The organism is Streptomyces sp. NPDC050759 (genome assembly GCF_044456945.1).
In the GTDB taxonomy this organism is placed as follows: Bacteria; Actinomycetota; Actinomycetes; order Streptomycetales; family Streptomycetaceae; genus Streptomyces.
On the sequence record NZ_JBITGI010000014.1, the window covers coordinates 206,364 to 260,198 of the forward strand.

Annotated in this window: 65 protein-coding genes (1 of these 65 cut by a window edge); 55 read left to right on the forward strand and 10 right to left on the reverse strand. The window is 68.1% G+C overall.

Annotated elements, in window-relative coordinates; genetic code table 11:
- Positions 1-149: 149 nt before the first annotated feature.
- From ACIBJB_RS34510 to ACIBJB_RS34525, 4 genes are all read right to left on the reverse strand, one after another.
- Complete coding sequence (locus tag ACIBJB_RS34510; RefSeq protein WP_398936555.1) at positions 150-722, reverse strand: phage tail protein; 573 nt, start codon at positions 720-722, stop codon at positions 150-152.
- 112 nt (positions 723-834) lie between these two features.
- Complete coding sequence (locus ACIBJB_RS34515; protein ID WP_398936557.1) at positions 835-1,242, reverse strand: hypothetical protein; 408 nt, start codon at positions 1,240-1,242, stop codon at positions 835-837.
- A 188-nt stretch (positions 1,243-1,430) separates the two neighbouring features.
- Complete coding sequence (locus tag ACIBJB_RS34520) at positions 1,431-1,640, reverse strand: hypothetical protein (protein WP_398936559.1); 210 nt, start codon at positions 1,638-1,640, stop codon at positions 1,431-1,433.
- A 374-nt stretch (positions 1,641-2,014) separates the two neighbouring features.
- On the reverse strand, positions 2,015-2,530 hold the full coding sequence (locus tag ACIBJB_RS34525) for a helix-turn-helix domain-containing protein (RefSeq protein WP_398936561.1): 516 nt from the start codon (positions 2,528-2,530) through the stop codon (positions 2,015-2,017).
- A 200-nt stretch (positions 2,531-2,730) separates the two neighbouring features.
- On the opposite strand from ACIBJB_RS34525, the gene ACIBJB_RS34530 reads away from it, so the two are divergent.
- From ACIBJB_RS34530 to tuf, 8 genes are all read left to right on the forward strand, one after another.
- Positions 2,731-3,039 (forward strand): WhiB family transcriptional regulator, encoded by a 309-nt coding sequence (locus ACIBJB_RS34530; RefSeq protein ID WP_398936563.1) that lies wholly within the window; start codon positions 2,731-2,733, stop codon positions 3,037-3,039.
- Positions 3,032-3,733, forward strand: coding sequence for a hypothetical protein (locus ACIBJB_RS34535; RefSeq protein WP_398936565.1), 702 nt, complete (start codon positions 3,032-3,034; stop codon positions 3,731-3,733). Before ACIBJB_RS34530 ends, ACIBJB_RS34535 begins: the two co-directional genes overlap by 8 nt.
- Positions 3,730-3,963, forward strand: a complete 234-nt coding sequence (locus ACIBJB_RS34540; protein WP_398936567.1) for a hypothetical protein — start codon at positions 3,730-3,732, stop codon at positions 3,961-3,963. Before ACIBJB_RS34535 ends, ACIBJB_RS34540 begins: the two co-directional genes overlap by 4 nt.
- 202 nt (positions 3,964-4,165) lie before the next feature.
- Positions 4,166-4,732: a DUF1707 and DUF4190 domain-containing protein gene (locus ACIBJB_RS34545; RefSeq protein WP_398936747.1), complete on the forward strand. Its 567-nt coding sequence runs from the start codon at positions 4,166-4,168 to the stop codon at positions 4,730-4,732.
- A gap of 356 nt (positions 4,733-5,088) precedes the next feature.
- On the forward strand, positions 5,089-5,460 hold the full coding sequence (rpsL, locus tag ACIBJB_RS34550) for a 30S ribosomal protein S12 (protein WP_003948652.1): 372 nt from the start codon (positions 5,089-5,091) through the stop codon (positions 5,458-5,460).
- A gap of 2 nt (positions 5,461-5,462) precedes the next feature.
- Positions 5,463-5,933 (forward strand): 30S ribosomal protein S7, encoded by a 471-nt coding sequence (rpsG, locus tag ACIBJB_RS34555; RefSeq protein WP_005481264.1) that lies wholly within the window; start codon positions 5,463-5,465, stop codon positions 5,931-5,933.
- Positions 5,934-5,972: 39 nt separating this feature from the next.
- The gene (gene fusA / locus ACIBJB_RS34560; protein WP_398936569.1) at positions 5,973-8,099 is read left to right on the forward strand and encodes an elongation factor G; all 2,127 of its coding nucleotides are present in this window, start codon (positions 5,973-5,975) and stop codon (positions 8,097-8,099) included.
- Between the two features lie 155 nt (positions 8,100-8,254).
- Positions 8,255-9,448: an elongation factor Tu gene (gene tuf / locus ACIBJB_RS34565; protein ID WP_398936571.1), complete on the forward strand. Its 1,194-nt coding sequence runs from the start codon at positions 8,255-8,257 to the stop codon at positions 9,446-9,448.
- Positions 9,449-9,535: 87 nt separating this feature from the next.
- Here tuf and ACIBJB_RS34570 read toward each other — a convergent pair whose 3' ends face one another.
- The gene (locus tag ACIBJB_RS34570; protein ID WP_398936573.1) at positions 9,536-9,916 is read right to left on the reverse strand and encodes a hypothetical protein; all 381 of its coding nucleotides are present in this window, start codon (positions 9,914-9,916) and stop codon (positions 9,536-9,538) included.
- 228 nt (positions 9,917-10,144) lie between these two features.
- Here ACIBJB_RS34570 and ACIBJB_RS34575 point away from each other — a divergent pair, with 228 nt between their 5' ends.
- Positions 10,145-11,347 carry an acyltransferase family protein gene (locus ACIBJB_RS34575; RefSeq protein WP_398936749.1) on the forward strand — a complete coding sequence of 401 codons (1,203 nt, stop codon included), beginning with the start codon at positions 10,145-10,147 and terminating at the stop codon, positions 11,345-11,347.
- 74 nt (positions 11,348-11,421) lie between these two features.
- On the forward strand, positions 11,422-11,775 hold the full coding sequence (locus tag ACIBJB_RS34580; RefSeq protein ID WP_398936575.1) for a hypothetical protein: 354 nt from the start codon (positions 11,422-11,424) through the stop codon (positions 11,773-11,775).
- Between the two features lie 159 nt (positions 11,776-11,934).
- Here the strand turns inward: ACIBJB_RS34580 and ACIBJB_RS34585 are convergent, their stop codons facing one another.
- On the reverse strand, positions 11,935-12,261 hold the full coding sequence (locus ACIBJB_RS34585; protein ID WP_398936577.1) for a hypothetical protein: 327 nt from the start codon (positions 12,259-12,261) through the stop codon (positions 11,935-11,937).
- A 191-nt stretch (positions 12,262-12,452) separates the two neighbouring features.
- Between ACIBJB_RS34585 and ACIBJB_RS34590 the strand changes: the two genes are divergently transcribed.
- The 35 genes from ACIBJB_RS34590 to truA all read left to right on the forward strand — a co-directional run bounded on the left by ACIBJB_RS34590 (position 12,453) and on the right by truA (position 33,674).
- Positions 12,453-13,109: an FG-GAP repeat protein gene (locus ACIBJB_RS34590; protein WP_398936579.1), complete on the forward strand. Its 657-nt coding sequence runs from the start codon at positions 12,453-12,455 to the stop codon at positions 13,107-13,109.
- Between the two features lie 126 nt (positions 13,110-13,235).
- Entirely contained in the window at positions 13,236-14,108 is an 873-nt protein-coding gene (locus tag ACIBJB_RS34595; RefSeq protein ID WP_398936581.1) for a helix-turn-helix domain-containing protein, read from the forward strand.
- The gene (locus tag ACIBJB_RS34600; protein WP_398936583.1) at positions 14,105-14,305 is read left to right on the forward strand and encodes a DUF397 domain-containing protein; all 201 of its coding nucleotides are present in this window, start codon (positions 14,105-14,107) and stop codon (positions 14,303-14,305) included. Before ACIBJB_RS34595 ends, ACIBJB_RS34600 begins: the two co-directional genes overlap by 4 nt.
- Before the next feature lie 422 nt (positions 14,306-14,727).
- Positions 14,728-15,036 (forward strand): 30S ribosomal protein S10, encoded by a 309-nt coding sequence (rpsJ, locus tag ACIBJB_RS34605; protein ID WP_003948644.1) that lies wholly within the window; start codon positions 14,728-14,730, stop codon positions 15,034-15,036.
- Between the two features lie 17 nt (positions 15,037-15,053).
- Positions 15,054-15,698, forward strand: coding sequence for a 50S ribosomal protein L3 (rplC, locus tag ACIBJB_RS34610; protein WP_306977562.1), 645 nt, complete (start codon positions 15,054-15,056; stop codon positions 15,696-15,698).
- A gap of 5 nt (positions 15,699-15,703) precedes the next feature.
- The gene (rplD, locus tag ACIBJB_RS34615; RefSeq protein WP_069762816.1) at positions 15,704-16,360 is read left to right on the forward strand and encodes a 50S ribosomal protein L4; all 657 of its coding nucleotides are present in this window, start codon (positions 15,704-15,706) and stop codon (positions 16,358-16,360) included.
- Positions 16,360-16,779 carry a 50S ribosomal protein L23 gene (gene rplW / locus ACIBJB_RS34620; RefSeq protein WP_398936585.1) on the forward strand — a complete coding sequence of 140 codons (420 nt, stop codon included), beginning with the start codon at positions 16,360-16,362 and terminating at the stop codon, positions 16,777-16,779. The genes rplD and rplW overlap by 1 nt, the downstream gene beginning before the upstream one ends.
- Positions 16,780-16,828: 49 nt before the next feature.
- The gene (gene rplB, locus ACIBJB_RS34625; protein ID WP_057584677.1) at positions 16,829-17,665 is read left to right on the forward strand and encodes a 50S ribosomal protein L2; all 837 of its coding nucleotides are present in this window, start codon (positions 16,829-16,831) and stop codon (positions 17,663-17,665) included.
- 12 nt (positions 17,666-17,677) lie between these two features.
- The gene (rpsS, locus tag ACIBJB_RS34630) at positions 17,678-17,959 is read left to right on the forward strand and encodes a 30S ribosomal protein S19 (RefSeq protein WP_007384069.1); all 282 of its coding nucleotides are present in this window, start codon (positions 17,678-17,680) and stop codon (positions 17,957-17,959) included.
- Between the two features lie 44 nt (positions 17,960-18,003).
- Positions 18,004-18,351 carry a 50S ribosomal protein L22 gene (gene rplV, locus ACIBJB_RS34635; RefSeq protein ID WP_006604878.1) on the forward strand — a complete coding sequence of 116 codons (348 nt, stop codon included), beginning with the start codon at positions 18,004-18,006 and terminating at the stop codon, positions 18,349-18,351.
- On the forward strand, positions 18,351-19,187 hold the full coding sequence (gene rpsC / locus ACIBJB_RS34640; RefSeq protein WP_069762817.1) for a 30S ribosomal protein S3: 837 nt from the start codon (positions 18,351-18,353) through the stop codon (positions 19,185-19,187). The genes rplV and rpsC overlap by 1 nt, the downstream gene beginning before the upstream one ends.
- 5 nt (positions 19,188-19,192) lie before the next feature.
- Positions 19,193-19,612: a 50S ribosomal protein L16 gene (gene rplP, locus ACIBJB_RS34645; RefSeq protein WP_006140905.1), complete on the forward strand. Its 420-nt coding sequence runs from the start codon at positions 19,193-19,195 to the stop codon at positions 19,610-19,612.
- Positions 19,612-19,836 (forward strand): 50S ribosomal protein L29, encoded by a 225-nt coding sequence (rpmC, locus tag ACIBJB_RS34650; protein WP_003998824.1) that lies wholly within the window; start codon positions 19,612-19,614, stop codon positions 19,834-19,836. Before rplP ends, rpmC begins: the two co-directional genes overlap by 1 nt.
- On the forward strand, positions 19,836-20,123 hold the full coding sequence (gene rpsQ, locus ACIBJB_RS34655; RefSeq protein ID WP_007384073.1) for a 30S ribosomal protein S17: 288 nt from the start codon (positions 19,836-19,838) through the stop codon (positions 20,121-20,123). The genes rpmC and rpsQ overlap by 1 nt, the downstream gene beginning before the upstream one ends.
- Positions 20,124-20,250: 127 nt before the next feature.
- On the forward strand, positions 20,251-20,619 hold the full coding sequence (gene rplN, locus ACIBJB_RS34660) for a 50S ribosomal protein L14 (RefSeq protein WP_003998823.1): 369 nt from the start codon (positions 20,251-20,253) through the stop codon (positions 20,617-20,619).
- 2 nt (positions 20,620-20,621) lie between these two features.
- A complete protein-coding gene (gene rplX, locus ACIBJB_RS34665) occupies positions 20,622-20,945 on the forward strand; it encodes a 50S ribosomal protein L24 (protein WP_003992365.1) in 324 nt (107 codons plus the stop codon).
- Complete coding sequence (gene rplE / locus ACIBJB_RS34670) at positions 20,945-21,502, forward strand: 50S ribosomal protein L5 (protein WP_020135807.1); 558 nt, start codon at positions 20,945-20,947, stop codon at positions 21,500-21,502. The genes rplX and rplE overlap by 1 nt, the downstream gene beginning before the upstream one ends.
- Before the next feature lie 5 nt (positions 21,503-21,507).
- The gene (locus tag ACIBJB_RS34675; RefSeq protein WP_003948630.1) at positions 21,508-21,693 is read left to right on the forward strand and encodes a type Z 30S ribosomal protein S14; all 186 of its coding nucleotides are present in this window, start codon (positions 21,508-21,510) and stop codon (positions 21,691-21,693) included.
- Positions 21,694-21,903: 210 nt separating this feature from the next.
- A complete protein-coding gene (gene rpsH / locus ACIBJB_RS34680; protein WP_013001411.1) occupies positions 21,904-22,302 on the forward strand; it encodes a 30S ribosomal protein S8 in 399 nt (132 codons plus the stop codon).
- A gap of 25 nt (positions 22,303-22,327) precedes the next feature.
- On the forward strand, positions 22,328-22,867 hold the full coding sequence (gene rplF, locus ACIBJB_RS34685; RefSeq protein WP_007384076.1) for a 50S ribosomal protein L6: 540 nt from the start codon (positions 22,328-22,330) through the stop codon (positions 22,865-22,867).
- 3 nt (positions 22,868-22,870) lie between these two features.
- On the forward strand, positions 22,871-23,254 hold the full coding sequence (rplR, locus tag ACIBJB_RS34690) for a 50S ribosomal protein L18 (protein WP_020132625.1): 384 nt from the start codon (positions 22,871-22,873) through the stop codon (positions 23,252-23,254).
- Between the two features lie 36 nt (positions 23,255-23,290).
- Positions 23,291-23,899 carry a 30S ribosomal protein S5 gene (gene rpsE / locus ACIBJB_RS34695; protein WP_010354225.1) on the forward strand — a complete coding sequence of 203 codons (609 nt, stop codon included), beginning with the start codon at positions 23,291-23,293 and terminating at the stop codon, positions 23,897-23,899.
- Positions 23,899-24,081 carry a 50S ribosomal protein L30 gene (gene rpmD / locus ACIBJB_RS34700; protein WP_005481207.1) on the forward strand — a complete coding sequence of 61 codons (183 nt, stop codon included), beginning with the start codon at positions 23,899-23,901 and terminating at the stop codon, positions 24,079-24,081. Before rpsE ends, rpmD begins: the two co-directional genes overlap by 1 nt.
- A gap of 2 nt (positions 24,082-24,083) precedes the next feature.
- Entirely contained in the window at positions 24,084-24,539 is a 456-nt protein-coding gene (rplO, locus tag ACIBJB_RS34705; RefSeq protein WP_007384079.1) for a 50S ribosomal protein L15, read from the forward strand.
- A 187-nt stretch (positions 24,540-24,726) separates the two neighbouring features.
- Complete coding sequence (gene secY, locus ACIBJB_RS34710) at positions 24,727-26,040, forward strand: preprotein translocase subunit SecY (RefSeq protein ID WP_057607910.1); 1,314 nt, start codon at positions 24,727-24,729, stop codon at positions 26,038-26,040.
- The gene (locus tag ACIBJB_RS34715) at positions 26,040-26,702 is read left to right on the forward strand and encodes an adenylate kinase (RefSeq protein WP_057607909.1); all 663 of its coding nucleotides are present in this window, start codon (positions 26,040-26,042) and stop codon (positions 26,700-26,702) included. Before secY ends, ACIBJB_RS34715 begins: the two co-directional genes overlap by 1 nt.
- A 140-nt stretch (positions 26,703-26,842) precedes the next feature.
- Positions 26,843-27,679: a type I methionyl aminopeptidase gene (gene map, locus ACIBJB_RS34720; protein WP_398936591.1), complete on the forward strand. Its 837-nt coding sequence runs from the start codon at positions 26,843-26,845 to the stop codon at positions 27,677-27,679.
- A gap of 154 nt (positions 27,680-27,833) precedes the next feature.
- On the forward strand, positions 27,834-28,055 hold the full coding sequence (gene infA, locus ACIBJB_RS34725; protein WP_003948620.1) for a translation initiation factor IF-1: 222 nt from the start codon (positions 27,834-27,836) through the stop codon (positions 28,053-28,055).
- Positions 28,056-28,114: 59 nt separating this feature from the next.
- Positions 28,115-28,228: a 50S ribosomal protein L36 gene (gene rpmJ / locus ACIBJB_RS34730; protein WP_003998809.1), complete on the forward strand. Its 114-nt coding sequence runs from the start codon at positions 28,115-28,117 to the stop codon at positions 28,226-28,228.
- Between the two features lie 217 nt (positions 28,229-28,445).
- Entirely contained in the window at positions 28,446-28,826 is a 381-nt protein-coding gene (gene rpsM, locus ACIBJB_RS34735) for a 30S ribosomal protein S13 (protein WP_326665471.1), read from the forward strand.
- A 69-nt stretch (positions 28,827-28,895) separates the two neighbouring features.
- Positions 28,896-29,300 (forward strand): 30S ribosomal protein S11, encoded by a 405-nt coding sequence (gene rpsK / locus ACIBJB_RS34740; protein WP_003956432.1) that lies wholly within the window; start codon positions 28,896-28,898, stop codon positions 29,298-29,300.
- A 143-nt stretch (positions 29,301-29,443) separates the two neighbouring features.
- Positions 29,444-30,466, forward strand: a complete 1,023-nt coding sequence (locus ACIBJB_RS34745) for a DNA-directed RNA polymerase subunit alpha (protein ID WP_003966937.1) — start codon at positions 29,444-29,446, stop codon at positions 30,464-30,466.
- 181 nt (positions 30,467-30,647) lie between these two features.
- The gene (rplQ, locus tag ACIBJB_RS34750; protein WP_280863105.1) at positions 30,648-31,169 is read left to right on the forward strand and encodes a 50S ribosomal protein L17; all 522 of its coding nucleotides are present in this window, start codon (positions 30,648-30,650) and stop codon (positions 31,167-31,169) included.
- A 151-nt stretch (positions 31,170-31,320) separates the two neighbouring features.
- Entirely contained in the window at positions 31,321-32,742 is a 1,422-nt protein-coding gene (locus ACIBJB_RS34755) for a hypothetical protein (protein WP_398936594.1), read from the forward strand.
- A gap of 74 nt (positions 32,743-32,816) precedes the next feature.
- Positions 32,817-33,674, forward strand: a complete 858-nt coding sequence (truA, locus tag ACIBJB_RS34760) for a tRNA pseudouridine(38-40) synthase TruA (protein WP_398936596.1) — start codon at positions 32,817-32,819, stop codon at positions 33,672-33,674.
- 30 nt (positions 33,675-33,704) lie between these two features.
- Here the strand turns inward: truA and ACIBJB_RS34765 are convergent, their stop codons facing one another.
- Complete coding sequence (locus ACIBJB_RS34765; protein ID WP_398936598.1) at positions 33,705-38,114, reverse strand: choice-of-anchor D domain-containing protein; 4,410 nt, start codon at positions 38,112-38,114, stop codon at positions 33,705-33,707.
- Between the two features lie 336 nt (positions 38,115-38,450).
- On the opposite strand from ACIBJB_RS34765, the gene ACIBJB_RS34770 reads away from it, so the two are divergent.
- The 6 genes from ACIBJB_RS34770 (at position 38,451) to ACIBJB_RS34795 (ending at position 46,220) form a co-directional block, all read left to right on the forward strand.
- Entirely contained in the window at positions 38,451-40,043 is a 1,593-nt protein-coding gene (locus ACIBJB_RS34770) for a glycosyltransferase family 2 protein (RefSeq protein ID WP_398936600.1), read from the forward strand.
- Positions 40,040-41,089 (forward strand): glycoside hydrolase family 26 protein, encoded by a 1,050-nt coding sequence (locus tag ACIBJB_RS34775; protein WP_398936602.1) that lies wholly within the window; start codon positions 40,040-40,042, stop codon positions 41,087-41,089. The genes ACIBJB_RS34770 and ACIBJB_RS34775 overlap by 4 nt, the downstream gene beginning before the upstream one ends.
- Positions 41,086-43,032 carry an ArnT family glycosyltransferase gene (locus tag ACIBJB_RS34780; RefSeq protein WP_398936604.1) on the forward strand — a complete coding sequence of 649 codons (1,947 nt, stop codon included), beginning with the start codon at positions 41,086-41,088 and terminating at the stop codon, positions 43,030-43,032. Before ACIBJB_RS34775 ends, ACIBJB_RS34780 begins: the two co-directional genes overlap by 4 nt.
- Positions 43,029-44,861, forward strand: a complete 1,833-nt coding sequence (locus ACIBJB_RS34785; RefSeq protein WP_398936605.1) for a glycosyltransferase family 39 protein — start codon at positions 43,029-43,031, stop codon at positions 44,859-44,861. The genes ACIBJB_RS34780 and ACIBJB_RS34785 overlap by 4 nt, the downstream gene beginning before the upstream one ends.
- Before the next feature lie 67 nt (positions 44,862-44,928).
- Positions 44,929-45,684, forward strand: a complete 756-nt coding sequence (locus tag ACIBJB_RS34790) for a polyprenol monophosphomannose synthase (protein WP_398936607.1) — start codon at positions 44,929-44,931, stop codon at positions 45,682-45,684.
- Between the two features lie 8 nt (positions 45,685-45,692).
- Positions 45,693-46,220: a GtrA family protein gene (locus ACIBJB_RS34795; protein ID WP_398936609.1), complete on the forward strand. Its 528-nt coding sequence runs from the start codon at positions 45,693-45,695 to the stop codon at positions 46,218-46,220.
- A gap of 34 nt (positions 46,221-46,254) precedes the next feature.
- On the opposite strand, the gene ACIBJB_RS34800 is transcribed toward ACIBJB_RS34795, so the two are convergent.
- Positions 46,255-47,145 carry a hypothetical protein gene (locus tag ACIBJB_RS34800; RefSeq protein WP_398936611.1) on the reverse strand — a complete coding sequence of 297 codons (891 nt, stop codon included), beginning with the start codon at positions 47,143-47,145 and terminating at the stop codon, positions 46,255-46,257.
- Positions 47,146-47,497: 352 nt separating this feature from the next.
- On the opposite strand from ACIBJB_RS34800, the gene rplM reads away from it, so the two are divergent.
- The 3 genes from rplM (at position 47,498) to glmM (ending at position 50,062) form a co-directional block, all read left to right on the forward strand.
- Positions 47,498-47,941: a 50S ribosomal protein L13 gene (gene rplM, locus ACIBJB_RS34805; RefSeq protein WP_045559465.1), complete on the forward strand. Its 444-nt coding sequence runs from the start codon at positions 47,498-47,500 to the stop codon at positions 47,939-47,941.
- Between the two features lie 42 nt (positions 47,942-47,983).
- Positions 47,984-48,511, forward strand: a complete 528-nt coding sequence (gene rpsI / locus ACIBJB_RS34810) for a 30S ribosomal protein S9 (RefSeq protein WP_398936613.1) — start codon at positions 47,984-47,986, stop codon at positions 48,509-48,511.
- Between the two features lie 192 nt (positions 48,512-48,703).
- Positions 48,704-50,062 carry a phosphoglucosamine mutase gene (gene glmM / locus ACIBJB_RS34815; protein WP_398936615.1) on the forward strand — a complete coding sequence of 453 codons (1,359 nt, stop codon included), beginning with the start codon at positions 48,704-48,706 and terminating at the stop codon, positions 50,060-50,062.
- 107 nt (positions 50,063-50,169) lie between these two features.
- Here the strand turns inward: glmM and ACIBJB_RS34820 are convergent, their stop codons facing one another.
- Complete coding sequence (locus ACIBJB_RS34820) at positions 50,170-51,090, reverse strand: DUF389 domain-containing protein (protein ID WP_398936617.1); 921 nt, start codon at positions 51,088-51,090, stop codon at positions 50,170-50,172.
- A gap of 31 nt (positions 51,091-51,121) precedes the next feature.
- Entirely contained in the window at positions 51,122-52,090 is a 969-nt protein-coding gene (gene coaA / locus ACIBJB_RS34825; RefSeq protein ID WP_398936619.1) for a type I pantothenate kinase, read from the reverse strand.
- A gap of 168 nt (positions 52,091-52,258) precedes the next feature.
- Between coaA and glmS the strand changes: the two genes are divergently transcribed.
- Positions 52,259-53,835, forward strand: partial view of a glutamine--fructose-6-phosphate transaminase (isomerizing) gene (gene glmS, locus ACIBJB_RS34830; protein ID WP_398936622.1) — the 5' portion only. Its footprint extends 271 nt past the window's final position; only the first 1,577 of its 1,848 coding nucleotides appear in the window; its start codon is at positions 52,259-52,261; the stop codon falls past the right edge of the window.

Sequence of the window (53,835 nt, forward strand, 5' to 3'; positions counted from 1 at the left end):
GTGCCGCGTGTTCCGTGGGGGGGGGGTGCTTCTGATCACCACCCCGGCGCTGGCCAACGCGGGGGGGGGGGGGGGGGGGGTGGGGGGGGGGGGGGGGGGGGGGGGGGCGGGGGGGGGGCCCCCCCCCCGCCCCGGGATCAGGAGGTGGTTCAGGCCGCGTACGCCGGGTCCTTCATCAGGAAGGTCACCAGCGGCTTGATGTCGTCGACCGCCAGCGCGGTGAAGGTGACGCCGAGCTTGATGGAGGCGGTGCGGGTCAGCGACAGCTCCTCGGTGTCGGTGACCTGGCCACGCGGGAGGACGAAGCGGTACGTGATGGCGCTGCCGTCGGTGAACTCGATGCCCAGCGCCTTCTCGTTGAACTTCGGGTTCGAGGCCAGCTCGTACTTGTAGATGCCGGAGCCGGTGGCGGTCTCGGCGAGGGTGTCGCCGCCCATGAAGAACGGCAGGGTGTCCTCGTTGAGCTGGAGCAGCTGGAACTTCACCGTCAGGTCGCGGTCCGAGTAGATGAACCGGGCCGGGGAGACCGACTGCCAGGTCTCGACCGGGTCGAGCTTGTCCTTCTTGGACAGCTTGATGCCGTCCGGCGAGGTGTAGCCGAGATCCTTCCAGGCCGCGGCCCACGCGGCGGTGGTGTCGGTCGGCGCGGCCGTACCGACCGGAGCGACCAGGATGCGGCCGGTGCCGGCGACGCGGATCTCGTTGGCGTTGTTGCCTGCCATGCGTGACTCCTTGGGAGTGGTGGGTTGTCGAGAGGTGCCGTGGTACGGCGAAGGCCCCGCCGTTCTCGAACGGGCAGGGCCTGATCAGGTGGAGCGTGCGTGGGGCGCGCGCTCAGGCGGGGCGGATGTACAGCCGCACCGTGGAGAAGTAGCGGTTGGCGGCGGCCCGGTTCCAGTCGGGCAACCAGCGCGGTCCGTCGGCCTCGACGACGTCGGAGACGCGCGCCGCTGCGTACGTCGTGCCGCGCAGCGCGAGCAGCGCCGAGCGGACCGTGAGGGCGAGCGTGTGGGCGCCGGTCTTGCTCGGGCCGTACACCTCGAAGTCGACGAGGGGCTGGTCCAGGTGCTGGTCGTCGATCCAGGCTCCGCCGGAGCGGGAGACCAGGACGACCTGCTGGGTGCCGTCGAATCCGGTGGGCGGAACGTTGTCCACCGTCGCGGCGGCGAGTTCGGTGCGGTCGCTCAGGAAGTCGACGACGAGTCGCTCGACATCCGGGAAGGTGACCGTCGGATCGGCCAAGGTGCGGCCTCCCTTCGGGAAGGTGCGGGCGGGGTGTCGCGCGGGAACGTGAGTGGGCCCAGGACGCTGCGGCACTCTTCGGCTCTACGGCCCTACGCGAAACGGCGGGGCCGCCACCCGGTGCCGGGCGCAGCTCCGCCGCTGCACCAACTGTGACACATTGCGAGCGCGCGCGCAATCAATAGCGACTAGGGGCGGCCGGTGCGTGCCCGTCGCGCCTCCGTCAGCGCGTCCGTCCAGCCGGCGGCGTAGGCGCGGGACTCCCGGCTGAGCAGCTCCTCGTAGACCTGGTCGAGCAGCGCCTCGCGGCCGGGCGCGGGGGAGTGCAGAAGGCGGGCGAGGCAGGCGTAGGTGTCGGTCGGTTGCTGCGTGTGATTGCTCGTGTCAGTCGTCGCCATGTCGGCCTGCCTTCCGGTTTGTCCGCTGGGCTGGGTGGTGCGGGTGGGTGCCGCGGGGCGTCGAGACCATTGTTCGAACTAGTGTACGAGTACTTCATCGTGTCGTCCCGTGTTTGCCGAGGAGTCTCCGTTGTGCAGGGCCCGGACCTGCGGGGATGAGGAATCCAGTGCGAGGAGCGGATCACCGCCGCGTGCCTCCCGGGGTCACGAGGGCGCCCGGCGTGGCGGACTCGGCTCGGACAACGCGCCCGCGGGGCGCCGCCCCTCCGCGTAGGCGGGAAGGGCGGTGAGGCGAGGTGGGGAGTGGTGTACGTACGACCCGGTACACCCGCGGGCCCATGGGTGCTCCCCGACGGCGTACCGCCGGGGAAAGGTCAGCCGGTGATCGAGGAGGTTCCCGTCGCCGCCTCCACCGGAATCCGACTGTCTGCCCGGGCGTGGCTCTGCCTCGCAGCCTGGGTCTCGGTTCCCGTCCCGGGCTCGTTCGGCAGGAACTGCTCCACCACCCGGACGAACATGTCCCGCCGGTCGGCGGGTACGCCCAGCAGGTCCGCCACCTCCTCCAGGGTGGGGCGGCGGTCGACCTCCACGCCGGGGGCGGGGGAGGTCAAGTGCTCGCGGGGGTCGGCCAGTTCCTCGGCGGTCAGCCGGCCGGAGCGGATGAGCATGTCGCGGACCGGCACGCCCAGCACGCGCGCGAGCCTGCGCGTGGTCTCCAGGTCCGGCATGCTCTGGCGCTGCAGCAGGCGGGTGACGGCGGCGCGATGGACTCCCGCCTCGTCCGCGATGCGGGACTTGCCGCCGCCGCGTGGGCTGTCGATGTCGTAGCCGCGATCGCGCATCAGGTCCTCGACCCAAGCGGCGAACGCGTCCAGATCCTGGCTGGTCATCTGAGGGCTCGCTTCCTTTGGAGTGCGGCAAGTTTAGCTTGCTAGCGCGCAACGAATTATGTGCTCTCGTGCAAGCACGCAAAAGATCCCGATCTCCCGACAAGGCCACTGGCATATTTGTTGCGAGCGCGCGCGCAATCTGTAAGGCTGGACAGCGCTCGCTTCACACCCGTCACACCAGAGCCCCTGGGAGGCCCCCTATGTCCGTCACCGGAACGTGCCCGCCACCGGAACCCGCAGAACCCGTCGCCTGGCAGGCCGCGGCCGCCTGCGCCGGGCTCCCGGCCGGGGTCGTCTTCTCGAAGAGGGCCAAGGAGGCCGCGCCCGCGCTGCGGGCCTGCGCCGGCTGCCCGGTGCGGCGCGAATGCGAGGAGGCCGTCGCGCCGGCCGACAACTGGTTCGACGGTGTCTGCGGAGGTCGCCTGTGGCGCCGGGGCCGCCCGGTGGAGACCCCCGCCCCTTTCCTTCCTGCCCTGCCGAGCGGATCGCGCGGAGGTTCCGTTGGCTGACCAGTGCCCCCCGCCCGACCGTCGTACGACGTCCGCACATCCCCCTTCCGGCGAACGCGCCGCCGGCAACGCCGCTCTCTGGATCGGCATGCTCCTCCAGCAGTTCCCCGAACTGTCCACCGAGCTCGTCCCCGGCCGCACCACCCCGACCGGCCGCCCCGCCCCCGCACCCCCCGCGGACCTCGCCGACCGTCTCCGCGAGGAACGCGCCGAAGCCCTGCTCCTCCAGCAGGCCCACGGTCTCCTGGCCCCCGGCCACAGCGCGGCCCCGTTGCGCCTGCACATCTCCGACACCATCCGCGACATCACCGACGGCGTGATCGAACTGGAGGAAGCGGTGCGCGACCGCCTCGGTCTGACCCGGGCCCGCCGCGCGACCGTGCCCGAGCGGCTGCGCCGTATCGCCGGCCTGCTCGACGGCGTCACCGCCGACCCCGTGCTCGCCGCCCATGTGCGGGACGAGACCCGCCGGATGGCCCGGCGCTGTGCCCGTGCCCTGGGGGACACCGAGACGGTCGTCCGGGTCTCCGGCCGCTGCCCCTGGTGCGACTCCGTCTCGTTGCGGGCCTTCCCGGACCGCGCGGCCGTCCTCTGCGTCAACCCGGCGTGCCGCTGCTCGGTGCCGGACTGCGGCTGCCACGACGACCCGGCCTACCGGCACGTCTGGAACGAAGGGGAGTGCAACCCCCGATGAAGCCGGTGAAGGCCGACCTGCCCACTCTGATCCCCGGCCCCCTCGCCGCCCAGGAAGTCGGTGTCGCCCCCGCGACCATCCGCAAGTGGGTTCAGCTGGGCCGTCTCACCCCGGTGGGCAAGGCGGGCCGCGCGCAGCTCTTCCGCCTGGAGGACGTGTTCGCCGCCGAGCGCGCCGTCACGCGGCGGGGGCGCTGCCGGTCCGGTGAGGAGAGTGAAGGGACGGACTGACGACCCTCTTCCCCCGCCGGGCGCGGGAACCTGTCCCGGTATCGGCGCGTTGGAGCATCATGGAGGCATTCGACCTCTCAGGGGGTACTCCGTGTCGCAATCGTCATGGCAGCCGTGGCAGGGCAAGGACGAGTCGTCGCCGCAGTCGACGCCGAACGACGGGGTCGGCGGCGGTGTGCTGCGGCCGTGGCAGGGCGGGGGGATGTCGCATCCGACGCCGCATCCGACGCCGCATCCGCATCCGGCGCCACGCCCGGCACCCCGCCCCGCGCCGTATCCCTGGGGCGGACCCCCCACCCCGGATCTCCTCGCCTCCCACGCCGACCGCGAGCGCGCCGTCGACGTGCTCCGGGCCGGCTACGGGGAGGGGCGGATGGAGAAGGACGAGTTCGACCGGCGGGTGGGGCGGGCGTACGGCGCGCGCACGGTGGGGGAGCTGGCGCTGCTCGTCGCCGACCTGCCGCAGGGGCCCGTACCGCAGCCCGCGGCCGTCACCGCCGTACCGCGGACCTTTCTGCCCGCCCCGCGGCCGCGGGCGAACGGGAAGGCGGTCGGAGCCGCGGTGTGCGGGCTGCTGTGTGTGCCGACCTTCGGGTTCACCGGGATCCCGGCGGTGATCCTCGGGCACGCGGCGCGGGCGGAGATCGACCGGACGGGAGAGAGCGGCGACGGGCTCGCGCTGACCGGGCTGGTGTTCGGCTGGCTGTCGATCGCCGCGTGGTCGATCCTGATGACGCTGCTGCTCGCGGTGGGGCTCGCCTCCGGATGAGCCCCGTGGGCGCAGGGCCGGCCGGCGTCGGGGAGGCCGGGTTTCACGTGTGCGCAGTGTGAAATCGAAGATCATCCACGGCGTAGGGGCTTGACACCGGTCGCCCCGAGAGGTTGCCGCCGTCCATTTGTTTTGACCACAGCGAACGACCTGGGTACGCTCAGACCTTGTGCCTGGGGTGTGCCCTGGCTCCCGTGCGTGCCTTCAACCGCACTAGGGGAGCCTCGAGCGGCCACCGTAATCTGCGCCCTTTTCGCCTCGCGGCGGGAGTCCGCCGGATTCGACACACCCGACCGCGTGGGTCGGAGAAGTTCCAGGTTAGCTTCACCATTCGGCACACAGAAACCGGAGAAGTAGTGCCTACGATCCAGCAGCTGGTCCGGAAGGGCCGGCAGGACAAGGTCGAGAAGAACAAGACGCCCGCACTCGAGGGTTCCCCTCAGCGTCGTGGCGTCTGCACGCGTGTGTTCACGACCACCCCGAAGAAGCCGAACTCGGCCCTGCGTAAGGTCGCGCGTGTGCGTCTGACCAGCGGGATCGAGGTCACTGCTTACATTCCGGGTGAGGGACACAACCTGCAGGAGCACTCCATCGTGCTCGTGCGTGGCGGTCGTGTGAAGGACCTGCCCGGTGTTCGCTACAAGATCATCCGCGGTTCGCTCGACACCCAGGGTGTCAAGAACCGCAAGCAGGCCCGCAGCCGCTACGGCGCCAAGAAGGAGAAGTAGAAATGCCTCGTAAGGGCCCCGCCCCGAAGCGCCCGGTCATCATCGACCCGGTCTACGGTTCTCCCCTGGTGACCTCCCTCATCAACAAGGTGCTGCTGAACGGCAAGCGCTCCACCGCCGAGCGCATCGTGTACGGCGCCATGGAGGGCCTGCGCGAGAAGACCAGCAACGACCCGGTCATCACGCTGAAGCGCGCGCTGGAGAACATCAAGCCGACCCTCGAGGTCAAGTCCCGCCGTGTCGGTGGCGCGACCTACCAGGTCCCGATCGAGGTCAAGCCGGGCCGTGCGAACACGCTCGCCCTGCGCTGGCTGGTCGGTTACTCCCGCGCCCGTCGCGAGAAGACCATGACCGAGCGTCTGCTCAACGAGCTTCTCGACGCTTCGAACGGCCTCGGTGCGGCCGTCAAGAAGCGCGAGGACACCCACAAGATGGCCGAGTCCAACAAGGCCTTCGCGCACTACCGCTGGTAGTCGCAGACCCCATCGAGACCGAGAGAAGACCGAAGCCTTATGGCTACCACTTCACTTGACCTGGCCAAGGTCCGCAACATCGGGATCATGGCCCACATCGACGCGGGCAAGACGACCACCACCGAGCGGATCCTCTTCTACACCGGCGTCAGCTACAAGATCGGTGAGGTCCACGACGGCGCCGCCACCATGGACTGGATGGAGCAGGAGCAGGAGCGTGGCATCACGATCACCTCTGCTGCCACCACCTGTCACTGGCCGCTCGAGGGCAACGACTACACGATCAACATCATCGACACCCCCGGGCACGTCGACTTCACGGTCGAGGTGGAGCGTTCGCTCCGCGTACTCGACGGTGCCGTCACGGTGTTCGACGGTGTCGCCGGTGTCGAGCCGCAGTCCGAGACGGTGTGGCGTCAGGCCGACCGTTACGGCGTGCCGCGCATCTGCTTCGTGAACAAGCTGGACCGTACCGGCGCCGAGTTCCACCGCTGTGTGGACATGATCTCGGACCGCCTGGGCGCCGTCCCGCTCGTCATGCAGCTGCCGATCGGTGCCGAGATGGACTTCAAGGGCGTTGTGGACCTGGTCCGCATGAAGGCGCTCGTGTGGTCCGCCGAGGCGGCGAAGGGCGAGATGTACGACGTCGTCGACATCCCGGCCACGCACACCGAGGCCGCCGAGGAGTACCGCGGCAAGCTGGTCGAGGCCGTCGCGGAGAACGACGACGAGATCATGGAGCTGTTCCTGGAGGGCCAGGAGCCCACCGAGGAGCAGCTGTACGCCGCGATCCGTCGCATCACCATCGCGTCCGGCAAGTCCGACGGCGTCACGGTCACCCCGGTGTTCTGTGGCACCGCGTTCAAGAACAAGGGCGTCCAGCCCCTGCTCGACGCGGTCGTGCGCTACCTGCCGACCCCGCTCGACGTCGAGGCCATCGAGGGCCACGACGTGAAGGACCCCGAGCTGGTCGTCAAGCGCAAGCCGTCCGACGAGGAGCCGCTGTCCGCGCTGGCGTTCAAGATCATGAGCGACCCGCACCTCGGCAAGCTCACCTTCGTCCGGATCTACTCCGGTCGCCTGGAGTCCGGCACCGCGGTGCTGAACTCCGTCAAGGGCAAGAAGGAGCGCATCGGCAAGATCTACCGCATGCACGCGAACAAGCGTGAGGAGATCGAGTCGGTGGGCGCCGGCGACATCGTCGCCGTCATGGGCCTGAAGCAGACCACCACCGGTGAGACGCTGAGCGACGACAAGAACCCGGTCATCCTGGAGTCCATGGACTTCCCGGCGCCGGTCATCCAGGTCGCCATCGAGCCCAAGTCCAAGGGTGACCAGGAGAAGCTGGGTGTCGCCATCCAGCGTCTCGCGGAGGAGGACCCCTCCTTCCAGGTTCACTCGGACGAGGAGACCGGCCAGACCATCATCGGTGGTATGGGCGAACTGCACCTCGAGGTGCTGGTCGACCGTATGCGCCGTGAGTTCAAGGTCGAGGCCAACGTCGGTAAGCCGCAGGTCGCCTACCGTGAGACGATCCGCAAGGCCGTCGAGCGCGTCGACTACACGCACAAGAAGCAGACTGGTGGTACCGGCCAGTTCGCCAAGGTGCAGATCGCGATCGAGCCGATCGAGGGCGGCGACGCCTCTTACGAGTTCGTGAACAAGGTGACCGGTGGTCGTATCCCGAAGGAGTACATCCCTTCGGTCGACGCCGGTGCGCAGGAGGCCATGCAGTTCGGCATCCTCGCCGGGTACGAGATGACGGGCGTCCGCGTCCTTCTTCTCGACGGTGCCTACCACGAGGTCGACTCCTCCGAGCTCGCGTTCAAGATCGCCGGCTCGCAGGCGTTCAAGGAGGCCGCACGCAAGGCCAGCCCCGTGCTGCTCGAGCCGATGATGGCCGTCGAGGTCACCACGCCCGAGGACTACATGGGTGAGGTCATCGGCGACATCAACTCCCGCCGTGGTCAGATCCAGGCCATGGAGGAGCGGGCCGGTGCCCGCGTCGTGAAGGGCCTCGTGCCCCTCTCGGAGATGTTCGGCTACGTCGGAGACCTCCGCAGCAAGACGTCGGGTCGCGCAAGCTACTCGATGCAGTTCGACTCCTACGCCGAGGTTCCGCGGAACGTCGCCGAGGAGATCATCGCGAAGGCCAAGGGCGAGTAACGCACCGCGTTCGCACGCTTTAGGCTTGACTCCGGAGCCCGGAGGGGCATTCACCCGTATTTGCGGGGGGAGTGCTCCCGGGCCGAGGCTTTCCAGCAAAGATCACCTGGCGCCGATGAAGCAAGGCGTTCAGAACCACTCCACAGGAGGACCCCGTGGCGAAGGCGAAGTTCGAGCGGACTAAGCCCCACGTCAACATCGGCACCATCGGTCACATCGACCACGGTAAGACGACCCTTACGGCCGCCATTACCAAGGTGCTGCACGACGCGTACCCGGACCTGAACGAGGCCTCGGCCTTCGACCAGATCGACAAGGCTCCCGAGGAGCGCCAGCGCGGTATCACCATCTCCATCGCGCACGTCGAGTACCAGACCGAGACGCGTCACTACGCCCACGTCGACTGCCCCGGTCACGCGGACTACATCAAGAACATGATCACGGGTGCGGCGCAGATGGACGGCGCCATCCTCGTGGTCGCCGCCACCGACGGCCCGATGCCGCAGACCAAGGAGCACGTGCTCCTGGCCCGCCAGGTCGGCGTTCCCTACATCGTCGTAGCCCTGAACAAGGCCGACATGGTGGACGACGAGGAGATCCTGGAGCTCGTCGAGCTCGAGGTGCGTGAGCTCCTCTCCGAGTACGAGTTCCCGGGCGACGACCTGCCGGTCGTCAAGGTCTCGGCGCTCAAGGCGCTCGAGGGTGACAAGGAGTGGGGCCAGACCGTCCTCGACCTGATGAAGGCCGTCGACGAGTCCATCCCGCAGCCCGAGCGTGACGTCGACAAGCCGTTCCTCATGCCCATCGAGGACGTCTTCACGATCACCGGTCGCGGTACGGTCGTCACCGGCCGTATCGAGCGTGGTGTCCTGAAGGTCAACGAGACCGTCGACATCATCGGCATCAAGACCGAGAAGACCACCACCACGGTCACCGGTATCGAGATGTTCCGCAAGCTGCTCGACGAGGGCCAGGCCGGTGAGAACGTCGGTCTGCTCCTCCGTGGCATCAAGCGCGAGGACGTCGAGCGCGGCCAGGTCATCATCAAGCCGGGCTCGGTCACCCCGCACACCGAGTTCGAGGCGCAGGCGTACATCCTGTCCAAGGACGAGGGCGGCCGCCACACGCCGTTCTTCAACAACTACCGTCCGCAGTTCTACTTCCGTACGACGGACGTGACCGGCGTGGTGACCCTCCCCGAGGGCACCGAGATGGTCATGCCGGGTGACAACACCGAGATGAAGGTGGAGCTCATCCAGCCCGTCGCCATGGAAGAGGGCCTGAAGTTCGCCATCCGTGAGGGTGGTCGCACGGTGGGCGCCGGCCAGGTCACCAAGATCACTGCCTGATCTTGACCCGGTCGGGTCTCTGACCCGGTAGGTCTCTGAAGGGGCCCGTACGACTTCGGTCGTACGGGCCTTTTCGCATCCCTGGGCTCATCCTGTCTGCGCCTCCGGAACCGGCTGCGGGCCAAACGCCATGAGGGCGAGGGTCAGGCAGCGGACGGTCGCGCCGGCCGCCAGGGCCGTGACGAAGGAGTCGACATGCATGCCGTAGTCAAGCCGCGAGCTGATCCAGGAGACGAGCAGCCAGACCAGCGTGTCCTGGGCGATGCCGAGCGCGCCGAAGAGGATCCACGGGGACGTCCTGATGGCGCTCGGATAGCAGTGGATGAGCTGACCGACGATCAGCAGGACCGAGCCGCTGAGGAGGAAGTCCCAGGACGGGGTGTCGGCCACGGGGGAGACACCGGGGAGCAGGCCGGCGGCGAGGGCGGCTCCGGCGTAGGTGCCCGTGATGCGTCTTCGTTTGTACATGGCTGAGATCATCGGGACGGGCGTGGCGTTCTGACAAGACGTCAAGTGAAGTCTGGGGGAACTCTGTGGAGCGCCCCGGCGAGGTTTGCGGCAACTCCCCGGCACCGGTGGGGGGAATGTTCTCGTCTGGTCGCTGTGGGGCGGTTGTGAGGGTCGTAGCCTGAGGCGTCCGGTGGCCACTCCCGGCCCGGCATTCCCTCGCGAGGACGGACGGACACGCAGGTGTCGATGCAGGATGCGGAGCGCAGAACGTCGATACCCCGGCAGGTCGTCAGCGGCCTGCAGCAGCCGCTCCCGCCCCTCACCGTGCCCGCCCCGCCGGGACAGCCCGCGCACACCGCCCGGCACGCCGCCGTACGGGACCGCGCCGGCCGCCGGCTCTACGCCATCGACGGCATCCGGCTCCTCGCCGCCCTCATGGTCGCCATGCACCACTACGCCGGCACCCACCGCGTCGACCAGCCGGGCAACCGCATCTGGGACCGCCCGGTCTCCGACATCATGCCGACGGTCTTCCGGTTCGCCTCCTACGGCTGGATCGGCGTCGAGATCTTCTTCGTGATCAGCGGCTTCGTGATCTGCATGTCGTGCTGGGGCCGTACCCCCCGCCAGTTCTTCACGTCACGGGTGATCCGGCTGTACCCGGCGTACTGGTTCGCCATCGCGTTCACCACCACCGTCCTGATGCTGCTGCCCGGCGTGTGGGACCGCCTGCGCACACGGGACGTACTCCTCAACATCACGATGCTCCAGTCCGGTTCGGGCGTCATGAACGTCGACGGCGTCTACTGGACCCTCTGGTCGGAGCTGCGCTTCTACCTGCTGTTCCTGGTGGTCGTGTGGAGCGGCCTGACCTACCGCAAGGTCGTCGTCTTCTGCTGTGTGTGGGGCGCCGCGGCCATGCTCGCCCCGATCTCGAAACTGCCCCTGCTGGAACTGGTCGCCAACCCGGAGGGCGCCTGGTACTTCATCGCGGGCCTCTCCCTCTACCTGATGCACCGCTTCGGCCAGGACCTGCTGCTGTGGGGCATCCTCGCGATGGCCTGGCTGATGGGCCAGCGGGAACTGGGCATCCGGATCGACGAGGTCGAGCATGTGTCGGGATGGCGGGGGAGCGTGGCGATCTTCACCGTGTTCCTGCTCGTCATGGTCGCCATCGCCCTCGGCGCCACGGACCGCATCCGCTGGAAGTGGCTGGTGACGGCGGGCGCGCTGACGTATCCGCTGTATCTGATGCACTACGCGGCCGGTACGGCGGTCATCAACCGCCTGCGCGACACCATGGACGCCCGTCTGCTGGTCGTCTCCGTGATCGCAGGGTTCATGCTGCTGAGCTGGCTGGTGCACCGGTTCGTGGAGCGGCCGGTGGCACGGCTGCTGAAGCGGGGGTTGGACACGTCTTTCGCGCGGCTGCGGAACGCGGGCGCCTGACCTCCGTACGGCGACCGTGCTTTCTGAGTACGAACGCTCATGCGACCGCGGGGCCCGAGCGCTGTGATGGACCCATGCCGGACCTCACACTCGACGACGACCGCGCCACCCGCGCCTGGGTCGCCCCGCTGCTCTCTACGCTCCTGACCCTGCCAGCGTGTCTGCTCGCCTACGTCGTCGGCGGCCTCTCCACGATGGCGTGCGACTCCTGCACGGCCGCCGAGGCCGACCGTTTCGGGTCGAGCTTCGACATCGCCTTCCCGGTGCTGCTCGGGGGCCTGGGCATCGCCCTGTTCCTGCTGGCCGCCGGATGGGCCCTGCCGTGGGAACGCGGCAACACGGCGCGCCGGCTGGGGCTGGCGCTGGCGGCACCGGCGCTGGTGCCGGTCGTGTACGTCGTGTTCACGGCGCTGGTCGACTGGCCGTAGACCAAGGGGTTGAGCATCGTCGCCGAACCGGACCTTCGCGTCCCGGGCGCAGGCTGAGGTCCGCATCTGGATGCTGGGACGACGATGGGGACCTGGGCCGAGTTGCCGTGCTCCCGGGCGGCTCGTCGGCCGGGCAGGCCCTTTCCCTGAAGAGGGCGGCTACGCGGGCGGTGCCGTGTCGCTGATCAGGCGCAGCGAGGGGGGTGGTGGGGCGAACTCGCCGATTTCGAGTGCTGCCTCGCGCCAGTGCGCGATGAGTTCGAGGATGCCTTCGCTGTCCTGGCGGTAGCCGGGCGGCGGCATGTGCGGGGCGGTCGGCCACATGATGGTGGCGGCGAACCGGACCGCGTGCATGGCGGCGCTCACGCGCGGGTCGACGGCCCCGCCCTCCAGACGCCGGAGCGTGTCGAGCCGGGCGGCGGTGTCGAGGAGCTCGGCGTACATCATCGCGTGCTCCCGCCCGTACACGGTCGTTGGTTCGTTCACGGGTGGCGTGCCTCCGGGCTTCGGGTAGGGGGCGGTGTCCGTCGGCTGCGCGCCGACACATCCGTCAGGTTTCCGAGCCGCGGGCGCCGCGGCCCGCCTTGCGACAGTCGCGGCAGCGGGCGTTCTCCTCCCAGGTCCGGAAGCCCCGGTCACAGCCGTCGCAGTTGACCATCGGGGGCACAGGGACGGGAGTGACGCAGGCCGCCCGGTTCCTGCGAGGCGGGGCCGGCCTCACGGCGGGCACTTTCACGACGTACGACAAGACCGCCCCGGACTGGAGCCCGACCGGCGTCATCGGCGACTTCGACAGGAACGGCTACGGCGACCTCGCTGTCAGCGACACCCCGTACAACACGGGTGCCGGTTCGGTCGTCGTGCTGCGGGGCGGGGCCAAGGGGGCTGCGAGTTCGTACCGTCTGAGCCAGTCCACCGCCGGTGTCGCCACCCCCGCCGTCAAGGACGAGCAGTTCGGTTCCTCGCTCTCGGCGGGCGACACCGACCATGACAGCTACCCAGATCTGGCGGTCGGCGTCCCGTGGGAGAAGGTTGGCTCCGCCAAGGAGGCTGGAGGCGTCCACGTCCTTCGTGGCGGGAGCAAGGGACTGAACGGCAGCCGCTCGGGGTGGTTCACCCGGGACACCGGAGCCGTGCCGGGTAAAGCCGTCTCATACGCGGGCTTCGGTATCCACGTCCGGCTGCGCGATGTCGACCGGGATGGCTACGCCGACCTTCTGGTCTCCGACCAGTTCGAGAACTACGACACCAGCGTGCTGCTGCCTTCTGGATCGGGTGGCGTGACGGCGTCCGGCGTCAGGGAGCTGCCTGTGCTCGCGGATTTCCCTCAGTAGGAAGAGCGACGGCGTCGTCGCGTACGGTCCCCTTCCGCTGTTTGTCCGGTGCTGTCCGGGCTTGTCGGGGCGGGGTTCGTGGGTAGGGCGGCGGTGTGGCGCAGTGGGACGACGGAGGGGTGCGCGATGGCCGACGGTGAGGCGGGGCGGCTCAAGGGTGAGGCGGACGAGCCGGGTTGGGAGGTCGATCCGGACGACGAGTGGGGACTCGCGGTCATCGCGACCGTGGGGCGGCAGCTGAGGCTTCGGCGGGAGGCGGCGGGGCTGCGGGCCGGGGAGTTCGGGGAGCGGATCGGGTACGGCGAGGACCTGGTCTACAAGATCGAGGGCGGGAAGCGGATCCCCCGGCCCGAGTATCTGGACCTGGCCGACGAGGTGCTGGACGCGGGCGGGCTCATCTCCGCGATGAAGGAGGACGTGGAGAAGGTCCGGTACCCGAAGAAGGTGCGGGCCCTGGGGGAGTTGGAGGCGAAGGCGGTCGAGCTCCAGCTCTACGACCCCCTGAACATTCACGGGCTGCTGCAGACCCCGGAGTACGCGCGCGGGCTGCTGCTGATGCGCCGCCCCGCGTACAGCTCGGACGAGGTGGAGCGGTTCATCGCCGCGCGGGTGGCCCGCAGGGCGGTCTTCGAGCGGGACCCGGCGCCCGAGATCAGCTTCGTGCTGGAGGAGTGGTCATTGCGACGTCCGCTCGGCGGGCGCGCGGCGCTGCAGGGCCAGCTCGAGCACCTGCTGGAGGTGGCGCGGTTGCGGAACGTCGAGCTTCAGGTGATGCCGATGGACCGGGAGGAGCACGCGGGCACTGACGGTGGCATCGACGTCCTGAAGTTCGCCGACGGTTCGGCTGTGGGGCGCTCGCCGGTGGTGGCGCACGGCCGACCGGTCCACGAGCCCAGGCACCTCCGTATCCTTGAGCTGCGGTACGGAATCATCCGGGCGCAGGCGCTCACTCCTCGTGAGTCGCTGGCCTTCGTCGAGCACCTGCTGGGGGAGACATGATCCACGACACCGACTCCGAGTTGGAGTGGTTCAAGAGCAGCTACAGCAGCGGCAGCGAGGGCGACTCCTGCGTCGAGGTCGCCAGCGGCCCCGGCACGGTCCACGTCCGCGACTCCAAGTTCAGCGATGCCAGTCCCCGTTTCGCGCTGACGCCGGAGGCCTGGGCCCGTTTCCTGCCGTTCGCGTCAGAGCGCTGACTCAGGCACTCCGCTGCGCCTTCTCCGCTATGACCCGGAGCGCTGTGTTTGACCTGCGTCACTCTCGGGGTAAGGTCTCCGGCTCGATTGGCCAGGCCCCCGCCCCGTATGGCAGACTAGCGGGGTTGCTCGGTCGAGTGTTGATGCTGCGCGCCTCCCGCCGGGAGGCCTGGAAGCGAGTCCCACAGTACTCGTCGCCCTAACTGCCACACGGCAGCGCTGGGGCGGACGTACGGGAATCTTCCGGGAAGTGGAGTGCGGCACTGGCCAGGCGCCCGGTGAACCTCTTTCCCAGATCAGGGATGTTCGAACAAGGGACATCTGTGTCAGTGAGAGTGCGACACGCCCGACCGCGTGGGTCGGAGGAAGTCACGGAACACCGGGTTCCAGAGCTGTAAAAGAGACAGGACTACGGAGTAGCCATGGCGGGACAGAAGATCCGCATCCGGCTCAAGGCCTACGACCACGAGGTCATCGACTCCTCGGCGAAGAAGATCGTCGAGACGGTGACGCGCACTGGTGCGTCGGTCGCGGGCCCGGTGCCGCTGCCCACTGAGAAGAACGTGTACTGCGTCATCAAGTCGCCGCACAAGTACAAGGACTCGCGCGAGCACTTCGAGATGCGCACGCACAAGCGTCTGATCGACATCCTCGACCCGACCCCCAAGACCGTTGACTCTCTGATGCGACTCGACCTCCCGGCCGGTGTCGACATCGAGATCAAGCTCTGAGGCCGGTGATCTGAACGATGGCTAAGCAGATCAAGGGCATCCTGGGCGAGAAGCTCGGCATGACGCAGGTGTGGGACGAGAACAACCGTGTTGTTCCGGTCACCGTCGTCAAGGCCAGCCCCAATGTCGTGACCCAGGTCCGCACGAACGACGTCGACGGCTACGAGTCCGTCCAGATCGCGTTCGGCGAGATCGACCCGCGCAAGGTGAACAAGCCCCTCAAGGGCCACTTCGCCAAGGCCGACGTCACTCCCCGCCGCCACCTCGTCGAGATCCGTACCGCTGACGCCAGCGAGTACACCCTCGGCCAGGAGATCACCGCCGAGGTGTTCGAGGCCGGCATCAAGGTCGACGTGACCGGCAAGAGCAAGGGCAAGGGCTTCGCCGGTGTCATGAAGCGTCACAACTTCAAGGGCCTCGGCGCCGGTCACGGCACCCAGCGCAAGCACCGCTCTCCCGGTTCCATCGGTGGCTGCGCCACCCCGGGCCGCGTGTTCAAGGGCCTCCGCATGGCGGGTCGTATGGGCAACGAGCGGGTCACCACCCAGAACCTGACCGTTCACGCCGTTGACGCGGAGAAGGGCCTGCTCCTCATCAAGGGCGCGGTTCCTGGTCCGAACGGCGGCCTCGTCCTGGTCCGCACCGCGGCCAAGGGGGCCTGAGGACTATGAGCACCATTGACATTCTGTCGCCCTCCGGCGACACCGCCGGGACCGTTGAGCTCCCGGCCGAGATCTTCGACGTAGAGAAGATCAGCATTCCGCTGCTTCACCAGGTCGTCGTCGCGCAGCTGGCCGCCGCCCGTCAGGGCACGCACAAGGTCAAGCGTCGTGGCGAGGTCCGCGGTGGCGGCAAGAAGCCCTACCGCCAGAAGGGCACCGGCCGCGCCCGCCAGGGTTCGACCCGTGCGCCGCAGTTCGCCGGCGGTGGTGTCGTCCACGGCCCCACCCCGCGTGACTACTCGCAGCGGACCCCGAAGAAGATGAAGGCCGCGGCTCTGCGCCACGCCCTCACCGACCGGGCCCGCAACAACCGCATCCACGTCGTCTCCGGCCTCATCGAGGGCGAGTCGCCTTCGACCAAGGCCGCGAAGACGCTCTTCGGCAAGATCAGCGAGCGCAAGAACCTGCTGCTCGTCATCGACCGTGCCGACGAGGCCGCGTGGCTGTCCGCTCGCAACCTGCCCCAGGTCCACATCCTGGAGCCGGGCCAGCTGAACACGTACGACGTTCTCGTCTCGGACGACGTGGTCTTCACCCAGGCCGCTTTCGAGTCCTTCGTGTCTGGCCCCAAGGCCGCTGACACCGAAGGGAGCGAAGCCTGATGGCTACGCGTCACCCGAGCATCGCCTCGAAGGCAGCCAAGGCAGCCAAGGCCGCGCGCGTCGCCAAGGCCCGCCGCCACGCCGCCGAGGGCAAGAACACCGTCGTCACTCCGGCGAGCAAGGCCTTCACGGACCCCCGTGACGTCCTGCTGAAGCCGGTCGTGTCCGAGAAGAGCTACGCGCTTCTCGACGAGGGCAAGTACACGTTCATCGTGGCCCCCGGCGCCAACAAGACCCAGATCAAGCAGGCCGTCCAAGAGGTCTTCTCGGTCAAGGTCACCGGCGTCAACACGATCAACCGCCAGGGCAAGCGCAAGCGGACCCGCACCGGCTTCGGCAAGCGTGCCGACAGCAAGCGCGCGATCGTGACCCTTGCCGAGGGCGACCGTATCGACATCTTCGGCGGTCCGACCGCGTAAGCGGTCGGAGCGTCCAGATAATCGGGAAACTTCCGAGGACTGAGAGACAATGGGAATCCGCAAGTACAAGCCGACTACGCCGGGCCGTCGCGGCTCCAGCGTCGCCGACTTCGTCGAGGTCACGCGGTCCACGCCGGAGAAGTCGCTGGTCCGCCCGCTGCACAGCAAGGGCGGCCGTAACAACGCCGGTCGTGTGACCGTTCGCCACCAGGGTGGCGGACACAAGCGCGCCTACCGAGTCATCGACTTCCGTCGCCATGACAAGGACGGCGTGCCGGCGAAGGTCGCGCACATCGAGTACGACCCCAACCGCACCGCGCGCATCGCGCTGCTGCACTACGCGGACGGCGAGAAGCGCTACATCCTCGCCCCGCGCAACCTGCAGCAGGGTGACCGCGTCGAGAACGGTCCCGGGGCCGACATCAAGCCGGGCAACAACCTGGCGATCCGCAACATCCCGGTCGGTACCACGATCCACGCGATCGAGATCCGTCCGGGTGGCGGCGCCAAGTTCGCCCGCTCCGCCGGTGCCTCCGTGCAGCTGCTGGCGAAGGAGGGCACGATGGCCCACCTTCGTATGCCCTCCGGTGAGATCCGCCTGGTCGACCAGCGCTGCCGCGCCACGGTCGGCGAGGTCGGCAACGCCGAGCAGAGCAACATCAACTGGGGTAAGGCCGGCCGCAAGCGCTGGCTGGGCGTCCGCCCGACCGTTCGCGGTGTGGCGATGAACCCGGTTGACCACCCCCACGGTGGTGGTGAGGGCAAGACCTCCGGTGGTCGCCACCCGGTCAGCCCCTGGGGTCAGAAGGAGGGTCGTACTCGTTCGCCGAAGAAGGCTTCGAACAAGTACATCGTCCGCCGCCGCAAGACGAACAAGAAGCGCTAGGAGCGGGTTTAGATGCCGCGCAGTCTCAAGAAGGGGCCCTTCGTCGACGACCACCTGATCAAGAAGGTGGACGCCCAGAACGAAGCCGGTTCCAAGAACGTCATCAAGACCTGGTCCCGTCGCTCGATGATCGTCCCGGCCATGCTGGGTCACACGATCGCGGTGCACAACGGCAAGACCCACATCCCGGTGTTCGTCACCGAGTCGATGGTCGGCCACAAGCTCGGCGAGTTCTCGCCGACGCGCACCTTCCGGGGTCACGTCAAGGACGACCGGAAGTCGAAGCGCCGCTAAACGCGGATCGCATTCAGACACGTAAGTAACTGAGAGGGACAACCATGGAAGCCAGGGCCCAGGCGCGGTACATCCGCGTTACGCCCATGAAGGCCCGCCGCGTGGTGGACCTTATCCGTGGCATGGACGCCACGGAGGCTCAGGCGGTCCTGCGATTCGCTCCGCAGGCCGCCTCCGTGCCCGTCGGCAAGGTGCTCGACAGCGCCATCGCCAACGCCGCACACAACTACGACCACACCGACGCCGGCAGCCTCGTCATCTCCGAGGCGTACGTCGACGAGGGTCCGACCCTGAAGCGGTTCCGTCCGCGCGCCCAGGGCCGTGCCTACCGGATCCGCAAGCGGACCAGCCACATCACCGTGGTCGTCAGCAGCAAGGAAGGAACCCGGTAATGGGCCAGAAGGTTAACCCGCATGGGTTCCGGCTCGGCATCACCACGGACTTCAAGTCCCGTTGGTACGCCGACAAGCTGTACAAGGACTACGTCAAGGAAGACGTCGCCATCCGTCGGATGATGACGTCCGGCATGGAGCGCGCCGGTATCTCGAAGGTGGAGATCGAGCGCACCCGTGACCGTGTGCGTGTGGACATCCACACCGCGCGTCCGGGCATCGTCATCGGCCGCCGTGGCGCCGAGGCCGACCGCATCCGCGGCGACCTCGAGAAGCTCACGGGCAAGCAGGTCCAGCTGAACATCCTCGAGGTCAAGAACCCCGAGACGGACGCTCAGCTGGTTGCTCAGGCCGTCGCCGAGCAGCTCTCCTCCCGCGTCTCCTTCCGCCGCGCCATGCGTAAGAGCATGCAGTCGGCGATGAAGGCCGGCGCCAAGGGCATCAAGATCCAGTGCGGTGGCCGCCTCGGCGGCGCCGAGATGTCCCGCTCGGAGTTCTACCGCGAGGGCCGCGTGCCCCTGCACACGCTCCGCGCGAACGTGGACTACGGCTTCTTCGAGGCCAAGACGACCTTCGGCCGCATCGGTGTGAAGGTCTGGATCTACAAGGGCGATGTCAAGAACATCGCCGAGGTCCGCGCTGAGAACGCTGCCGCCCGTGCGGGTAACCGCCCGGCTCGCGGTGGCGGCGGCGCCGACCGCCCGGCCCGTGGTGGCCGTGGTGGCGGCGGCGAACGGCGCGGTCGCAAGCCGCAGCAGGCTGCCGGCGCCGAGGCCCCCAAGGCTGAGGCTCCCGCTGCCGCCGCTCCGGCTGAGAGCACCGGAACGGAGGCCTGACCGACATGCTGATCCCCCGTAGGGTCAAGCACCGCAAGCAGCACCACCCGAAGCGCCGTGGTCAGGCCAAGGGCGGTACGACGGTCTCGTTCGGCGAGTACGGCATTCAGGCCCTCACGCCGGCGTACGTGACCAACCGCCAGATCGAGGCGGCCCGTATCGCGATGACCCGCCACATCAAGCGTGGTGGCAAGGTCTGGATCAACATCTACCCGGACCGCCCGCTCACGAAGAAGCCTGCCGAGACCCGCATGGGTTCCGGTAAGGGTTCGCCGGAGTGGTGGATCGCGAACGTGCACCCGGGCCGGGTCATGTTCGAGCTGTCCTACCCCAACGAGAAGATCGCCCGTGAGGCCCTGACTCGCGCAGCCCACAAGCTGCCGATGAAGTGCCGGATCGTCAAGCGCGAGGCAGGTGAAGCGTGATGTCGGCCGGTACCAAGGCGTCCGAGCTGCGCGAACTGGGTGACGAGGAGCTTCTGGCGAAGCTCCGCGAAGCCAAGGAAGAGCTGTTCAACCTCCGCTTCCAGGCGGCGACGGGTCAGCTCGAGAACCACGGTCGGCTCAAGGCCGTCCGTAAGGACATCGCGCGGATCTACACCCTGATGCGTGAGCGCGAGCTGGGCATCGAGACGGTGGAGAGCGCCTGATGAGTGAGAGCAACGTGACTGAGCAGACTGCAGAGGCCCGCGGCTTCCGCAAGACCCGTGAGGGTCTCGTCGTCAGCGACAAGATGGACAAGACCGTCGTCGTCGCCGTCGAGGACCGCGTCAAGCACGCGCTGTACGGCAAGGTCATCCGCCGTACCAACAAGCTCAAGGCGCACGACGAGCAGAACGCTGCCGGCGTCGGCGACCGGGTCCTCCTCGCGGAGACCCGCCCGCTGTCGGCGACCAAGCGCTGGCGCGTCGTCGAGATCCTCGAGAAGGCCAAGTAGGTAATTCCCGCAAGGGAATTCCAAAAAGTAGGCCTGCGAGGCACCCCTCGCAGGACAGTTCCGCCAGGCTCCGGGGGCCGTTGCGTAAGCGGCCCCCGGGGAACCGGCAGACAAACAGGAGATAGACGTGATCCAGCAGGAGTCGCGACTGCGTGTCGCCGACAACACTGGTGCGAAGGAGATCCTTTGCATCCGTGTGCTCGGTGGCTCCGGTCGCCGCTACGCGGGCATCGGTGACGTCATCGTCGCCACCGTCAAGGACGCGATCCCCGGTGGCAACGTGAAGAAGGGTGACGTCGTCAAGGCGGTCATCGTTCGCACCGTCAAGGAGCGCCGCCGTCCGGACGGCTCGTACATCCGCTTCGACGAGAACGCCGCCGTCATTCTGAAGAACGACGGCGACCCTCGCGGTACCCGCATCTTCGGCCCGGTCGGGCGCGAGCTGCGCGAGAAGAAGTTCATGAAGATCATCTCGCTGGCTCCGGAGGTGCTGTAAGCATGAAGATCAAGAAGGGCGACCTGGTCCAGGTCATCACCGGTAAGGACAAGGGCAAGCAGGGCAAGGTCATCGCGGCCTTCCCCCGTGAGGACCGGGTCCTGGTCGAGGGTGTCAACCGGGTCAAGAAGCACACCAAGGCCGGCCCGACCGCTCGCGGTTCGCAGGCCGGTGGCATCGTCACGACCGAGGCGCCGATCCACGTCTCCAACGTCCAGCTGGTCGTTGAGAAGGACGGCAACAAGGTTGTCACGCGTGTCGGTTACCGCTTCGACGACGAGGGCAACAAGATCCGCGTTGCCAAGCGGACGGGTGAGGACATCTGATGGCTACCACCACGACTCCGCGTCTCAAGACGAAGTACCGCGAGGAGATCGCGGGCAAGCTGCGTGACGAGTTCAAGTACGAGAACGTCATGCAGATCCCCGGTCTCGTCAAGATCGTGGTCAACATGGGTGTGGGCGACGCCGCCCGCGACTCCAAGCTGATCGAGGGCGCCATCCGCGACCTCACCACGATCACCGGTCAGAAGCCGGCCGTCACCAAGGCCCGTAAGTCCATCGCGCAGTTCAAGCTGCGTGAGGGCCAGCCGATCGGTGCCCACGTCACACTCCGTGGCGACCGCATGTGGGAGTTCCTGGACCGCACCCTGTCGCTCGCGCTGCCGCGCATCCGCGACTTCCGTGGTCTGTCCCCCAAGCAGTTCGACGGCCGTGGCAACTACACCTTCGGTCTCACCGAGCAGGTCATGTTCCACGAGATCGACCAGGACAAGATCGACCGTACCCGGGGCATGGACATCACCGTGGTGACCACGGCGACCAACGACGCTGAGGGCCGCGCGCTCCTTCGTCACCTCGGCTTCCCCTTCAAGGAGGCGTGAGCGAGATGGCGAAGAAGGCTCTGATTGCCAAGGCTGCTCGCAAGCCCAAGTTCGGTGTTCGCGGCTACACGCGCTGCCAGCGCTGCGGCCGTCCGCACTCCGTGTACCGCAAGTTCGGCCTGTGCCGCGTCTGCCTTCGTGAGATGGCTCACCGTGGCGAGCTGCCGGGCGTGACCAAGAGCTCCTGGTAGTCCCGTACTTCGGGACTGCAGGAACTCTCGGTAAGTAAAGGGCAGTGTCAGGTGCCCACCCCTTCATGGCTTAGGCTAGGAGGGTTGGGCGCCTGGACGCCCATACGACTTACTACGCCGTAGGTCCACCGCACCGCACCCGCCTCGTCTCGGATCGAGGAGAGGGATGGGCACCTGGAAACCCCGGCGAGAGAGGCCGAAGGCCAATTCATGACCATGACTGATCCGATCGCAGACATGCTTACGCGTCTGCGGAACGCGAACTCGGCATACCACGACTCCGTGACGATGCCGGCGTCCAAGATCAAGTCTCACATCGCGGAGATCCTCCAGCAGGAGGGCTTCATCACGGGCTGGAAGGTCGAGGACGCCGAGGTCGGCAAGAACCTCGTTCTCGAGCTGAAGTTCGGCCCGAACCGTGAGCGCTCCATCGCGGGCATCAAGCGGATCTCCAAGCCCGGTCTCCGGGTTTACGCGAAGTCCACCTCCCTGCCGAAGGTGCTGGGCGGCCTCGGCGTGGCGATCATCTCCACGTCGCACGGGCTCCTCACCGACAAGCAGGCCGGCAAGAAGGGCGTAGGCGGAGAAGTCCTCGCCTACGTCTGGTAGCGGAAAGGAATCGGAGGAAACAGCTATGTCGCGTATTGGCAAGCTCCCCATCACGGTTCCCGCCGGCGTGGACGTCACCATCGACGGCCGTACGGTTTCGGTGAAGGGCCCCAAGGGCACCCTCTCGCACACCGTCGCTGCGCCGATCGACATCGCCAAGGGTGAGGACGGCGTTCTCAACGTCACCCGCCCCAACGACGAGCGTCAGAACAAGGCCCTGCACGGCCTGTCCCGCACGCTGGTGGCGAACATGATCACCGGCGTGACCCAGGGTTACGTGAAGAAGCTCGAGATCAGCGGTGTCGGTTACCGCGTGCAGGCCAAGGGTTCGAACCTCGAGTTCGCTCTCGGCTACAGCCACCCGATCACCGTCGAGGCCCCCGAGGGCATCACCTTCAAGGTGGAGGCCCCCACCCGGTTCTCGGTCGAGGGCATCGACAAGCAGAAGGTCGGCGAGGTTGCGGCCAACATCCGCAAGCTGCGCAAGCCCGACCCGTACAAGGCCAAGGGTGTCAAGTACGAGGGCGAAGTCATCCGCCGCAAGGTCGGAAAGGCGGGTAAGTAAGCCATGGCATACGGACAGAAGATCCTCAAGGGCGACGCTTACAAGCGTGCCGCGATCAAGCGTCGCCACATCCGGATCCGTAAGCACATCTCGGGTACGGCTGAGCGTCCGCGCCTGGTCGTGACGCGCTCCAACCGCCACATCGTGGCCCAGGTCATCGACGACATCAAGGGTCACACCCTGGCGTCGGCGTCGACCCTGGACACCACGATCCGCGGCGGCGAGGGCGACAAGTCCGCGCAGGCCAAGTCGGTCGGCGCCCTGGTTGCCGAGCGCGCCAAGGCCGCCGGTGTCGAGGCTGTCGTATTCGACCGTGGTGGCAACCAGTACGCCGGGCGCATCGCCGCCCTGGCGGACGCCGCCCGCGAAGCCGGGCTCAAGTTCTGAGCCGCTCGTAGCTAGCGGAAAGAGAGAGGTAATCCAATGGCTGGACCCCAGCGCCGCGGAAGCGGTGCCGGTGGCGGCGAGCGGCGGGACCGTAAGGGTCGTGACGGTGGCGCTGCTGCCGCCGAGAAGACCGCTTACGTTGAGCGCGTTGTCGCGATCAACCGTGTCGCCAAGGTTGTGAAGGGTGGTCGTCGCTTCAGCTTCACTGCGCTCGTCGTAGTGGGCGACGGTGACGGCACCGTGGGTGTCGGTTACGGCAAGGCCAAGGAGGTGCCGGCCGCCATCGCCAAGGGTGTTGAGGAGGCCAAGAAGCACTTCTTCAAGGTCCCCCGTATCCAGGGCACCATCCCGCACCCGATCACGGGTGAGAAGGCGGCGGGCGTCGTCCTGCTCAAGCCGGCGTCCCCCGGTACCGGCGTTATCGCCGGTGGCCCGGTGCGTGCCGTGCTCGAGTGCGCCGGCGTTCACGACATCCTGTCGAAGTCGCTCGGCTCGTCGAACGCGATCAACATCGTGCACGCGACCGTGGAGGCCCTGAAGGGCCTGCAGCGTCCCGAGGAGATCGCGGCCCGCCGTGGTCTGCCGCTCGAGGACGTCGCTCCCGCGGCTCTGCTGCGTGCGCGTGCCGGGGCTGGTGCTGCGTAATGGCTCAGCTCAAGATCACGCAGACGAAGTCGTACATCGGCAGCAAGCAGAACCACCGTGACACCCTGCGCTCCCTTGGTCTCAAGGGCATCAACACGCAGGTCGTCAAGGAGGATCGTCCCGAGTTCCGCGGCATGGTGCACACCGTCCGCCACCTCGTGACGGTCGAGGAGGTCGACTGATCATGGCGGAGAACAACCCGCTCAAGATCCACAACCTCCGTCCCGCCCCGGGCGCCAAGACCGCCAAGACCCGTGTGGGTCGTGGTGAGGCGTCGAAGGGTAAGACGGCCGGTCGTGGTACCAAGGGTACGAAGGCCCGTTACCAGGTTCCGGAGCGCTTCGAGGGTGGCCAGATGCCCCTCCACATGCGTCTTCCGAAGCTGAAGGGCTTCAAGAACCCGTTCAAGACCGAGTTCCAGGTCGTGAACCTCGACAAGCTGGGCGCGCTGTACCCCGAGGGTGGCGAGGTCACCGTCGAGGACCTCGTGGCCAAGGGTGCCGTTCGCAAGAACAGCCTCGTCAAGGTCCTCGGCCAGGGCGAGATCTCCGTGGCGCTGCAGGTGACGGTCGACGCCGTCTCCGGCTCCGCCAAGGAGAAGATCACCGCCGCCGGTGGCACGGTCACCGAGCTCGTCTGAGATCCGCAGGCGTCTCGATGACGTAAGCAGTCCCGACCGGGGATACCTCACAACGGGGTATCCCCGGTTGGTCGTTCCACCGCAGGCCTTGTCGCCGGTAAGGTGGCCTGCACTGCTTTCCCACATATTCGTCGAACCTCAAGACCGTCACCCTTGACGCAGTAGCGCGGGGGTCGCAGGAGGCACCGTGCTCACCGCGTTCGCCCGGGCGTTCAGGACGCCCGACCTGCGCAAGAAGCTGCTCTTCACGCTCGCCATCATCGTGGTGTACCGCGTGGGTACCCACATCCCGATCCCTGGCGTGGACTACAAGTCCGTCCAGGAGTGTGTGGACCAGGCGTCCGGCAACCAGGGACTCTTCGGTCTGGTCAACATGTTCAGCGGTGGCGCGCTGCTGCAGATCACGATCTTCGCGCTCGGCATCATGCCGTACATCACGGCGAGCATCATTCTGCAACTGCTGACCGTGGTGATCCCCCGCCTGGAAGCCCTCAAGAAGGAGGGCCAGGCCGGTACGGCGAAGATCACGCAGTACACCCGTTATCTCACGGTGGCGCTCGCCATCCTGCAGGGCACGGGTCTGGTGGCCACCGCGCGCAGCGGCGCTCTCTTCTCCGGCTGCACCGTCGCGTCGAGCATCGTCCCGGACCGCGCGATCTTCACCACGATCGTCATGGTCATCACGATGACCGCCGGTACGGCCGTCGTCATGTGGCTCGGTGAGCTCATCACCGACCGCGGCATCGGCAACGGCATGTCGATCCTGATGTTCATCTCGATCGCCGCCACCTTCCCGTCCGCCCTGTGGGCCATCAAGAAGCAGGGCACCCTGGCCGACGGCTGGATCGAGTTCGGCACCGTCATCGCGGTCGGCCTGGTCATGGTCGGCCTGGTGGTCTTCGTCGAGCAGGCCCAGCGCCGTATCCCGGTGCAGTACGCGAAGCGCATGATCGGCCGTCGTTCCTACGGCGGTACGTCGACGTACATCCCGCTGAAGGTCAACCAGGCCGGTGTGATCCCGGTCATCTTCGCGTCGTCGCTGCTGTACATCCCGGCGCTGGTGGCGCAGTTCTCGAGCGGTACGTCGAGCTGGAAGACCTGGATCGAGGCCAACCTCACCAAGGGCGACCACCCGATTTACATCAGCATGTACTTCTTGCTCATCGTTTTCTTCGCGTTCTTCTACGTGGCGATCTCCTTCAACCCCGAGGAAGTCGCCGACAACATGAAGAAGTATGGTGGCTTCATCCCGGGCATCCGGGCTGGCCGACCGACCGCTGAGTACCTGTCGTACGTACTCAACCGGATCACCTGGCCGGGTTCGCTGTACTTGGGTCTGATCGCACTCGTACCGACGATGGCGTTGGTTGGCTTCGGGGCAAGCCAGAACTTCCCGTTCGGTGGGACAAGCATCCTGATCATCGTGGGTGTGGGTCTCGAGACGGTGAAGCAGATCGAGAGCCAGCTCCAGCAGCGCAATTACGAAGGGTTCCTCCGCTGATGCGTATCGTCCTCGTCGGGCCGCCGGGCGCCGGTAAGGGAACGCAGGCCGCGTTCCTCGCCCAGAACCTGTCGATCCCGCACATCTCCACGGGCGACCTGTTCCGCGCCAACATCAGCCGGCAGACGGACCTCGGCAAACTCGCGAAGTCCTACATGGACGCGGGCAACCTGGTTCCGGACGAGGTCACCATCGGCATGGCCAAGGACCGCATGGAGCAGCCCGACGCCGAGAACGGCTTCCTGCTGGACGGCTTCCCGCGGAACGTCTCGCAGGCCGAGTCGCTCGACGAGATGCTGCAGCACGAGGGCATGAAGCTGGACGCGGTGCTGGACCTCGAGGTACCCGAGGAGGAGGTCGTCAAGCGCATCGCCGGCCGCCGCATCTGCCGCAACGACTCGGCGCACGTCTTCCACGTCTCGTACAAGGCGCCGAAGCAGGACGGCGTCTGTGACGTCTGCGGCGGCGAGCTGTACCAGCGCGACGACGACTCCGAGGAGACGGTCCGCAAGCGCCTGGAGGTCTACCACACCCAGACCGAGCCGATCATCGACTACTACAAGGCCCAGGGCCTGGTGGTCACGATCTCGGCGCTCGGCAAGGTGGAGGACGTCACCGGCCGCGCCATGGAGGCGCTCCAGCACGAGGGCGACGCCGCGTAGCGGTTTTCCGCAGCGGTTTTTCGCGTACGACAGCCGCGGTTCCCTTCCGAGGGGGCCGCGGCTGCTGTGTGGGTGCACGTATCGTTGAAGGCGCCCATTCCCCTGCCAGGTTTCCCCGGTTCCAGAAAGGCCCCCGCCGCATGGTGCAGATCAAGACCCCCGAGCAGATCGCCAAGATGCGCGAGGCGGGACTGGTCGTCGCCGCCATCCACGCGGCGACCCGAGAGGCCGCGGTGCCCGGGGCCACGACCAGGGATCTCGACCAGGTCGCGCGCAAGGTGCTCGCGGAGCACGACGCCAAGCCGAACTTCCTGGGGTACGGCGGTTTCCCGGCGACGATCTGCACTTCCGTGAACGAGGTCGTCGTCCACGGCATCCCGTCCGACGAGGTCGTCCTCAAGGACGGCGACATCATCTCCATCGACTGCGGCGCGATCATCGACGGCTGGCACGGCGACGCGGCCTACACGGCCTTCGTGGGCTCGGGCCACGCCCCGGAGCTCCTCGAGCTCTCACGGGTGACCGAGGAGTCCATGTGGGCCGGCATCGCGGCGATGAAGCAGGGCAACCGGCTCGTCGACGTCTCCCGGGCCATCGAGACGTACATCCGCCGCCAGCCGAAGCCGGGCGGCGGCCGTTACGGGATCATCGAGGACTACGGCGGTCACGGCATCGGCACCGAGATGCACATGGACCCGCACCTGCTGAACTACGTCGACCGGCGCCGGGGGAAGGGGCCGAAGCTGGTCACCGGGTTCTGCCTGGCCATCGAGCCGATGGTGTCCCTGGGCACGCCGAAGACGGAGGTCCTGTCGGACGACTGGACGGTCATCACCACGGACGGCACGTGGTCGTCCCACTGGGAGCACTCGGTGGCGCTGACGGACGGGGGGCCGCTGGTCCTCACGGCTCCCGACGGGGGCAGGGCGAAGCTGGCGGAGCACGGCGTCACGGCCGCTCCCGACCCGCTCGCTTAATGATCTCCGTTCCGGGGCATCCTTCCTCGATTCGTGTTTCGGAGTGGCCTGACGTAGACTGACTCGTCGGCTCTCGTGCACCCGCATGTCCGCATGCGCCCCTCAGGGGAAAGCAAGGAGAGTCGATCAAGGTAGTCGATTCGAAGGGCGAAGCGTGGCCAAGAAGCAAGGTGCCATCGAGATCGAGGGCACTGTCGTCGAGTCTCTTCCGAACGCCATGTTCAAGGTCGAGCTCCAGAACGGCCACCAGGTCCTGGCTCACATCAGCGGCAAGATGCGTATGCACTACATCCGTATCCTCCCTGACGACCGGGTCGTGGTGGAGCTGTCTCCGTACGACCTGACGCGTGGCCGGATCGTCTACCGGTACAAGTAGATCTTGCCCGCATCCCGCTGCGGCGGGGTGGTGGCACTGACCCGGAGAACCTCAATCCCATGAAGGTCAAGCCGAGCGTCAAGAAGATCTGCGACAAGTGCAGGGTGATCCGCCGTCACGGTCGGGTCATGGTCATCTGCGAGAACCCGCGCCACAAGCAGCGCCAGGGCTGACGCACGACCGACCCTCTGCTCTCGCAGAGTTTCGCGCGACGCAAGTTGAACAGTTCATACGCAGAGCCCAGACGTACTCCGTCTGACACCCCCGGTTCGGAGGCCGGGGACCCAGGTCGTACCTAATCTTTGGCTGCATCTTTTGAACAGCGCGAAGAGGCCGGCGGCTGGGAGGCGGTTCTGTGGAAGACCTCCGAAGATCACCAGGAGCCATTGAATGGCACGCGTTTCCGGTGTTGACATCCCGCGCGAAAAGCGCGTGGAGGTCGCCCTGACCTACGTGTTCGGAATCGGTCGGACCCTCTCCCAGCTGACGCTGGCGGAGACCGGCATCGACCCGGACACCCGCGTTCGCGACCTCTCCGAGGAGCAGCTCGTCGCGATTCGTGAGTACGTCGACAACAACATCAAGACCGAGGGTGACCTCCGTCGCGAGGTCCAGGCCGACATCCGCCGCAAGGTCGAGATCGGCTGCTACCAGGGCCTGCGGCACCGCCGTGGTCTGCCCGTCCGTGGTCAGCGCACCAGCACGAACGCTCGTACCCGCAAGGGCCCGCGTCGCGCCATCGCCGGCAAGAAGAAGCCGGGCAAGAAGTAGTCCTCAGCGGACAACGCTTCATCAGCGGTCTTCGCTGTAGGACCGACCACCTCCCCGTAGGAGAAGTAGATGCCCCCCAAGGGTCGTCAGGGCGCTGCCAAGAAGGTGCGCCGCAAGGAAAAGAAGAACGTCGCTCACGGCCACGCGCACATCAAGAGCACGTTCAACAACACGATCGTCTCGATCACGGACCCCTCGGGCAACGTGATCTCCTGGGCCTCCGCCGGCCACGTCGGCTTCAAGGGCTCGCGCAAGTCCACCCCCTTCGCCGCGCAGATGGCCGCCGAGTCGGCCGCCCGCCGCGCGCAGGAGCACGGCATGCGCAAGGTGGACGTGTTCGTCAAGGGTCCCGGCTCCGGCCGTGAGACCGCGATCCGCTCCCTCCAGGCCACCGGCCTCGAGGTCGGCTCGATCCAGGACGTCACGCCCACTCCGCACAACGGCTGCCGTCCGCCCAAGCGCCGCCGCGTCTGAGGCCAGGTTGTCTTGAGGTTGCGGGCGGTACGGCTCTTCGGGGCGGTACCGCCCGTACCCTTGCAGTACCCGCACTTTTCACCGGGTGCGGTCCGTCGGGCGTCAAATAGCGGGCGTCCACGAAAGAAGGATCTGATCCACTCATGCTGATCGCTCAGCGTCCGTCACTGACCGAAGAGGTCGTCGACGAATTCCGCTCCCGGTTCGTGATCGAGCCGCTGGAGCCGGGCTTCGGCTACACCCTCGGCAACTCCCTCCGCCGCACCCTCCTGTCGTCGATCCCCGGTGCCGCTGTCACCAGCATCCGCATCGACGGCGTTCTGCACGAGTTCACCACCGTGCCGGGCGTCAAGGAGGACGTCACCGACCTGATCCTCAACATCAAGCAGCTGGTCGTCTCCTCGGAGCACGACGAGCCGGTCGTGATGTACCTGCGCAAGCAGGGCCCGGGTCTGGTCACCGCCGCCGACATCGCGCCCCCGGCCGGTGTCGAGGTGCACAACCCCGACCTCGTCCTCGCCACGCTCAACGGCAAGGGCAAGCTGGAGATGGAGCTCACGGTCGAGCGTGGCCGCGGTTACGTCTCCGCCGTGCAGAACAAGCAGGTGGGCCAGGAGATCGGCCGTATCCCGGTCGACTCCATCTACAGCCCCGTGCTGAAGGTCACGTACAAGGTCGAGGCGACCCGTGTCGAGCAGCGCACCGACTTCGACAAGCTGATCGTCGACGTCGAGACCAAGCAGGCCATGCGCCCGCGTGACGCCATGGCGTCGGCCGGTAAGACCCTGGTCGAGCTGTTCGGTCTGGCCCGCGAGCTCAACATCGACGCCGAGGGCATCGACATGGGCCCGTCCCCCACGGACGCCGCCCTTGCCGCTGATCTCGCCCTGCCGATCGAGGAGCTCGAGCTCACCGTTCGGTCGTACAACTGCCTCAAGCGTGAGGGCATCCACTCCGTGGGTGAGCTCGTGGCGCGCTCCGAGGCCGACCTCCTGGACATCCGCAACTTCGGTGCGAAGTCCATCGACGAGGTCAAGGCGAAGCTGGCCGGCATGGGCCTGGCCCTGAAGGACAGCCCGCCCGGATTCGACCCGACCGCCGCCGCGGACGCCTTCGGCGCGGACGACGATGCAGACGCCGGGTTCGTCGAGACCGAGCAGTACTAAGAGCTCGGGCCATCCGGTCCGTTCTTGGGTGCGGGAGCGCTGTGCTTGATCGCGCAGTTCCCCGCGCCCCTTCCGGGAGCGCCCCTTCGGGGCTGCTCCCGGATCTCCGACTAGCACCCGCTTGCTCGGATACTGACTCCGGTACCTGATACGGCCGGGGCAGACACCTAGGAGAGACACCATGCCGAAGCCCACCAAGGGTGCCCGTCTGGGCGGCAGCGCCGCGCACGAGAAGCTGCTCCTCGCGAACCTCGCGAAGAGCCTCTTCGAGCACGGCCGTATCACCACCACCGAGGCGAAGGCGCGCAAGCTGCGCCCGTACGCCGAGCGTCTGATCACCAAGGGCAAGAAGGGCGACCTTCACAACCGCCGTCAGGTGCTTCAGGTGATCACGGACAAGAGCGTCGTCCACACGCTCTTCACCGAGATCGGCCCGCGCTACGAGAACCGCCCCGGTGGCTACACCCGCATCACCAAGATCGGTAACCGCCGTGGCGACAACGCGCCCATGGCTGTCATCGAGCTGGTCGAGGCGCTGACGGTCGCTCAGGCCGCGACGGGTGAGGCCGAGGCCGCCACCAAGCGTGCCGCCAAGGACGCCGAGGCCGCTCCGGCCGCCGAGGAGACCAAGGTCGACACGACCAAGGCCGCCGAGGCCGAGGACGCCACCGAGGCTCCGGCCGAGGAGTCGAAGGACGCCTGACGCTCCGCGTTGTGACGGGTCCGCCCCTTCGGGGGCGGGCCCGTTCGCGTTGCGCAGAGGTGAGCGGCAGGGCAACCTCACAGCGGACTCATAGGTCATGCATACGGCGTCACCGATCCGGTGCGCTTGATGTCCGACTTACGGGGGTCCCATGACGTCTCTCGCCGCTGTGCGGCGCACCATCTCCGCCCTCGCGCTGGCCGCCCTGGCCGCCGGTGCGCTCGCCGGTCCGGCCCAGGCCCAGGAGGAACCGCTGCCGGTCTCCGTCACCGGGCCCGACAGCGTGAACCTCTCGCTGCAGCCGGAGTCCGGCGAACCGGGTGAACCGGGTGAGCCGCAGATCGAACTCGGGCTCCGGGCACCCGGCGAGCCGGTACCGGACGAGAACGGAGTCGTCTATCCGATCCACCAGGGCGACTACACGGTCACGGTGGACGCGAGCTCCCTGGCCGGTGTCGCCGCGGTCGACTTCTCCCGCCTCGGCGGATGGCGGGGCTGCTCCGTCGAGGGGCTGGTCGCGACCTGCAGCGACTACGAGATCTACGCCGGCCAGGAGTACAACGACCTCGGTGGCATCCGTCTCGACGTGACCGACGAGAGCGCTGCCGGCGACTTCGGCACCATCTCCGTCACCGCCGCCGGCGAGGGCCTGGCCTTCACCGGGCACACGGTGGACGTGCTGGTCGGCGGCCCCGAGCTGCAGATGAGGCAACTGGCCGAGCCCGAGGGCTTCCGGGCCGGCGACACCTTCCAGGCCCCGCTGGGCTTCCGCAACGTGGGCGGGCTGGGCGGCAAGGGCGTGGTGCTGCGGATCTACGGCAGCCGGGGCCTCTCCTTCCCCAGCACCTTCCAGAACTGCTGGTACGACCCGCGTGACCCCGACGAACTGCGCGGGGGTTCCACGGCGCTCTGTGTCTTCGACAGCGAGTTCGCCGCGGAGACGGCCTACGGACTGAGTACTCCCTTCCCGATCGAGACGGCCGGCTTCGCCCTCTACGACGTGATGTCCTACTCCTTCAGCGCGGTCCCCGCCGACCAGGTGGACAAGCTGCTGGCCGAGGGCGACTACCAGGCGGGCACCGGTCCCGAGCTGGGGCTCGTGCGGCTGCCGGACGCCGATCCGTCGGGCTACACGCAGTACGCGGACATGGACTTCCCGACGAAGAACACCTTCGACCTCGATCTGACCGGTGAGCGGCTGCGGGCCCGCAAGGGGCAGACGGTGTCGGTGGACGTCGGCTTCGCCAACCACGGCCCCGCCTGGCTGGCCCTGCTGCGCTCCGGCGGCGAGCCGATCTCCTTCTGGGTGGACCTTCCCCCCGGGACCACGACGACCACGGTCCCCGAAGGCTGCCGACGCGCCGACTGGGAGGGCGCCGAGGGCGACTACCTCTGCTTCATCGACACGCCGATCCTGGAGGACGCCACCCGTACCTTCACCTTCGGCCTCCGCGTCGACGAGGTGATCAGGAACGCCACCGGCCGGGCGTTCTTCGCGTACACGATGCCCAACGAGGGGAATCCGGCGAACGACTCCGGCGAGATCGTGCTGAACCCGAGGGGCGGGCACTGATCGTCTCGCCCGTCCTGCACAGCGGGCCCGCCCCTCGGGGCGGGCCCGTTCCGCGTTCCTGAGAGGATCCAGGGGTGAGCGACGAAGTACAGCCCGGTGACGTCCGTGTCCGCCTCGACCTCTCCTACGACGGATCCGACTTCTCCGGATGGGCCAAGCAGGCCGGCGGCCGGCGGACCGTCCAGGGTGAGATCGAGGACGCGCTGCGCACGGTGACGCGGTCGAAGGACGTGACGTACGAACTGACCGTGGCCGGGCGGACCGATGCCGGGGTGCATGCGCGGGGGCAGGTGGCGCATGTGGATCTGCCCGAGGGGCTGTGGGAGGAGCATCGGGAGAAGCTGCTGAAGCGGCTGGCGGGGCGGTTGCCGAAGGATGTGCGGGTGTGGTCGCTCCGGGAGGCTCCGGTCGGCTTCAACGCGCGGTTCTCCGCGATCTGGCGGCGGTACGCCTATCGCGTCACCGACAACCCCGGGGGCGTCGACCCGCTCCTGCGCGGGCACGTCCTCTGGCACGACTGGCCGCTGGACGTCGACGCCATGAACGAGGCCGCTGCCCGGCTGCTCGGGGAGCACGACTTCGCCGCGTACTGCAAGCGGCGTGATGGCGCGACGACCATCCGCACGCTCCAGGAGCTGAGCCTGGTGCGAGGAGACGACGGGATCATCACCGCCACCGTGCGGGCCGACGCCTTCTGCCACAACATGGTGCGCTCGCTGATCGGGGCGCTGCTGTTCGTGGGGGACGGGCACCGGGGGCCGGACTGGCCGGGCAAGGTGCTGACCGTCGGCGTACGGGACTCGGCCGTCCATGTCGTACGGCCGCACGGGCTGACGCTGGAGGAAGTCGGTTACCCCGCCGACGAGTTGTTGGCGGCGCGGAACAAGGAAGCGCGGAACCGGCGGTCGTTGCCGGCGGCCGGTTGTTGCTGACCGGCCGCCGGCGCAGGACCGCCGTCGTGCTCACTGCCTGACGGTGAAGTACTGCCATGCCCCCCAGGTGCTGAGGTTGGTGTTGTCCCGGCTGCTGTGGACGTACTGAGCGGCCACGCGGTACTTGTTGTTGACGCCGTTGGTGAGGGACATCTGCTGGCTGCCGGTGCTGGCGGAGGTCAGGGCCGAGCAGGGCGAGGTGCTCTGCGTGTGCCAGGCGCCGCTGTAGTACCGCTGCACGCGGTAGAGGACGCACTGGCCGGCCTTGTTGGGCGAGACGGTGACGCCGAGCCGTTCCTTGGCGGTGCGGTGGTACACCCGGTAGAGAGTGCTGCCGTAGTGCGTGCTCGTGTAGTAGCCGGACAGCTTCTCCGCGACCCCCGCGTAGGAGTGCACGGCGCGGGCGGCGGTCTTCGGGGCGTACCGGTAGTCACCGGCGAACACCGCGCTGAACGTGGTGTTGCGGGCGAGCTTGTACGACGCCGTCAGATTGCCGTGGGAGTCCACCGCCCCGGACTTCACCAGGACCTTCGTTCCGCTGTACGGCTGGGCGTAGATCGACACCGTACGACTGTTGTACGTCGTACCGAGGTGCGCGGTGATCTTCGCGGACTGGCCGTACGTGTACGTCGAGTGGTCCGTGGTGACGGTCAGGGACGTCGAGGCCCGGGACACCTGGACGGTGGCGGTGCTGCTGCCGGACTTGTGCGAGACGTCGCCGCCGTAGGACACCTTGTAGGTGTTGGCGCCGCCGATCTGCGGGGTGTCCGTGAACTTGAAGGAACCGTCCGTGGCCACCTTCGCGTCGGCGAGTGCGACACCGGACGCATGCGCGAGGTCGGTCTTCGTCACCTTGACGACCTCACCGGCGATGAAGGGCGCGCCGGAGAGCTTGCCGGGCACGGTCAGTGCGCCGGCGCGGCCGGCCGTGGCCGGGGCCGTCAGGGTGACCGTGGTGGGCAGCTTGGCCACCTGGACGAGGCCGGTGGCGCTCGCCGCGTCGTGGGTCGCGTCTCCCGTGTAGCTGGCGGCGTAGGTGTACGTGGCTTCCGCCGGCGGGGTGTCGGTGAAGGTGAAGGAGCCGTCCGCCGCGGTCGTCACATCGGGCAGTGCCGTTCCGTTCCTCGTCAGGTGGACGACCTGGCCCGCGCTCAGTGCCGAGGTCGAGTCCAGCGTGCCCTTGAGGGTCAGCGCCCGGCCCGGGACACCCGTGCCGGGGGCGGTGAGGTGGAGCGAGGTCGCCGCCTTCGGTCCCGGGTCCGGGGGTGCCGCCTCGCTGACGACCGGGCCGCTCACCGTCTGCACGTCGGCGCTGTCGCCGGTGGCACCGGAGAAGGCCAGGAGCGCGGTGGACGTCAGCGTCGGTGTGGCGTCCATCACCTGCGCTCCGTCGATCCAGACGTAGAGATGGCCGGCGGCCACCTGGATGTCGACCTGGTGCGTGCCCTGGCGCAGGGCGGTACTGAGTGGCACGACCGACTGGTAGTCGATCGTCGACGAGTCGGCCGAACTGCGGCCGACGCCCACGAAGTTCTGTGCCTTGAGCGTGTCGTTGTAGCCGGATCCGAGGGCGATCACCGTGCCCGCCCGGCCAGCGATGCCGAGACCGTCACCGGTCCCGCCCAGTGCCGAGGCGGAGTTCTGGGCCGGGTCCAGGAGCGCGAGCGTCATGCCCTTCCCACCCGTGCCGGGGCCGAACTTCGTGGTGAAGGTGGCCCGCAGACCGTCGGTGCGCAACGGCTCGGTGTACACCGCCGTGCCCGCCTGATCGCTGGTGGCCGGGGTCAGCTGGACCCCGCCGCCGTCGGCCGGTATCGCCGAGCCGTTGGTCTGCCACCGGCCGTCGTCGGCCGAGGTGGTCGTGGCGGTGCCGGTACCGGTGCCCTTGACCGGGACGTACATGGCGCCCTGGCTGTTGCCGTTCTCGTCGGTCCCGGTGCCGGTGACCTCGTAGAAGGCGCTCAGATCCGCTGCCGAGCGCGGAGTGAACGTCACGCTCTGCACCGCGGTCTGCTCGGGACCGATGACCAGGCCTTCCGACAGCTGCACCGGGCTGTTGAAGTCACCCGTCGGTGCCTTGGCCTTCGTCACCTTCACCGGGATGTTGCCGGTGTTGGTGATGGTGAACGACAGCGATCTGGAGCTGCCGATCGGGACCTGGCCGAAGTCCAGCGAGCTCGTGGAGAACTCCAGGTGTCCCTGCCCCGTGATGGCCGTCGCGCTGACCGGCACGCTCAGTGTGTGCGTGGCGCCGCCACCGCTGCTGCTGACCACGAGCGCGTCGTTGTCCTCCTGGTCCGCGGTCGGTGTGTAGGTGACCGAGAGCACGAACGAACCACCGGCCGGTACGACCGTCCCCGCGCTCGGCAGTCCCGAGGTGGAGAAGACGCCGTCGGGCGAGTCGACCGAGTCGATGGTCTCCGGTTCGGTACCGGTGTTGGTGATCTGGAGGTTCAGTGTCGAGGTGCTGCCGGTGGGCACTTCCCCCAAGTTCAGGGCGGCGGGTGCCGCTCCGAGGCCGGGCCTGGTGCCGACGCCGTGGAGGGCGAAGACCAGCTTCTGGCCGTCCGACAGGTTCGCGGTCAGCGTGCCGTTGATGCCGCCGGTGGCGGTGGGGGCGAAGCTGATCGGTACGTCCAGGGTGGCGTCCGCCGCCAGCGCCGTGGGCTGCTCGGGGGTGGGTACGGCGGACGGGTCGACCGAGAACGCGCCGGAGGCCTTGAGCCCGGTGATGCTGACGTCCTGCGTGGCGGTCAGCTTCATGTCGGCCGACGTGCTGTTACCCAGGCCGACCTGGCCGAAGTCCAGCGAGGCCGCGGTCAGAGCCGTCCTGGCCGGGCTGCCGAAGCCGTAGAGCACACCGTCCCGGGTGCCGACGTACACCTTGCCGCGCTCGGCGGTCGGCGTGCTGAACTTCGTCGCGGTACCGATCGGTGCCGACCACAGCAACGGGAGATGGCCGTTGCCGTCGGGGGTGGGGCCGTAGGCGCGCAGGGTGCCGTCGGCCCCGGAGGCGTTGCTCGCGGCGGTCATCCACACCAGGGCGCTGGACTCGTCCGTGCCGTCGGACGTGACCAGGGGAGAGCCGCTGGTGTAGCCGAAGGTGTCCTGGCTCTGGCCGGTGAGGGTGAGCGCGGGCGTACCGCCGTTGCGCACGCCGTACTTGAGCGCGCGCAGCGGGCCCTGGTTGCCGACGACGTAGACATAGCCGCCGTCGCCGCCCCAGAACGCGGGGTGTCCCCACATGCCCTGGTAGGGGCCGGACACGCTCAACGCGGCGTCGCCGCCCTGGGGCCCCTGGCCCATGCCGCCGAGGTTGTCGCGGTCGAGCAGGAAGATCCGCCCGTCCTTGCCCTGCTGGATCAGCAGGTGGGGGTGCTCGCTGGTGCCGAAGCCGTCCGGCAGCGCCATCGGGGCGCCCGAGGAGATGTCCTGGTCGGTCAGGTCCAGGGTCGCGGCGTCGCTGGGGCTGAAGAAGTCGGCGGTGCTGAGGCTGTTGTCCGCGCCCACTTGGAGGCGTACGACGGACTCGGCGAGGGTGCCCTGAACGGTCTTGCCGGGTCCGGGCGCCGGGCTGATGCCGTTGCCGGTGCTGAAGAAGATCCGTCCGGAACCGTCCGAGACCAGTCCGCCGCCGGACTGCCAGATGCCGGCGCCGCCCGTGCTGGCACCGGTCACCGAGGCCCACATCGACGTGATGCTGTGTCCGGTGGTGCTCACGCCGACCACATAGCCGCGGTACGGCCACGCGTCACAGTGGCCGCCGAAGCCCGCGTAGACGACGCCGTCCATCAACAGCAGGCCGGGGCGCTGCTGTTCGTAGAAGGCGTCGAACTCGTTGCCCGGGTCGTTGACGGGGCTGCCGGCGATGGTGACCGGCCACCCGGCGCGCTCGGCTCCGGAGGCCGGTTCCACCGCGTGCATCAGCCACTTCGGGTGGCGGTGCGTGGAGGTGCCGTCGTCGACCTTGGTGGTGAAGTAGAGGGAGTCGGTGGCGGAGTCGTAGACGGGGGTCGCGGTCGCGCCCACGTTGGGCACCAGGTCTCCGCAGCCGATCGCCGAAGCCGGCCACGCCGGTCCGTAGTTCTTGCTCCACGCGATCGCACCGGTCGTGCGGTCGAGTCCGTACAGGGTGTTGCTCTCGGTGACCGCGATCACCTGGTCGCCGAGCACCAGCGGCTGGGCGTATATCTGCCCGTCAAGTTTGGTGGCGAAGAGCCGGCCGAAGGCGGACGACTGGACGACCGCGGGGGAGAGCCCTGCCTCGTTCTGGTCCCAGTTGGTGCGCAGGTTGTCGACGCCCTGCGTGGTCTGGTCGGCCTGGGCCGAGGATGCCACCAAGCTGATCGTCGTGCCGATCAGTGCCGTGGTGGCCAGGGCCACGAGGGCGAGCAGCCATGTGCGCCGCCGGCTGCGGTGGCGACCACCGCGTGCGGGCATGGAAAACCCGGGCAAATCGGGACCCCCCTCTGGTGTCCGCGCCCGGAGCGGTCACAGGTACGGCACAAACGTGAAGACTGAGTGGTTGTTCTTATCATCAGTTGACCTGATTGCGCACTGCGCGGGAGCGCTTCGCGGCGGGATCGTCATCCGCCGTCGCTGTGCGGCGCCTCTGTTACCCCTGTGCCACGTGATGAAACTCTTACTTAACAAGAAGGTTGGGACGTACCGCGAAAAGCCGGTTATGCTTTCGCGGTCCGGTCGAGAGTTCGATTTATGGGGATGGCCGAACATTCAGATGGGGTAGGCAGGGCCGGTGCGGTCCTGGGGGGTTTGATGACTAGTGCAGTTGGTACTGCCGCGCGCCCTCGTCGGCGCAGGCGGGTCGTGGAGAACCACGGGCTTTTGCCGCAGCCGCCGGACGACGCCGAGAAGTACTCGTACACACGCCGTCACCTGTGGGTTCTGACGGCGGGCTCACTGATCAGTTTCGCGTGCCTGGCGGTGAGCCAGTTCCTGTTCACGGCGTCGAGTCCGTGGTTCTGGCTGACACTGCCGCTGCTGGCGTTCATCATCGCGGACTACCTGATCTCGCTGTACCTCGACGGGCTCAGCAAGGACTTCGACATCAAGGGGCACAAGCGCCTCGTCCGCGCGTGGCGGCCCGCCCGGTATCCGAGCGTGGACATCTTCCTGCCGGTGTGCGGTGAGCCCCTGGAGGTGCTCCACAACACCTGGGTCCATGTGAACCGGCTGGCCGGCAGCTATCAGGGCGTCGTGAAGACGTACGTCCTCGACGACGCCGCCGAGGACGAGGTCGGGGCCATGGCCGCCGACTTCGGGTTCCACTACGTGGTGCGGCCCAACCGCGGCTGGTTCAAGAAGGCCGGCAACCTCAACCACGCCTTCGAGAAGACCGACGGCGACCACATCCTCATCCTGGACGCCGACTTCGCGCCGCGCGCCGACCTGCTCGACGAGCTGCTGCCGCACATGGACGACGACGAGAAGGTCGCCATCGTGCAGTCGCCGCAGTTCTTCCGCATCGTCGACGCGCAGAACTGGATCGAGCGAGGCGCGGGCGCCGTGCAGGAGCAGTTCTACCGCTCCGTCCAGACCTCCCGTGAGGACCATGACGGGTCCATCTGCGTCGGCTCGTGCGCCATCTACCGGCGCGCGGCCCTGGAGCAGACCGGCGGCATCACGCTGATCGAGCACTCCGAGGACATGTACACCGGCTTCGATCTGCGGGCCCTCGGCTGGAAGCTGCGCTACGTGCCCGTCGCGCTGTCCGCCGGCGTGTGCCCGGACACGGCCGGTGCGTTCCACAACCAGCAGTACCGCTGGTGCATGGGCTCGCTGGAGCTGCTCACCAGCAAGCGGTTCTGGGAGATGGACCTGAAGTTCAAGACGCGGCTCTGCTACGTCTCGGGCTTCCTCTACTACCTCCAGACCGCGCTCGCCACGTTCATCGCGCCGATCATCCCGCTCGGCCTGATGATCCTTCGCCCGGACCTGATGCGGGCCGAGGCCACCCTCTGGGTGCTGCCGAGCGTCGCGTACGTCACGCTGGTGCTGCCGCTCTGGCACCGGGCGCCGTACCGGCTCGAAGCCTGGGCCGTCCGCGTCATGTACGGGTGGTCGCACGTCTTCGCCGTCTGGGACGTGATGCGGGGCCGCCCGATGGGCTGGAAGCCCACCGGTTCGGCGGGCGCCAAGAAGAACGGCATGCGCCGCTACTGGAACTGCATGATCTTCTGGACCGGCGGCACCGCCGTGGCCTGGATCCTCGTCGCGGCCTGGCGCATGCTCACCCTCTATCCGCCGGACTTCGCGCTGATGCTGTCCGCCGGCCTCTTCTACGCCATGGTCGTCGGCCGTGTTCTCGTCCAGCCGCATGCCCAGGAAGTGCAGGAAGCGACCGCATGAGTTTCTCCGTACGCCACGTACGAGCCCTGCGTCCCGTGCGGGCGCTGGCCGCCGTCCTGCTCGTCGGCGCGCTGTCGGCCGGATGCAGCACGTTCTCCGACGAGGGCCGCGCCCAGTACGAGCGCGGCCAGGGCGAGCAACCGGCCGCCACCGGCACGGCCGAGGCCACCGAGTCGGCGAAGCCCGAGCCGCCGTACGACGTGCGGCCGCTGCTGGAACCCAAGAAGAAGTACCTGGGTCTGGCCGCCGACGGTGCCCCCGCCAAGATGACAGCCGTCGAGGACTTCGCCAGGCGGGCCGGCAAGAAGCCCAACCTGCTGGAGTTCTACTCGGCCTGGGGCGACCAGTACGAGCAGCGGTTCGTGCAGAACGCCTGGGACTACGGCGCGGTGGCGTTCATCGCCTGGGAGCCGTTCAAGACGAGCATGAAGGACATCGCCGCGGGCAAGGAGGACGCGTACATCCACGAGTACGCGCAGTCCGTCAAGGAACTGAACCTGCCCGTGGCGATCAGCTTCGCGCACGAGATGAACGGCTTCTGGTACCCGTGGGGCACCAAGAAGACCACCCCGGCCGAGCTCACCGCCGCGTACAAGCACATCCACGACATCTTCGACGACGAGGGCGCCACCCAGGTCATCTGGGTGTGGAGCCCGAACGTCACCCACCCGATGCCGAACGTGAAGCTCAAGCCGTACTGGCCGGGCGACGACTACGTCGACTGGGTCGGTGTCATCGGCTACTACGGGGCCACCGGACCGAACACGTACCAGACGCTGTACGGGCCGACGATGACCCAGATCCGTACCTTCACGAAGAAACCGTTCATCATCGCGGAGACCGCCGCGCAGGCCGGTGAGCGCAAGCCCGCCGACATCAAGTCCCTCTTCCAGGGGACCGCCGAGCGCGACGACGTCATCGGGTTCGTCTGGTTCAACTTCGACAAGGAGACGGACTGGCGCATCAACAGCGGTCCGCTGTCCGAGAAGACCTTCAAGGAGCAGGCCGCGAACCCGGACTTCGGTTTCGATGTGACGAAGCCATGAGCGATCGAACCACGCCCACGTGGGCGGACGACTCCGAGTTGCATGACGAATACGCGTACGGGCAGCAGTACGGCGACGGCGGCCACGGATCCGCGCGGCAGGACCAGCAGCAGTACGGTCACACCGACGACAGCGGGCGGCGGTACGCGCAGCGGGAGAGCCTGCGGCAGTACGCGCAGCAGGCCCAGACCCGCCCCCAGGCGCGGCCGGCCCCGGACCAGGAACAGGCCGGCGGCTACCAGCCCGGCTATTTCACCGAGACCGGCAGCTGGCGCTTCGACGTCCACGGCCGGACGTCCTCGTACACCGACCAGCAGGCGTACGACACCTTCTCGCCCTTCGACCCGTACGCCTCCTACACCGCCGTCGAGCCGGAACCGGCCCCCACGGCCGCCGAGCCCGAGCCGCGGAAGGCCGGCTACACGCTGCCGCCCGTCCTGGAGTCGTCGTGGGCGGTGGACACGCGGCGAAGCAAGTTGCTCGGGCGCGGGGTGCTGCTGTGCATCCTGCTCGTGCAGGCGGGGCTCTCCCTGCGGCTGACCGGGACGGCCTTCCAGGACGAGGCGCTCTACATCGCGTCGGGCCACTACGAGCTGGCCAACCTGCTGCACGGCACCAAGCTGCCGGTGGACTTCGCGGCCTACTTCTCCGGGCACCCCAAGCTGTATCCGGTGCTCGCCGGCGCCGTGGACAGCCAGTTCGGCCTCGCCGGTGTACGCGTGGTCAGCCTGCTGTTCATGCTGGGTGCCACCACGCTGCTGTATTCGCTGACCCGGCGGATGTTCAACCTGCGCGCCGCGCTCGGCGCGGCCGCGCTCTTCTCGGTGCTGCAGTCGACGATGGTGCTCGGCAACTTCGCCACCTACGACGCCGCCGCCATCTTCCTGCTCGGACTGTCCGCCTGGGCGGTGGTGCGCACCGACCGGATGAAGGCCATGGCCGTGCTGCTCGCGGCACCGCCGGCCGCACTGGCGTTCGGCGTGAAGTACGCCTCCGGTCTGTACATCCCGACCCTGGTGATTCTCGCGGTGATCACCGCGCACCGGCACCGCGGCATTCGCGCACTGGGCCGTGGTCTGGTGCTGGGCACGGGCATCGCGGTCCTGCTCGGGATCGGCTACTACTTCTCCGGTCCGCTGGGCGGCATCAGTTCCACCACCACCGACCGTGCCAAGGGCACGGACGCGGCGGCGACGATGCTCCAGCACAGCGCGGAGTGGGGCGGACTGGTCTTCCTGGCCGCGCTCGGCGGCACGATCGCCTACGTGCTGCGCGCGCGGATGGGCGAGATGCCGTGGATCGGCGGCGAGACCTCGGGGCGCTTGCGGCGCGCCGCGCTCGGCCTGGTCCTGACGGGTACCGCGCTGCTCGCTCCCGCCTACCAGATCCACCTCCACACCGAGATCTCGCTCTACAAGCACGTCGGCTTCGGACTGTTCTTCGCCGCGCCGCTGGCCGGCCTCGGCATGGCCCGCCTGGTCGGTCCGCACTTCCGGCATCCGCAGCTCGGGATCATGCTGTACGTGGTGACACTGGTGTTCGGCATGGTGCAGGCCCAACGGGCGTACAGCTTCCCGGACTCCACGCAGATGACCTCGTACCTGCGCACGGTCGTCGACAAGAAGGGCACCTACCTCGCCGAGGAGCAGGAGGTCCCCGCCTACTACCTGCGGGACAAGACCAACTGGACGCAGTGGCAGAACTCCTACTTCATGGACTACCGCGGCAAGAACGGCAAGCAGTACACCGGCCCCGACGCGTTTCGGCAGGCCGTCCGTGACGGAAAGTTCGACGCGATCGTGATGCACGGCGACGTCAGCCCGGTGACGTACGAAGCGGTGAAGGAGGGGTTGAAGAACAACTCCCACTACCGGCTGGCGGCCGTGTTCCCGTACACCACGAGCAGCGGAGAGCACGCCTACCGGATTTGGGTGAAGCGATGAGTCCCCATGCCCCCGCTCCGTACGGTGGCGGGTACCCCGACGCCTCGGGCGGCCACGATCCCTACGCGGAACAGGGCGCCTACGCCGGGCAGGGCACGTACGCCGGCGGCCAGGGCGGCTATGCCGACCCGGGGCAGGGCACCTACGCCGACCCGGGCGCGTACGGCGCTCCCGGTCAGTACGCCGATCCGGGCAGGTATCCGGGCCGGCAGGACTCGTACGCCCCCGAGCCCGAGCCCGCCGCCGCGGAACCGGTCGACCCGCAGGCACCCGCGGACGAGCCGGCCGGCGAGGAGCCCGAGGGCCCGAAGGGCGGACGGCTCGCCACCGCGGCGGTCTTCCTGGTGCCCACGGCGCTCGCCATGGCCCTGATCCTGCGCGGGATCGGCGACCGCCAGCTGTGGCGCGACGAGCACGCCACCTGGTGGGCGGCGACGCTGTCCTTCCACGACCTGAGCCTGCTGATCCGCTCCATCGACGTCGTGTTCACGCCGTACTACGTGCTCATGCACCTCTGGATCGCCGTCGCCGGGGACTCCCCGACCGCGATGCGCATCCCCGGTGCGCTGGCCATGGCGGCCTCGGCGGGCCTGCTCGCCCTGCTCGGGCGGCGGCTGTTCACCACCCAGGCGGGACTGCTCGCGGGGCTTGCCTTCGCCGTCGTACCGGCCACCACGCGATTCGGGCAGGAGATCCGGCCGTACGCCTTCGCGGTGGCCGCGGTGCTGCTGTCGACACTGCTGCTCGCCAGGGCGCTGGACAAGCCGTCGTTCAAGGTGTGGGTCGCCTACACGCTGTCGGTGCCGCTGATCGGCTGGAGCCACCTGGCCTCGATGGCCGTCCTCGGCGCGCATCTGGTGATGATCCTCATCGCTCGGCGGGCCGGCGACAGGATCGTGGGCTGGGCCTATGCCGCGGCCTGCACGCTGGGCCTGTGCTTCGTCATTCCCATGGCCGTCTCCGGCTCGGGGCAGAGCGGACAGATCGCCTGGAACAATCCGGTGCTGAAGGACCTGATCGACTTCCCCAAGAACCTCTTCGGGTCCTGGGCGGTGGCCGTACCGATCATGGCGCTCGGCGTGCTCGGGTTGTTCTTCGCGGGACGGCGTGCCCTTCCGCTGGCCGTCTGGGTCGTGCTGCCGCCCGTGGCGACCTACGTCACCGCCGCGCAGCTGCACCTCTTCCTGCCGCGCTACCTGCTCTTCACCGCGCCCGCCTGGGTGCTGCTCGCGGCCGTCGCCGTGGTCCGCATCGCCGGGCCGGTGGCCGGGGCCAAGGCCGGTACGGGAGCGGCGGCGCGGCGAGGCCTCGGCTGGGTGCTCGTGGCGGCAGCGGTCGCCGGGATCGCCTTCCAGTCGCTGCCCGGCATCCGTGAGACCCGGCAGAACGCACTGGGCGAGCCCGACTTCCGCGGCGCCGCCCAGCTCATCGAGGCCGGGCAGAAGAAGGGCGACGGCATCGTCTTCAGCGGTGTGATGTCCGAGCGCCGGGCCATGGACTACGAACTGCGGGACGACGCGGGCCGCCCGCGTGACTCGCTGATGTACCGCACTCCGCAGGAACTGGGGTCGTTCGGCGCGCTCGAATGCCCGGATGCCGCGAAGTGCCTGGTCAAGGCCGACCGACTGTGGCTCGTGTCGACGACGCTCGACGGGCAGCCGTTCAGCGGGATGCCGAAGACCACCGCGACCACGATCCAGAAAGAGTTCCGCGTCGTGAGGACCCGGAAGCTCGACAACCTCCAGCTGGTGCTCCTCGAAAGGACACGTGCAGCCACGGACGATTCGTCCAAGGACGACGACGCGGCGAAGCGCAAGGTGCACATCTGAGCTGGTTCGCCGGAACAGCGGAAGGACCGCGTCCGGTGGGGGGCAACTGATTAGGGGAGGGAACGAAATGACGTATGACCTGGGGGGTGACCGCGTCACCGTGGTGATGCCCACCTACAACGAGGCGGCGAACCTGCCCCGCATGGCGGAGCTGGTCCTAGGCCTGCCGATCGACGGGCTGCATCTCAAGATCGTCGACGACTCGAGCCCGGACGGTACCGGGCGGATCGCCGAGGAGCTCGCCGAGAAGTACAACTGGGACGGGCGGCGCCGGATGAGCGTGCTGCACCGCACCGAGAAGGACGGCCTGGGGCGCGCGTACGTCGCCGGTATGAGTGCCGCGCTCGCCGAGGGCGCCGACTACGTCGTCCAGATGGACGCCGACGGCAGCCACCCGGTGGAAGCGGTCCCACGCATGCTCGGCACGGCCGTGGCCACGGGAGTCGGCCTGGTCGTCGGCAGCCGCTACGTGGAGGGCGGCTCGCTGGACGAGGAGTGGGGCAAGCACCGCGTCCTGCTGTCCCGCTTCGCCAACCGCTACGCCCGGACCGTGCTGGGCACGAAGATCCGGGACATCACGGCCGGCTTCAATCTGTGGTCGGCCGCCACGCTTCGTGACGTGGACCTCGCGACCCTGGACAGCGCCGGCTACAGCTTCCAGGTCGAGCTGAAGTTCAAGGCCGTCCGGGCCGGGCACAGCGCCGTCGAGATCCCGATCCGCTTCGAGGAGCGCACCGAGGGCGTCTCCAAGATGAGCCTCGGGACGCAGGTCGAGTCGGCGCTGGTGCCGCTGCGCCTGCGGATGCGCAACCGACGGGGCTGAGCGCAGCGGTGAGCAGCGGACGTCACGCGCTTCCCTCCCGGTGGGGGAAGCTGTACCGCGAGATCGCGAAGTTCGGCATGGTGGGTGCGTCGGGCTTCGTGGTCAATCTCGCGGTCTTCAACCTCATCAGGACCGGTACGGACTGGCAGACCGTCCGGGCGAGCGTCCTGGCCACGGTCGTCGCGATCCTGAGCAACTACCTCGGGCTGCGGTACTTCGCGTACCGCAAACGGGCCCAGGAGGACCGCAACAGCCGCAGGAAGGAGCTCACCCTCTTCCTGCTCTTCAGCGCGATCGGACTGGTCATCGAGAACTCGGTCCTCTATGCCACGACCTACGGGTTCGGCTGGGACGGCACGCTCGCCACCAACGTCAGCAAGTTCCTCGGCATCGGTGTGGCGACTCTCTTCCGCTTCTGGTCCTACCGCACCTGGGTCTTCAGGGCGACCGGGAGCCGGGAGACGGCCGACAGCCTGCCGGAACCCGTCATGCCGTATCCCGAGCCCGCCCTGAGCGGCTCCTGGGAGCGGACCTGAACGAACCGGACCCGGCGCGCCTCGGCGCGCCGGGTCACTCGTTCGCGGCCGCGGAAGCCTGTGCCTCGCCGCGCCGGTGGATCTGGCGGAAGGTGAACTCGGCCAGGTTGTCGCCGATGCCGAAGACCGCGGTGTCCTTCTCCGTGACGTTCTTGCCGCTGGCGAAGCCGGCGATGGTGAAGTAGGCGTAGCGGCCGTAGGAGTTCGAGGTCGTACGGCAGATCGCGGAGTTGCAGAAGGCCTTGACCGCGCCGCCGGACAGCGACTTGACGATGTCCTTCTTGGTGTTGACCTGGCTCTTCGCCTTCGCCGCCTGGGCCTCGGTGTCGAAGACGGCCACGCCGACCGTCACCGAGACGCCGTCCTTGGTGTAGCTGACCCGCATGAACTGGGTGCAGCTGTTGGCCTTCAGGATCTTTCCGAGGCTGGGCTGGACCGTGTCGCCGGCGGCGCAGTTCTTCGTGTCGGCCGTCGTCCCCTTCTTGTACACGGTCGAACCCATAGTCAGCTGGGTGCCCGGGAAGAGGATCTGCGCGCCGAGCGGAGCCGTGTCCTTGGCCTTGCTGGCGATGAAGTCCCTCGGGTCCAGCGGCGGCGGGGCGCTGGTCGGCGCGAACGACGGCGTGCTCCCGGTCGCACTCGGGATGTCGGCGGTCGCCGGCAGCGACGAGGTCGGGCTGTTCGCCTCGTCGTCGCCGTTCGCCGACACGACGGCCATCGCCACGGCGGTGCCTATCGCGACCGTGGCGACCGCGCCGCCGACGATGAGGAACAGCCGACGGCGCCTGTTGCGGATCTCGGACGCCTCGGCGAGCGCGGCCCAGTCCGGAGTCTGCTCGCCCCCGTCGCTGCCCCACGGCTGCTGCGACTGCGGTTTCCAGGGATCCCACTGGGACGGGGGTCCCCCCTGCTGCCCAAAGCTCATGGGGCGCATCTTAGACGGGGGACGGGAGGTGCCGGTGTGCCTCTCGCGCGGCTCCCGGGGACCTTTCCGGCAGGGGTGCACATCTCGGTCCCCGAGGTGCTCCCCGAGGTGCTGTGGCGCCTGCCGCGGCGGACTCGTTTTGACCCGTCCGGGGCAGCGCGGGTAACCTTGCGGTTTGTTATGCGTATCGGCTTGGTCGTTCTCACGCGAGAGGCCCTTACGTAGGTTCCCTGGAGCAGTTACCAGTGGGCGGCATACGGGCAGCGTCCCCGGCCATTGTCGTCCCCAGCTGCACGATCGCTTCAGTGATGCCATGTGTCAGCACCCATCCACTGAAGAAGAAGGCTGCGAAGTGCGTACGTACAGCCCCAAGCCCGGCGATGTGACTCGCCAGTGGCACGTCATTGACGCTCAGGACATCGTCCTGGGCCGTCTGGCCACCACCGCTGCGAACCTCCTCCGTGGCAAGCACAAGCCGACCTATGCCCCGCACATGGACATGGGCGACTTCGTCATCATCATCAACGCCGACAAGGTTCACCTGTCCGGCAACAAGAAGACCCAGAAGCTGGCGTACCGCCACTCCGGCTACCCGGGTGGTCTGCGCTCCGTCCGCTACGACGAGCTGCTGGCGAAGAACCCCGAGAAGGCCGTCGAGAAGGCCATCAAGGGCATGATCCCCAAGAACACCCTGGGCCGTCAGATGCTCTCCAAGCTGAAGGTCTACTCGGGCGACCAGCACCCGCACGCTGCCCAGCAGCCGGTGCCGTTCGAGATCACCCAGGTCGCGCAGTAGTTCCGGCCACCCCCTAAGACAGAAAAGAATCTGAGGAGCATCGTGGCCGAGACCACTGTTGAGCAGCCGGTCGAAGAGACCGAGACCGAGCTCGTCGACATCGACAGCTACACCACCGAGTCCGAGGTCCCCGTCGAGGGGGAGTACACCTCGGAGTCGCTCGCCGGCCGCTTCGGCGACCCCCAGCCGGCCGCCGGCCTGGGCCGTCGCAAGAACGCCATCGCCCGCGTCCGGATCGTCCCGGGCACCGGCAAGTGGAAGATCAACGGTCGCACCCTTGAGGACTACTTCCCCAACAAGGTGCACCAGCAGGAAGTCAACGAGCCCTTCAAGGTGCTCGAGCTCGAGGGCCGCTACGACATCATCGCCCGCATCTCGGGTGGCGGCGTCTCCGGTCAGGCCGGTGCGCTCCGTCTCGGTGTCGCCCGCGCGCTGAACGAGGCCGACGTGGACAACAACCGCGGCGCCCTCAAGAAGGCCGGCTTCCTCCGCCGCGACGACCGTGCGGTCGAGCGCAAGAAGGCCGGTCTCAAGAAGGCCCGCAAGGCCCCGCAGTACAGCAAGCGTTAATCTTCGCTGCCTGTTCTGCTTCGTACCTGCTCGTACCTGCGAGTCAGCAGTACGTCCGTTCGCCCCGGCGGCACGCCACAGTGCCGCCGGGGCGTTCGTTTTATCACAGCCTCAGGCGTATAACGGCACAAGGCGCTCAAAGGCTCATGTGATCGGATGATCTCCGTAACTGACGCTTCCTCAGGAGGACAAGTGGGACGACTCTTCGGCACGGACGGCGTGCGCGGTGTCGCCAACGCGGATCTGACGGCCGAGATGGCGCTCGGTCTGTCGGTCGCGGCGGCGCACGTGCTGGCCGAGGCGGGTACGTTCCAGGGCCACCGGCCGACGGCGGTGGTCGGACGGGATCCGCGCGCGTCCGGGGAGTTCCTGGAGGCCGCCGTGGTCGCGGGCCTCGCGAGCGCCGGCGTGGACGTGCTGAAGGTCGGTGTGCTGCCGACGCCCGCGGTGGCGTATCTCACGGGTGTGCTCGGCGCCGACCTCGGCGTCATGCTCTCCGCCAGCCACAACGCCATGCCGGACAACGGCGTCAAGTTCCTCGCCCGCGGCGGGCACAAGCTCGACGACGAGCTGGAGGAGCGCATCGAGGCGATCTACGACGCGCACCGGCACGGTGAGCCGTGGGAGCGGCCGACCGGCGGCGGCGTCGGCCGGGTCCGCGAGTACACCGAGGGCTTCGACAAGTACGTGGCGCATCTGATCGCCGTACTGCCGAACCGGCTCGACGGGCTGAAGATCGTCCTCGACGAGGCGCACGGCGCTGCCTCCTGGGTGTCGCCGGAGGCGTTCTCGCGGGCCGGCGCCGAGGTGATCACCATCGGTGCCCAGCCGGACGGGCTCAACATCAACGACGGGTGCGGCTCCACGCATCTCGGACTGCTGAAGGCCGCCGTCGTCGAGCACGGGGCGAACTTCGGCATCGCGCACGACGGGGACGCGGACCGGTGCCTCGCCGTCGACCACACCGGTGAGGAGGTGGACGGCGACCAGATCATGGCCGTGCTCGCGCTCGCGATGAGGGACCGGTCGGCGCTGCGGTCCGACACCGTCGTGGCGACGGTCATGTCGAACCTGGGGTTCAAACTGGCGCTGGAGCGGGAGGGGCTCCGGCTCGTCCAGACCGCCGTCGGGGACCGGTATGTGCTCGAGGAGATGAAGGAGCACGGATACGCCCTCGGGGGCGAGCAGTCCGGGCACGTCATCATTCTCGATCACGCCACGACCGGGGACGGGACGCTGACCGGGCTGATGCTGGCGGCTCGCGTCGCCGAGAGCGGGCGGTCGCTGAAGGAGCTGGCTTCCGTGATGGAGCGGCTGCCGCAGGTGCTGATCAATGTGCCCGATGTGGACCGGTCGAAGGTTTCGACGTCCGGGGAGCTGGCGGCGGCCGTGACCGAGGCCGAGCGTGAACTGGGTGCCACCGGGCGGGTGTTGTTGCGGCCGTCGGGGACCGAGCCGCTGGTTCGGGTGATGGTCGAGGCGGCGGACATCGATCAGGCGAGATCTGTTGCCGGGCGGCTTGCCGATGCGGTGAAGTCGGCGCTCGGCTGAACTGCCGGGTAGGGGCAGGGAGTTCTGTGCTTTGCGGGCCGCGGGTCCGTCGTGGCTTGTCGCGCCCACGCGGCGGAGCCGCATATCGGACAGAGCCCCGCGCCCCTTCAGGGGCGCTTTCGCCAGAGCCATTTCTGGGAGAGCAGGGTGAGGGTGCCCGCCAGGACGATGCCCAGGAGGTTCAGCAGGAGCTGTTCTGTTGAACCCCAGGCCTGCTTGTACTCGTTGTAGCTGAAGGCGACCGCGGCGTTGGCGGCTGCCGGGACCGTCGTCACCGAGATGGCCACGCCCACCAGGGCGCCCGACTTGGCCGAGGTCAGGGACAAGGTGCCCGCGCAGCCGGCGAGGACGGCCACGACGAAGGAGAACCAGTCGGGCCGGTAGATGAAGTTCGTGTTGGGGCGCAGGGCGTCCAACTGCTCGGCGCTGAACAGGCTCACGGAGTCCATGAAGTAGCTGAAGCCCACCGTGACGAGCATCGCCACCGCGAAGCCCATGAGGAGGGCGTTCAGCGAGCGCAGTGCCAGGCGGGGATGGCGCTGGACGATCGCCGTGCTGAAGGCCGCCAGGGGGCCGAACTCCGGGCCCACCGCCATCGCGCCCACGATCAGGATCGCGTTGTCCAGCACCACACCGCAGGCCGCGATCATCGTGGCCAGGGTGATGAACGCGAGATAGGTGATGGAGAGGGTCGACTCCTCGTGCGTCGCGTCCGTCAGTTGCTCCCACAGGACCGCGTCCGCGCCCTCGCCGGGTGCCTCCGCCTCCGCCTTGTCCGCGCGCTTGGAGAGCGACAGGTCGATGTTCTCGACGGCGATGGAGCCGGTCGTGTCGAGGTCCAACTTCCGCAACTCGCCGATGAGTTCGTCGCCCGCCTCGCGGGCCACGTCGCACATCACGACGTCGCCGACGGGGTTGCGGGCGGTGCCCGGCATCACGACGACGTGCGTGGCACCGACCGTCTTCTCGATCAGGCGGACCACGTCGTCGGTCTTCTCGGCCGGGGTGATCAGGCGCAGGTGCAGCATGGCGCCTATCTAACAGGCCTTCGCCACGGGGTCACAGCTTGCGGAGGCTGAGCTTGCGCACCTTGTGGTCCTGGCCCTTGCGGATGACGAGGGTGGCGCGGCCGCGGGTGGGGGCGATGTTCTCCACCAGGTTGGGCTTGTTGATGGTGCGCCAGAGGGTGCGGGCGTAGTCGACCGCCTCCTCCTCCGAGACCTGGGTGTACTTCCTGAAGTACGAGTCGGGGTTCTGGAAGGCGGTCCGGCGGAGCTTCCTGAACCGGCTGAGATACCAGCGCTCGATGTCCTCGGCGCTCGCGTCGACGTACACGCTGAAGTCGAAGTAGTCGGCGAGACCGACGCGGGTGCGGCCGTCCGTGCCGGGGAGGGCGGGCTGCAGGACGTTGAGGCCCTCGACGATCAGGATGTCGGGGCGGCGCACGGTGAGCCGCTGGTCCGGGACGATGTCGTAGATCAGGTGGGAGTAGACGGGGGCGGTGACCTCGTCCTTGCCCGCCTTGATGTCGGCGACGAAACGGGTCAGCGCGCGGCGGTCGTACGACTCCGGGAAACCCTTGCGCGACATGAGCCCGCGGGCCTCCAGCTCCTTGGTCGGCAGCAGGAAACCGTCGGTCGTGACCAGCTCCACACGCGGGTGCTCGGGCCAGCGGGAGAGCAGGGCCTGGAGGAGGCGGGCGACGGTCGACTTCCCGACGGCGACCGATCCCGCGACGCCTATGACGAACGGGGTGCCCGACTGGGAGCCCTGCTCACCCAGGAAGGTGTTCAGGGCGCCTCGGAGGCCGTCCGTGGCGCCGACGTAGAGGTTGAGGAGCCGGGACAGCGGGAGGTAGATGTCCCGCACCTCGTCGAGGTCGATGACGTCACCGAGGCCGCGCAGCTTCTCGACCTCTTCGGCGTTCAGCGGGAGTGGCGTTTTCTCGCGCAGCGCGCTCCACTCCGCGCGGGTGAGGTCGACGTAGGGAGTCGCCTCCGGCTTGTGCCGGTGGGCGCTCCGGGGCATCGGGGAGACCGGAGAGATCACAGTCCATTGTTAACGGAGTTTGAACGGGGTGGGGGGTGGGGTGGGTCACGTCGGGCCCCGGTCATGTGCTGCTGCCCCCGCCCCAATATCCGGAATCGGGCACGAAGTGCCGTGTTTCGACGGCTCCCGGCGCCTAGGCTGCCGCGCATGTGCGGAATCGTGGGATACGTGGGGTCGCAGTCGGCGCTCGATGTCGTGATGGCCGGACTGAAGCGGCTGGAGTACCGGGGGTACGACTCGGCAGGTGTCGCCGTGCTGGCGGACGGCGGGTTGGCGGCGGCGAAGAAGGCCGGGAAGCTGGTCAATCTGGAGAAGGAGCTGGTGGACCGGCCGTTGCCGACGGGTCTCACCGGTATCGGGCACACCCGGTGGGCCACGCACGGCGGGCCGACGGATGCCAACGCGCATCCTCATCTGGACAACGCGGGCCGGGTCTCCGTCGTCCACAACGGCATCATCGAGAACTTCGCGGTGCTGCGGGCCGAGCTGGAGGACCGGGGACACGAGCTGGCCTCCGAGACGGACACGGAGGTGGTCGCGCACCTGCTCGCCGAGGAGTTCTCGGTGACGGCCGACCTCGCGGAGGCGATGCGGCTGGTGTGCCGGCGGCTGGAGGGGGCCTTCACGCTGGTGGCCGTACACGCCGATGAACCGGACGTCGTCGTGGGCGCCCGGCGGAACTCGCCGCTGGTGGTCGGCGTCGGTGAGGGCGAGGCGTTTCTGGCGTCGGATGTGGCGGCCTTCATCGCCCACACCCGCTCCGCGATCGAGCTCGGCCAGGACCAGGTCGTCGAACTGCGGCGCGACGGCGTGACGGTGACGGGCTTCGACGGCCGCCCCGCCGACGTCCAGCCGTACCACGTCGACTGGGACGCCTCCGCCGCGGAGAAGGGCGGCTACGACTACTTCATGCTCAAGGAGATCGCCGAGCAGCCGAAGGCGGTCGCCGACACGCTGCTCGGCCGTATCGACGCGGCCGGGTCCCTGACGCTGGACGAGGTCCGGATCTCCGCCGCCGAGCTGCGGGAGGTGGACAAGGTCGTCATCGTCGCCTGCGGTACGGCCTTCCACGCGGGGATGATCGCCAAGTACGCCATCGAGCACTGGACCCGTATCCCCTGCGAGGTGGAGCTGGCGAGCGAGTTCCGCTACCGGGACCCGATCCTCGGCCCGCGGTCCCTCGTGATCGCGATCTCCCAGTCCGGGGAGACCATGGACACCCTCATGGCGCTACGGCACGCCCGCGAGCAGGGTTCCAGGGTCCTGGCGATCTGCAACACCAACGGGTCGACGATCCCCCGGGAGTCGGACGCGGTGCTGTACACGCACGCGGGGCCCGAGGTCGCCGTGGCGTCGACGAAGGCCTTCCTGACGCAGCTCGTGGCGTGTTACCTGGTGGCGCTGTACCTGGGGCAGGTGCGGGGGACCAAGTGGGGCGACGAGATCTCCGCCGTCGTCCGGGACCTGTCGCACATCTCCGGTGAGGTCGAGCGCGTGCTGGAGACGATGGAACCGGTGCGCGCGCTGGCGCGGTCACTGGCCGACAAGGACACCGTGCTGTTCCTCGGGCGGCACGTCGGGTATCCGGTGGCGCTGGAGGGCGCGCTGAAGCTCAAGGAACTCGCCTATATGCACGCCGAGGGCTTCGCGGCGGGGGAGTTGAAGCACGGGCCGATCGCGCTGATCGAGGAGGACCTGCCGGTCGTGGTGGTCGTGCCCTCGCC

Excerpts from the sequence above, each read along its gene's own strand:
- ACIBJB_RS34510 (WP_398936555.1), bottom strand. The coding sequence starts at position 722 with ATGGCAGGCAACAACGCCAACGAGATCCGCGTCGCCGGCACCGGCCGC.
- ACIBJB_RS34520 (WP_398936559.1), bottom strand. The coding sequence starts at position 1,640 with ATGGCGACGACTGACACGAGCAATCACACGCAGCAACCGACCGACACC.
- ACIBJB_RS34525 (WP_398936561.1), bottom strand. The coding sequence starts at position 2,530 with ATGACCAGCCAGGATCTGGACGCGTTCGCCGCTTGGGTCGAGGACCTG.
- ACIBJB_RS34530 (WP_398936563.1), top strand. The coding sequence starts at position 2,731 with ATGTCCGTCACCGGAACGTGCCCGCCACCGGAACCCGCAGAACCCGTC.
- ACIBJB_RS34540 (WP_398936567.1), top strand. The coding sequence starts at position 3,730 with ATGAAGCCGGTGAAGGCCGACCTGCCCACTCTGATCCCCGGCCCCCTC.
- ACIBJB_RS34545 (WP_398936747.1), top strand. The coding sequence starts at position 4,166 with ATGTCGCATCCGACGCCGCATCCGACGCCGCATCCGCATCCGGCGCCA.
- rpsG (WP_005481264.1), top strand. The coding sequence starts at position 5,463 with ATGCCTCGTAAGGGCCCCGCCCCGAAGCGCCCGGTCATCATCGACCCG.
- fusA (WP_398936569.1), top strand. The coding sequence starts at position 5,973 with ATGGCTACCACTTCACTTGACCTGGCCAAGGTCCGCAACATCGGGATC.
- ACIBJB_RS34570 (WP_398936573.1), bottom strand. The coding sequence starts at position 9,916 with ATGTACAAACGAAGACGCATCACGGGCACCTACGCCGGAGCCGCCCTC.
- ACIBJB_RS34575 (WP_398936749.1), top strand. The coding sequence starts at position 10,145 with ATGCAGGATGCGGAGCGCAGAACGTCGATACCCCGGCAGGTCGTCAGC.
- ACIBJB_RS34580 (WP_398936575.1), top strand. The coding sequence starts at position 11,422 with ATGCCGGACCTCACACTCGACGACGACCGCGCCACCCGCGCCTGGGTC.
- ACIBJB_RS34595 (WP_398936581.1), top strand. The coding sequence starts at position 13,236 with ATGGCCGACGGTGAGGCGGGGCGGCTCAAGGGTGAGGCGGACGAGCCG.
- ACIBJB_RS34600 (WP_398936583.1), top strand. The coding sequence starts at position 14,105 with ATGATCCACGACACCGACTCCGAGTTGGAGTGGTTCAAGAGCAGCTAC.
- rpsJ (WP_003948644.1), top strand. The coding sequence starts at position 14,728 with ATGGCGGGACAGAAGATCCGCATCCGGCTCAAGGCCTACGACCACGAG.
- rplC (WP_306977562.1), top strand. The coding sequence starts at position 15,054 with ATGGCTAAGCAGATCAAGGGCATCCTGGGCGAGAAGCTCGGCATGACG.
- rplD (WP_069762816.1), top strand. The coding sequence starts at position 15,704 with ATGAGCACCATTGACATTCTGTCGCCCTCCGGCGACACCGCCGGGACC.
- rplW (WP_398936585.1), top strand. The coding sequence starts at position 16,360 with ATGGCTACGCGTCACCCGAGCATCGCCTCGAAGGCAGCCAAGGCAGCC.
- rplB (WP_057584677.1), top strand. The coding sequence starts at position 16,829 with ATGGGAATCCGCAAGTACAAGCCGACTACGCCGGGCCGTCGCGGCTCC.
- rpsS (WP_007384069.1), top strand. The coding sequence starts at position 17,678 with ATGCCGCGCAGTCTCAAGAAGGGGCCCTTCGTCGACGACCACCTGATC.
- rplV (WP_006604878.1), top strand. The coding sequence starts at position 18,004 with ATGGAAGCCAGGGCCCAGGCGCGGTACATCCGCGTTACGCCCATGAAG.
- rpsC (WP_069762817.1), top strand. The coding sequence starts at position 18,351 with ATGGGCCAGAAGGTTAACCCGCATGGGTTCCGGCTCGGCATCACCACG.
- rplP (WP_006140905.1), top strand. The coding sequence starts at position 19,193 with ATGCTGATCCCCCGTAGGGTCAAGCACCGCAAGCAGCACCACCCGAAG.
- rpmC (WP_003998824.1), top strand. The coding sequence starts at position 19,612 with ATGTCGGCCGGTACCAAGGCGTCCGAGCTGCGCGAACTGGGTGACGAG.
- rpsQ (WP_007384073.1), top strand. The coding sequence starts at position 19,836 with ATGAGTGAGAGCAACGTGACTGAGCAGACTGCAGAGGCCCGCGGCTTC.
- rplX (WP_003992365.1), top strand. The coding sequence starts at position 20,622 with ATGAAGATCAAGAAGGGCGACCTGGTCCAGGTCATCACCGGTAAGGAC.
- rplE (WP_020135807.1), top strand. The coding sequence starts at position 20,945 with ATGGCTACCACCACGACTCCGCGTCTCAAGACGAAGTACCGCGAGGAG.
- ACIBJB_RS34675 (WP_003948630.1), top strand. The coding sequence starts at position 21,508 with ATGGCGAAGAAGGCTCTGATTGCCAAGGCTGCTCGCAAGCCCAAGTTC.
- rpsH (WP_013001411.1), top strand. The coding sequence starts at position 21,904 with ATGACCATGACTGATCCGATCGCAGACATGCTTACGCGTCTGCGGAAC.
- rplF (WP_007384076.1), top strand. The coding sequence starts at position 22,328 with ATGTCGCGTATTGGCAAGCTCCCCATCACGGTTCCCGCCGGCGTGGAC.
- rplR (WP_020132625.1), top strand. The coding sequence starts at position 22,871 with ATGGCATACGGACAGAAGATCCTCAAGGGCGACGCTTACAAGCGTGCC.
- rpsE (WP_010354225.1), top strand. The coding sequence starts at position 23,291 with ATGGCTGGACCCCAGCGCCGCGGAAGCGGTGCCGGTGGCGGCGAGCGG.
- rpmD (WP_005481207.1), top strand. The coding sequence starts at position 23,899 with ATGGCTCAGCTCAAGATCACGCAGACGAAGTCGTACATCGGCAGCAAG.
- rplO (WP_007384079.1), top strand. The coding sequence starts at position 24,084 with ATGGCGGAGAACAACCCGCTCAAGATCCACAACCTCCGTCCCGCCCCG.
- ACIBJB_RS34715 (WP_057607909.1), top strand. The coding sequence starts at position 26,040 with ATGCGTATCGTCCTCGTCGGGCCGCCGGGCGCCGGTAAGGGAACGCAG.
- map (WP_398936591.1), top strand. The coding sequence starts at position 26,843 with ATGGTGCAGATCAAGACCCCCGAGCAGATCGCCAAGATGCGCGAGGCG.
- rpmJ (WP_003998809.1), top strand. The coding sequence starts at position 28,115 with ATGAAGGTCAAGCCGAGCGTCAAGAAGATCTGCGACAAGTGCAGGGTG.
- rpsM (WP_326665471.1), top strand. The coding sequence starts at position 28,446 with ATGGCACGCGTTTCCGGTGTTGACATCCCGCGCGAAAAGCGCGTGGAG.
- rpsK (WP_003956432.1), top strand. The coding sequence starts at position 28,896 with ATGCCCCCCAAGGGTCGTCAGGGCGCTGCCAAGAAGGTGCGCCGCAAG.
- ACIBJB_RS34745 (WP_003966937.1), top strand. The coding sequence starts at position 29,444 with ATGCTGATCGCTCAGCGTCCGTCACTGACCGAAGAGGTCGTCGACGAA.
- rplQ (WP_280863105.1), top strand. The coding sequence starts at position 30,648 with ATGCCGAAGCCCACCAAGGGTGCCCGTCTGGGCGGCAGCGCCGCGCAC.
- ACIBJB_RS34755 (WP_398936594.1), top strand. The coding sequence starts at position 31,321 with ATGACGTCTCTCGCCGCTGTGCGGCGCACCATCTCCGCCCTCGCGCTG.
- ACIBJB_RS34765 (WP_398936598.1), bottom strand. The coding sequence starts at position 38,114 with ATGCCCGCACGCGGTGGTCGCCACCGCAGCCGGCGGCGCACATGGCTG.
- ACIBJB_RS34770 (WP_398936600.1), top strand. The coding sequence starts at position 38,451 with ATGACTAGTGCAGTTGGTACTGCCGCGCGCCCTCGTCGGCGCAGGCGG.
- ACIBJB_RS34775 (WP_398936602.1), top strand. The coding sequence starts at position 40,040 with ATGAGTTTCTCCGTACGCCACGTACGAGCCCTGCGTCCCGTGCGGGCG.
- ACIBJB_RS34780 (WP_398936604.1), top strand. The coding sequence starts at position 41,086 with ATGAGCGATCGAACCACGCCCACGTGGGCGGACGACTCCGAGTTGCAT.
- ACIBJB_RS34785 (WP_398936605.1), top strand. The coding sequence starts at position 43,029 with ATGAGTCCCCATGCCCCCGCTCCGTACGGTGGCGGGTACCCCGACGCC.
- ACIBJB_RS34790 (WP_398936607.1), top strand. The coding sequence starts at position 44,929 with ATGACGTATGACCTGGGGGGTGACCGCGTCACCGTGGTGATGCCCACC.
- ACIBJB_RS34800 (WP_398936611.1), bottom strand. The coding sequence starts at position 47,145 with ATGAGCTTTGGGCAGCAGGGGGGACCCCCGTCCCAGTGGGATCCCTGG.
- ACIBJB_RS34820 (WP_398936617.1), bottom strand. The coding sequence starts at position 51,090 with ATGCTGCACCTGCGCCTGATCACCCCGGCCGAGAAGACCGACGACGTG.
- coaA (WP_398936619.1), bottom strand. The coding sequence starts at position 52,090 with ATGCCCCGGAGCGCCCACCGGCACAAGCCGGAGGCGACTCCCTACGTC.